This is a genomic window from Mesorhizobium calcicola (assembly GCF_042682105.1).
GTDB lineage: Bacteria > Pseudomonadota > Alphaproteobacteria > Rhizobiales > Rhizobiaceae > Mesorhizobium > Mesorhizobium calcicola.
The window spans coordinates 1-45,000 of sequence record NZ_JBHUGY010000023.1; the positions used below are offsets into that span (position 1 = coordinate 1).

The 45,000-nt window shown below is 63.1% G+C and carries 45 protein-coding genes, 1 tRNA gene and 2 rRNA genes (1 of these 48 only partly in view); 28 read left to right on the forward strand and 20 right to left on the reverse strand.

The window, feature by feature from the left end; translation table 11 throughout:
• The 8 genes from phnK to phnE (ACFSQT_RS15125) form a co-directional block, all read left to right on the forward strand.
• On the forward strand, positions 1–546 hold a 546-nt coding region (gene phnK / locus ACFSQT_RS15090), incomplete at its 5' end, for a phosphonate C-P lyase system protein PhnK (protein ID WP_379019879.1).
• A 3-nt stretch (positions 547–549) separates the two neighbouring features.
• Positions 550–1,257, forward strand: a complete 708-nt coding sequence (gene phnL, locus ACFSQT_RS15095; protein WP_379019881.1) for a phosphonate C-P lyase system protein PhnL — start codon at positions 550–552, stop codon at positions 1,255–1,257.
• Positions 1,254–1,871: a DapH/DapD/GlmU-related protein gene (locus ACFSQT_RS15100; protein ID WP_379019883.1), complete on the forward strand. Its 618-nt coding sequence runs from the start codon at positions 1,254–1,256 to the stop codon at positions 1,869–1,871. The genes phnL and ACFSQT_RS15100 overlap by 4 nt, the downstream gene beginning before the upstream one ends.
• Positions 1,872–2,065: 194 nt before the next feature.
• Positions 2,066–2,776, forward strand: coding sequence for a DUF1868 domain-containing protein (locus ACFSQT_RS15105; RefSeq protein ID WP_379019885.1), 711 nt, complete (start codon positions 2,066–2,068; stop codon positions 2,774–2,776).
• A 135-nt stretch (positions 2,777–2,911) separates the two neighbouring features.
• Positions 2,912–3,760: a phosphonate ABC transporter ATP-binding protein gene (gene phnC, locus ACFSQT_RS15110; protein ID WP_379019887.1), complete on the forward strand. Its 849-nt coding sequence runs from the start codon at positions 2,912–2,914 to the stop codon at positions 3,758–3,760.
• A 172-nt stretch (positions 3,761–3,932) separates the two neighbouring features.
• On the forward strand, positions 3,933–4,841 hold the full coding sequence (gene phnD, locus ACFSQT_RS15115) for a phosphonate ABC transporter substrate-binding protein (RefSeq protein WP_379019889.1): 909 nt from the start codon (positions 3,933–3,935) through the stop codon (positions 4,839–4,841).
• A gap of 58 nt (positions 4,842–4,899) precedes the next feature.
• Positions 4,900–5,856, forward strand: coding sequence for a phosphonate ABC transporter, permease protein PhnE (gene phnE, locus ACFSQT_RS15120; RefSeq protein ID WP_379019891.1), 957 nt, complete (start codon positions 4,900–4,902; stop codon positions 5,854–5,856).
• 103 nt (positions 5,857–5,959) lie between these two features.
• Positions 5,960–7,327 carry a phosphonate ABC transporter, permease protein PhnE gene (gene phnE / locus ACFSQT_RS15125; RefSeq protein ID WP_379019893.1) on the forward strand — a complete coding sequence of 456 codons (1,368 nt, stop codon included), beginning with the start codon at positions 5,960–5,962 and terminating at the stop codon, positions 7,325–7,327.
• A 273-nt stretch (positions 7,328–7,600) separates the two neighbouring features.
• On the opposite strand, the gene ACFSQT_RS15130 is transcribed toward phnE (ACFSQT_RS15125), so the two are convergent.
• The 3 genes from ACFSQT_RS15130 to ACFSQT_RS15140 all read right to left on the reverse strand — a co-directional run bounded on the left by ACFSQT_RS15130 (position 7,601) and on the right by ACFSQT_RS15140 (position 10,873).
• Entirely contained in the window at positions 7,601–8,449 is an 849-nt protein-coding gene (locus ACFSQT_RS15130; protein WP_379019895.1) for a sugar phosphate isomerase/epimerase family protein, read from the reverse strand.
• Positions 8,450–8,484: 35 nt separating this feature from the next.
• Positions 8,485–9,672, reverse strand: coding sequence for a Gfo/Idh/MocA family protein (locus tag ACFSQT_RS15135; protein ID WP_379019897.1), 1,188 nt, complete (start codon positions 9,670–9,672; stop codon positions 8,485–8,487).
• A 145-nt stretch (positions 9,673–9,817) separates the two neighbouring features.
• Positions 9,818–10,873 carry a sugar phosphate isomerase/epimerase family protein gene (locus ACFSQT_RS15140; protein ID WP_379019899.1) on the reverse strand — a complete coding sequence of 352 codons (1,056 nt, stop codon included), beginning with the start codon at positions 10,871–10,873 and terminating at the stop codon, positions 9,818–9,820.
• Between the two features lie 401 nt (positions 10,874–11,274).
• Between ACFSQT_RS15140 and ACFSQT_RS15145 the strand changes: the two genes are divergently transcribed.
• Genes ACFSQT_RS15145 through ACFSQT_RS15165 form a run of 5 tightly spaced genes read left to right on the forward strand, consistent with a single transcriptional unit; the run spans position 11,275 to position 15,529 of the window.
• Positions 11,275–12,162 carry a sugar phosphate isomerase/epimerase family protein gene (locus ACFSQT_RS15145; RefSeq protein WP_379019901.1) on the forward strand — a complete coding sequence of 296 codons (888 nt, stop codon included), beginning with the start codon at positions 11,275–11,277 and terminating at the stop codon, positions 12,160–12,162.
• A 60-nt stretch (positions 12,163–12,222) separates the two neighbouring features.
• Positions 12,223–13,392 (forward strand): mandelate racemase/muconate lactonizing enzyme family protein, encoded by a 1,170-nt coding sequence (locus ACFSQT_RS15150; RefSeq protein WP_379019903.1) that lies wholly within the window; start codon positions 12,223–12,225, stop codon positions 13,390–13,392.
• Between the two features lie 2 nt (positions 13,393–13,394).
• The gene (locus ACFSQT_RS15155; RefSeq protein ID WP_379019905.1) at positions 13,395–14,111 is read left to right on the forward strand and encodes a FadR/GntR family transcriptional regulator; all 717 of its coding nucleotides are present in this window, start codon (positions 13,395–13,397) and stop codon (positions 14,109–14,111) included.
• A gap of 5 nt (positions 14,112–14,116) precedes the next feature.
• Positions 14,117–15,097, forward strand: coding sequence for a hydroxyacid dehydrogenase (locus tag ACFSQT_RS15160; RefSeq protein ID WP_379019907.1), 981 nt, complete (start codon positions 14,117–14,119; stop codon positions 15,095–15,097).
• 42 nt (positions 15,098–15,139) lie between these two features.
• On the forward strand, positions 15,140–15,529 hold the full coding sequence (locus ACFSQT_RS15165; RefSeq protein WP_379019909.1) for a hypothetical protein: 390 nt from the start codon (positions 15,140–15,142) through the stop codon (positions 15,527–15,529).
• Positions 15,530–15,541: 12 nt separating this feature from the next.
• Here ACFSQT_RS15165 and ACFSQT_RS15170 read toward each other — a convergent pair whose 3' ends face one another.
• Positions 15,542–16,843 (reverse strand): amidase, encoded by a 1,302-nt coding sequence (locus tag ACFSQT_RS15170; protein WP_379019911.1) that lies wholly within the window; start codon positions 16,841–16,843, stop codon positions 15,542–15,544.
• Positions 16,844–16,964: 121 nt separating this feature from the next.
• Between ACFSQT_RS15170 and ACFSQT_RS15175 the strand changes: the two genes are divergently transcribed.
• A complete protein-coding gene (locus ACFSQT_RS15175; protein ID WP_379019913.1) occupies positions 16,965–17,312 on the forward strand; it encodes a GFA family protein in 348 nt (115 codons plus the stop codon).
• Positions 17,313–17,456: 144 nt separating this feature from the next.
• On the opposite strand, the gene ACFSQT_RS15180 is transcribed toward ACFSQT_RS15175, so the two are convergent.
• Entirely contained in the window at positions 17,457–18,671 is a 1,215-nt protein-coding gene (locus tag ACFSQT_RS15180; RefSeq protein ID WP_379019915.1) for an MFS transporter, read from the reverse strand.
• A 185-nt stretch (positions 18,672–18,856) separates the two neighbouring features.
• Here ACFSQT_RS15180 and ACFSQT_RS15185 point away from each other — a divergent pair, with 185 nt between their 5' ends.
• The 3 genes from ACFSQT_RS15185 (at position 18,857) to ACFSQT_RS15195 (ending at position 21,452) form a co-directional block, all read left to right on the forward strand.
• Positions 18,857–19,837, forward strand: a complete 981-nt coding sequence (locus ACFSQT_RS15185) for an AraC family transcriptional regulator (protein WP_379019917.1) — start codon at positions 18,857–18,859, stop codon at positions 19,835–19,837.
• Positions 19,838–19,901: 64 nt separating this feature from the next.
• The gene (locus ACFSQT_RS15190; RefSeq protein ID WP_379019919.1) at positions 19,902–20,870 is read left to right on the forward strand and encodes an AraC family transcriptional regulator; all 969 of its coding nucleotides are present in this window, start codon (positions 19,902–19,904) and stop codon (positions 20,868–20,870) included.
• A 150-nt stretch (positions 20,871–21,020) separates the two neighbouring features.
• A complete protein-coding gene (locus ACFSQT_RS15195) occupies positions 21,021–21,452 on the forward strand; it encodes a DUF4437 domain-containing protein (protein ID WP_379019921.1) in 432 nt (143 codons plus the stop codon).
• Positions 21,453–21,465: 13 nt separating this feature from the next.
• On the opposite strand, the gene ACFSQT_RS15200 is transcribed toward ACFSQT_RS15195, so the two are convergent.
• The 7 genes from ACFSQT_RS15200 to ACFSQT_RS15230 form a co-directional block, all read right to left on the reverse strand.
• Complete coding sequence (locus ACFSQT_RS15200) at positions 21,466–22,551, reverse strand: ABC transporter ATP-binding protein (RefSeq protein WP_379019923.1); 1,086 nt, start codon at positions 22,549–22,551, stop codon at positions 21,466–21,468.
• Positions 22,552–22,657: 106 nt separating this feature from the next.
• Positions 22,658–23,761, reverse strand: coding sequence for an ABC transporter ATP-binding protein (locus tag ACFSQT_RS15205; protein ID WP_379019925.1), 1,104 nt, complete (start codon positions 23,759–23,761; stop codon positions 22,658–22,660).
• A complete protein-coding gene (locus ACFSQT_RS15210; RefSeq protein WP_379019927.1) occupies positions 23,758–23,979 on the reverse strand; it encodes a hypothetical protein in 222 nt (73 codons plus the stop codon). The genes ACFSQT_RS15205 and ACFSQT_RS15210 overlap by 4 nt, the downstream gene beginning before the upstream one ends.
• Complete coding sequence (locus tag ACFSQT_RS15215) at positions 23,976–24,935, reverse strand: carbohydrate ABC transporter permease (RefSeq protein ID WP_379019929.1); 960 nt, start codon at positions 24,933–24,935, stop codon at positions 23,976–23,978. Before ACFSQT_RS15215 ends, ACFSQT_RS15210 begins: the two co-directional genes overlap by 4 nt.
• A gap of 1 nt (position 24,936) precedes the next feature.
• A complete protein-coding gene (locus ACFSQT_RS15220) occupies positions 24,937–25,842 on the reverse strand; it encodes a carbohydrate ABC transporter permease (RefSeq protein WP_379019931.1) in 906 nt (301 codons plus the stop codon).
• Positions 25,843–25,912: 70 nt separating this feature from the next.
• Positions 25,913–27,229 carry an ABC transporter substrate-binding protein gene (locus tag ACFSQT_RS15225; protein WP_379019933.1) on the reverse strand — a complete coding sequence of 439 codons (1,317 nt, stop codon included), beginning with the start codon at positions 27,227–27,229 and terminating at the stop codon, positions 25,913–25,915.
• 359 nt (positions 27,230–27,588) lie between these two features.
• A complete protein-coding gene (locus ACFSQT_RS15230) occupies positions 27,589–28,284 on the reverse strand; it encodes a TetR/AcrR family transcriptional regulator (protein ID WP_379019935.1) in 696 nt (231 codons plus the stop codon).
• A 106-nt stretch (positions 28,285–28,390) separates the two neighbouring features.
• Here ACFSQT_RS15230 and ACFSQT_RS15235 point away from each other — a divergent pair, with 106 nt between their 5' ends.
• From ACFSQT_RS15235 to ACFSQT_RS15245, 3 genes are read left to right on the forward strand one after another with little or no spacing between them, the layout of a single operon-like run.
• Positions 28,391–29,587 carry a Tm-1-like ATP-binding domain-containing protein gene (locus tag ACFSQT_RS15235; RefSeq protein ID WP_379019937.1) on the forward strand — a complete coding sequence of 399 codons (1,197 nt, stop codon included), beginning with the start codon at positions 28,391–28,393 and terminating at the stop codon, positions 29,585–29,587.
• A 12-nt stretch (positions 29,588–29,599) separates the two neighbouring features.
• Positions 29,600–30,460, forward strand: a complete 861-nt coding sequence (locus ACFSQT_RS15240; protein WP_379019939.1) for a phosphoenolpyruvate hydrolase family protein — start codon at positions 29,600–29,602, stop codon at positions 30,458–30,460.
• 4 nt (positions 30,461–30,464) lie between these two features.
• Complete coding sequence (locus ACFSQT_RS15245; RefSeq protein ID WP_379019941.1) at positions 30,465–30,884, forward strand: cupin domain-containing protein; 420 nt, start codon at positions 30,465–30,467, stop codon at positions 30,882–30,884.
• A gap of 27 nt (positions 30,885–30,911) precedes the next feature.
• On the opposite strand, the gene ACFSQT_RS15250 is transcribed toward ACFSQT_RS15245, so the two are convergent.
• A complete protein-coding gene (locus ACFSQT_RS15250; RefSeq protein ID WP_379019943.1) occupies positions 30,912–32,102 on the reverse strand; it encodes a M24 family metallopeptidase in 1,191 nt (396 codons plus the stop codon).
• 374 nt (positions 32,103–32,476) lie between these two features.
• Here ACFSQT_RS15250 and ACFSQT_RS15255 point away from each other — a divergent pair, with 374 nt between their 5' ends.
• From ACFSQT_RS15255 to ACFSQT_RS15280, 6 genes are all read left to right on the forward strand, one after another.
• Complete coding sequence (locus ACFSQT_RS15255) at positions 32,477–34,087, forward strand: ABC transporter substrate-binding protein (RefSeq protein WP_379019945.1); 1,611 nt, start codon at positions 32,477–32,479, stop codon at positions 34,085–34,087.
• A 259-nt stretch (positions 34,088–34,346) separates the two neighbouring features.
• Positions 34,347–35,333 carry an ABC transporter permease gene (locus tag ACFSQT_RS15260; RefSeq protein WP_379019947.1) on the forward strand — a complete coding sequence of 329 codons (987 nt, stop codon included), beginning with the start codon at positions 34,347–34,349 and terminating at the stop codon, positions 35,331–35,333.
• The gene (locus ACFSQT_RS15265) at positions 35,330–36,160 is read left to right on the forward strand and encodes an ABC transporter permease (protein ID WP_379019949.1); all 831 of its coding nucleotides are present in this window, start codon (positions 35,330–35,332) and stop codon (positions 36,158–36,160) included. The genes ACFSQT_RS15260 and ACFSQT_RS15265 overlap by 4 nt, the downstream gene beginning before the upstream one ends.
• Positions 36,157–37,176, forward strand: coding sequence for an ABC transporter ATP-binding protein (locus ACFSQT_RS15270; protein WP_379019951.1), 1,020 nt, complete (start codon positions 36,157–36,159; stop codon positions 37,174–37,176). Before ACFSQT_RS15265 ends, ACFSQT_RS15270 begins: the two co-directional genes overlap by 4 nt.
• Positions 37,173–37,958 (forward strand): ATP-binding cassette domain-containing protein, encoded by a 786-nt coding sequence (locus ACFSQT_RS15275; RefSeq protein WP_379019953.1) that lies wholly within the window; start codon positions 37,173–37,175, stop codon positions 37,956–37,958. The genes ACFSQT_RS15270 and ACFSQT_RS15275 overlap by 4 nt, the downstream gene beginning before the upstream one ends.
• A complete protein-coding gene (locus tag ACFSQT_RS15280; RefSeq protein WP_379019955.1) occupies positions 37,955–38,512 on the forward strand; it encodes an L-2-amino-thiazoline-4-carboxylic acid hydrolase in 558 nt (185 codons plus the stop codon). Before ACFSQT_RS15275 ends, ACFSQT_RS15280 begins: the two co-directional genes overlap by 4 nt.
• On the opposite strand, the gene ACFSQT_RS15285 is transcribed toward ACFSQT_RS15280, so the two are convergent.
• Positions 38,496–39,107, reverse strand: coding sequence for an NAD(P)-dependent oxidoreductase (locus tag ACFSQT_RS15285; protein WP_379019957.1), 612 nt, complete (start codon positions 39,105–39,107; stop codon positions 38,496–38,498). The two genes, ACFSQT_RS15280 and ACFSQT_RS15285, sit on opposite strands and share 17 nt — an antisense overlap.
• A gap of 42 nt (positions 39,108–39,149) precedes the next feature.
• Entirely contained in the window at positions 39,150–39,788 is a 639-nt protein-coding gene (locus tag ACFSQT_RS15290) for a DsbA family protein (RefSeq protein WP_379019977.1), read from the reverse strand.
• A gap of 140 nt (positions 39,789–39,928) precedes the next feature.
• Between ACFSQT_RS15290 and ACFSQT_RS15295 the strand changes: the two genes are divergently transcribed.
• Positions 39,929–40,846, forward strand: coding sequence for a LysR family transcriptional regulator (locus tag ACFSQT_RS15295; protein ID WP_379019959.1), 918 nt, complete (start codon positions 39,929–39,931; stop codon positions 40,844–40,846).
• A 189-nt stretch (positions 40,847–41,035) separates the two neighbouring features.
• On the opposite strand, the gene ACFSQT_RS15300 is transcribed toward ACFSQT_RS15295, so the two are convergent.
• Both ACFSQT_RS15300 and ACFSQT_RS15305 read right to left on the reverse strand, forming a co-directional pair.
• Positions 41,036–41,802 (reverse strand): IS5 family transposase gene (locus tag ACFSQT_RS15300; protein WP_379018080.1). Its coding sequence is split into 2 segments (ribosomal slippage): positions 41,036–41,478 and positions 41,478–41,802, totalling 768 coding nucleotides; the frame shifts between segments, so codons are not numbered across the junction.
• Positions 41,803–41,881: 79 nt separating this feature from the next.
• Entirely contained in the window at positions 41,882–42,352 is a 471-nt protein-coding gene (locus ACFSQT_RS15305; protein ID WP_379018079.1) for an RNA-binding protein, read from the reverse strand.
• Positions 42,353–42,470: 118 nt separating this feature from the next.
• Between ACFSQT_RS15305 and ACFSQT_RS15310 the strand changes: the two genes are divergently transcribed.
• Positions 42,471–43,414, forward strand: a protein-coding gene (locus ACFSQT_RS15310; RefSeq protein ID WP_379018015.1) for an IS630 family transposase whose coding sequence is annotated in 2 segments (ribosomal slippage) — positions 42,471–42,807 and positions 42,807–43,414 — 945 coding nt in all. Because the reading frame shifts where the segments join, the coding sequence is not laid out codon by codon here.
• Between the two features lie 136 nt (positions 43,415–43,550).
• Here the strand turns inward: ACFSQT_RS15310 and ACFSQT_RS15315 are convergent.
• The 3 genes from ACFSQT_RS15315 to ACFSQT_RS15325 form a co-directional block, all read right to left on the reverse strand.
• Positions 43,551–43,627: transfer RNA gene (locus ACFSQT_RS15315), tRNA-Met, on the reverse strand.
• Between the two features lie 130 nt (positions 43,628–43,757).
• Positions 43,758–43,872: ribosomal RNA gene (gene rrf, locus ACFSQT_RS15320) — 5S ribosomal RNA — on the reverse strand.
• Positions 43,873–44,150: 278 nt separating this feature from the next.
• A 23S ribosomal RNA gene (locus tag ACFSQT_RS15325) occupies positions 44,151–45,000 on the reverse strand; it runs 2,007 nt beyond the window's last position.

Genomic DNA, 45,000 nt, shown 5'->3' on the forward strand with positions numbered 1-45,000 from the left:
TTGAGCGAGGCAGAGCGCCGCTTCCTGATGCGCACAGACTGGGGCTTTGTCCATCAGAACCCAGCCGATGGGCTGCGCATGACGGTTTCGGCCGGCGCCAATGTCGGCGAGCGGCTGATGGCGGTCGGCGACCGTCACTACGGCAAGATCCGCGCCACGGCCGTCGACTGGCTGTCGCGCGTCGAGATCGACGAGGACCGCATCGACGACGAGCCGCGCGCCTTTTCCGGCGGCATGCGCCAACGCCTGCAGATCGCCCGTAACCTCGTCACCGGGCCGCGGCTGGTGTTCATGGACGAGCCGACTGGCGGCCTCGACGTCTCGGTCCAGGCCCGCCTGCTCGACCTGTTGCGCGGCCTGGTCACCGATCTCGGCCTCGCGGCAATCGTCGTCACGCACGACCTCGCCGTGGCGCGGCTTCTGTCGCAGCGCATGATGGTGATGAAGGACGGCCGCGTCGTCGAAAGCGGTCTCACCGACCGCGTGCTCGACGATCCCCGCGCGCCCTACACGCAATTGCTCGTTTCCTCGATTCTGCAGGTATAAACCATGGCGACGCCCCTCGTTGTCTCCGACGTCGCCAAGAGCTTCACCATGCATCTGCGCGACGGCATCAAACTGCCTGTCGTCGCCGGCGTTTCGTTCTCGATCAGGGCTGGCGAATGCACCGTGCTCGGCGGCCCGTCCGGTGCCGGCAAGAGCTCGATCCTGAAGATGCTCTACGGCAACTATGCCGTCGATGAGGGCCAGATCATCGTCGGGCACGACGACGGCCTGATCGACCTCGCCACGGCCAGCCCACGCACCGTGCTTGCCATACGCCGCCAGACCATCGGCTATGTCAGCCAGTTCCTGCGCACCGTGCCGCGTGTTTCGGCGCTGGATGTAGTCGCCGAACCGCTGGCCGAGCGCGGCGAGGAGCGCGAGAGCGCGCGCGATAAAGCTCGTTCCTTGCTGGCGCAGCTCAACCTGCCGGAAAAACTGTGGGCGCTGCCGCCGGCAACCTTCTCCGGCGGCGAGCAGCAGCGCGTCAACATCGCGCGCGGCTTCATCACCGAGCACCCGATCCTGCTGCTCGACGAACCGACCGCCTCGCTCGATGCCAGGAACCGCGACGTGGTGATCGACCTCATCGCCGCCAAGAAGGCCGCGGGCGTCGCCCTGCTCGGCATCTTCCACGACCACGACGTGCGCGAGGCAGTTGCCGACCGCATCATCGACGTCACCGCTTTCGCTCCAGGAAAAATCGCCGCATGACCAGGAAATTGTCGGAGACGCCGCTGGTCCACCCGACGGCGGACGTGCAGAACTCGACGCTCGGCCGCTGGACCGAGATCGCCGATCGCAGCCGGGTTTCCGAAAGCGAACTGGGCGACTATTCCTACATGATGCAGGACTGCGCCGTCTGGTGCGCGACGATCGGCAAGTTTTCCAACATTGCAGCCAGCGTGCGCATCAACGCCACCAACCACCCGACCTGGCGGCCGACGCTGCACCACTTCACCTACCGCGCCTCGGATTATTGGGACGACGCCGAGCACGAGAGCGAGTTCTTCGCCCAGCGCCGCGCCAAACGCGTCACCATCGGCCATGACACCTGGCTCGGCCATGGCTCGACCATCCTGCCCGGCGTTGCCGTCGGCGATGGTGCGGTGGTCGGCGCCGGTGCCGTGGTGTCGAAGGACGTCGCCCCCTACACCATCGTCGGTGGCGTGCCGGCAAAACCGATCCGCGAGCGTTTCGACCGCCGCACCGCCGAACGCTACCAGGCGCTCGCCTGGTGGGATTGGGACCATGCAAGGCTGCGCGCCGCGCTCGACGATTTCCGCTCGCTTGAAGCTGAGGCCTTTCTGGAAAAATACGGCGGTTAGAGCAACTCCAGAAAAAGTATGAAACGGCTTTCCCGGGAAAAGCGCGTAGCGCTCTCCCCTGGGAATTGCCTGAAAAAGAGATAGAGCGGCGAGACGACCGCTCTTATCAATCACATCATTGTCATGGGGTGAGCCTGTTTCATACCCCTGACACATCGCCGGGGCAGGACGCCGTCTTACCTTTGGAGATCGCAATGCCTGCTTCTGTCAGACCCTCGCTCGCCGGATTCTTTGCCGGCTCAAATCCGCAGCCACCGGTTCATCTCGGCACGCGCTACGACACCTCGGGCAATTTCCTGATCGAGCCCGGCAACACGGTCGTCAGCCATCTCGTCGGCGGTTCGCCCTCCGAGGCCGTGGTGCTTGCGGTGCGAGACCAGATGCTGGCGATGCCCGATGCCGACCGGCTGGCCTTCACCCCCGTCTCCAGCCTGCACATGACGCTGTTCCAGGGCATCATCGAATATCGCCGCCGCTTGCCTTACTGGCCGCATGACGTGCCGCTCGACACCAGCATCGACGCGATGACCCGCCTGTATCTGGAACGGCTGAAGGGTTTCAAAGGCTTCGGCCCGTTCAACATCAAGGTGGTCGAAATCGTACCGACCGGCCTCACCGTCGCCGGCGCGACGGACGACGACGTGCGCGTCATGCGCGCCTGGCGCGATGCCCTGGCGGTGCCGTTCGGCTACCGCCATCCCGATCATGACAGCTACGTCTTCCACATCACCTTCGCCTATCAGATCCAGCGTCTTGCGGACGATCGGGCGACCGCATGGCAGGAACTGTTCGATGATTGCCGCGCGCTTTTCGCACGGCAGGCTCCCGTGATCGAAATCAAGACCCCGGCCTTCTGCGCATTCCGCGACATGGAGCATTTCGAGGAATTGCTGGTGCTTGGCTGATCGACGGCCACAGGTGCCTGACGCCGCGCCTGTGGGCAGTAACAAAACTGACATCAATCCGACACCGCAGGTTCATGGCGCTGCGCTAGCCAAGGGTTAACAGACCCTTCAACCGCGACTGGACTGGAAACGACCATGTCTGCCACGCTCGAAATCCGCGGCGTCACCCGACGATTTGGCAAGAACACCGCCGTCAGCGACATCAACATCTCGATTCCGCAGGGTCAGATGGTTGGCGTCATCGGCCGTTCGGGTGCTGGCAAATCAACCCTTCTTCGCATGATCAACCGTCTCATCGATCCCAGCCAGGGGTCGATTTTTTTTGACGGCGCCGAGGTCTCCCAACTGCGTGGTTCGCCGCTGCGGCGCTGGCAGCGCGACTGCGCAATGATCTTCCAGCAGTTCAACCTGGTGCCGCGCCTCGACGTGCTGACCAATGTGCTGCTCGGCAAGCTAAACCACCGTTCGACCCTGTCGAACCTGCTCGGCATGTTTTCCCGCGCCGAGTGCGCCGAGGCGGTCGCGGCGCTCGAGCGGCTCGACATCGCCCGCACCGCGATGCAGCCTGCCGGCACTTTGTCGGGCGGCCAGCAGCAGCGCGTCGCCATTGCCCGCGCCATGATGCAGCAGCCCAAGGTGATTCTCGCCGACGAGCCGATCGCTTCGCTCGACCCACTCAACGCCAAGGTGGTGATGGATTCGCTGCAGGACATCAATCTGCGCGAAGGCATCACCGTCGTCACCAATCTGCACACGCTGGACACTGCCCGCGCCTACTGCAACCGCATCATCGGCATGGCCGCCGGCAAGGTCGTCTTCGACGGCCCGCCGGAAGAGCTCAACCGCGAGGCCGTCCGTCTCGTCTATGGCGCCGACAGCAATGGCGGCGAAATCTCCGAGGCCATCACCTCGACCAGCATCGCCTACAAGCAAAAGATCACCGCATCCGCCGGACCGCTCGAGCCTGCATTTCCGGGATATTGAGCTCATGATCCCGAAAAGTGGAGACCAGTTTTCTCGGACAAACGGAAACCCGTTTTGTCCGGAGATCATGGATCAAGAACGAGCGACCTGGATCGCCAGCCCGCGTCAAGGGCACCTGTCAAAATCACCAACGCTGCCGGCGCGGGGCCGGAACCCACAGGAGAGATATCCAATGTTCAGGAAGATGGTTTTTAGCGCCGTTTCGGTGCTCGCCATGGCGACCAGCATGGCCCACGCCGCCGATATGAAGGAATTCCGCGTCGGCATCCTTGGCGGCGAGAACGAAACCGACCGGCTGCGCAACTACCAGTGCCTGGCCGACCATCTGAAGGCCGAATTCGGCTTCGAGAAGGTCTCGCTGTTCCCCGCCGCCGACTATGACGGCGTCATCCAGGGCCTGCTTGGCGGCACCCTCGACTTCGCCGAACTCGGCGCTTCCGGCTATGCCAGCGTCGTCCTCAAGGACCCGAAGGCGGTAACCCCGATCCTCACCACCCAGCAGACCGACGGCGCCACCGGCTATTATTCGATCGGCCTGGCGCTGAAGTCCTCCGGCATCACCGACATCAAGTCGGCCAAGGGCAAGAAGCTCGGCTACGCCGATCCGGATTCGACCTCCGGCTATCTGATCCCGCTGACCCAGATTCCGAAGGACACCGGCGCTTCGAACGAAACCTTCTTCGCTTCGACCCGGTTCAATGGCGGCCACGAGAACAACGTCCTGGCCGTGCGTGACGGCAAGGTCGACGTCGCGGTGGACGATTCCTCGGGCATCGGCGATTTCAAGAACGGCTACACCTCCGGCACCTTCCACAAGGAAGTCGCCAAGGGCGCCGTCGACCCCAACGACTTTGTCGAAGTCTGGCGCTCGGGCCTGATCCCGAACGGCCCGCTGGTCGTTCGCACCGCGCTCGGCGACGAGATGACCTCCAAGCTCACCGACTTCTTCACGCAGCTGCCCAAGAAGGACAAGGCTTGCTTCGAAGGCGTCGAAGGTGGCGATTTCACCGGCTACGTCCCGGTGAAGCCGGACTTCTACAACGTCATCGTCGAAGCCCGTAAGGCAGCCATCGGCGGCTAACGGCAAAAACCAGGAAGGGCGGCGTCGAGAAAACGCCGCCCTTCTTGCATGTCCGATCATGACCCTTTCCGTGACAGCCCCTTCCGGCGCCACACACCAGATGGCCGATGCCTGGCGACGCCAGATATCGCTGCGCCGGCTCTATACGGTGCTCGGCGTCGGTTTGCTGCTTGCCGCGATGTTTGCGAGCATGTGGTTCGCCGACGAAGCCAATGCCGGGCACTTCTTCGACCGGCTGCCGCACATTCTGGATTTCCTGAGCTGGCTCATCCCCAAGGATTGGAACGACGTCTGGCGGGCGCTGTTCGACATCGCCTCGCCGCATGACACCGGCACCCAGGAATTCAACTTTCCGCTCGGCCGCGTCTATGTCTGGGGCGGCTTTTACATCCCTGAATATTTCGAGCTCATGCTGACCACGGTGAATGTGGCCCTGGTCTCGACCTTTGTCGGCTTCATCTTCGCCGTACCGTTTTCCTTCATCGCCGCGCGCAATCTGACGCCGCATCCGGTGCTGAGGCTCGTCGTCAAGCGCTTCATGGAGCTGCTGCGCGCCTTCCCCGAGATCGTCATTGCCGGCCTCTTCGCGGCCATCGTCTCGACCGGTCCGATCGCAGCCATCATCGCCATCGGCCTGCATTCGATCGGCGCGCTCGGCAAGCTGTTCTATGAGATCAACGAGAACATCGACATGCGCGCCGAGGAAGGCCTGAGGGCGGTCGGCGCCAACTGGTTCGAGCGGGTGCGCTTTGCCGACCTGCCGCAGGTGCTGCCCAACTTCATGTCCTACACGCTGCTCCGCGTCGAGATCAATGTGCGCGCCTCGACCATCATCGGCGCCGTCGGCGGCGGCGGCATCGGCGAGGAATTGAAACTCTCGATCTCACGCGGCTTTGGCGCCAAGACATTGGCGCTGGTACTGCTCTTGTTCACGACCATCTTCATTATCGACCAATTCTCCGCCTGGCTGCGCCGCAAGATGGTCGGCGAACAAGCCTTCCTGATAGGTGCTTAGCCATGATCCCGAAAAGTGGAATCCGGTTTTCGGAAAAAATCATGGCAAAACCCGGAGATAGAGCCCCATCCCGGTTCTATCGGGATGGATCAGGCTCTTGATCATGGCGACGATGACCGCCGACGAAATCCGTTCGATCGAGGAGCGCTACCCGCAAGTGTTCCGGCGGCCGCTGTACAAGCGCTTTGCCCCGCTGTTCCTGTTCGTCGGCATCCTGCTCTACCTCATCTATGCCTTGTGGTTCTTCAGCCTGCCGCAAGTGCTGCGGGAATCGCACTGGGAACGCCTGCCGCTCTTCCTGTCGCAATGGATCAGCTACGACCTGCAGCCCGAGTTCCGCCTCGACCAGCCCGAGATAACACCGAAATACCCGCGCTTTTCCGCGCTTGGCGAGAACCCGAATCCAGATTGGGTCATCAAGAACGCGGACGGCACCTTTAGCGTCCTAATCGACGGCCCCGGCAAGTCCGTCACCTTCGACAAGACCAAGGCGACGATCGTGGCCAATGGCGAGACGGTGCCGGTGTCGCTGACCGACGGCAAGCCGGTGATCTCGGGCCCGGTGCCGGACTGGATCACCGCGCATGACGACGAGGTGGTGGCCAAGATGGGCTTCGCCGGGGAGGTGCGTGTCACCATCGACCGCGTCAAGGTCCGCAAGCGCTTCCTCGGCTGGGCGAATTTCGTCTTCGACACGCGCTCGCCCTTCTTCGGCAAGTCGGCCAGTGAAGTGGTCTCGCTGATCGTGTCCGGCCCCGAACTCAAGCCCGGCACCTCGAACCTCGCGCTGGCGGGAGACAACATCTGGAACAACGCCCAGTGGCAGCACGGCGACGTCTGGACGAAGTTGCTGCAGACCATCGTCATGGCCTTTCTCGGCACGCTGCTCGGCGGCATCGTCGCCTTCCCGCTTGCCTTCTTCGCCGCTCGCAACATCACGCCGAACGGGCTGCTCAGCCAGGTGCTCAAGCGTTTCTTCGACTTCATGCGTTCGGTCGACATGCTGATCTGGGCGCTGTTCTTCACCCGCGCCTTCGGCCCCGGCCCGCTGGCCGGCAGTGCCGCGATCTTCTTCACCGAGATCGGCACGCTGGGCAAAACCTATTCGGAAAGCCTCGAGAACATCGACGATAAACCGCGCGAGGGCATCAAGTCGACGGGCGCCAACGGCTTGCTGGTGCAGCGCTATGGCGTGATGCCTGAAGTGATTCCGGTCTTCATCAGCCAGACGCTCTACCAGTGGGAATCCAACACCCGCGGCGCCACCATCATCGGCGCCGTCGGCGCCGGCGGCATCGGCCTGAAATTGTGGGAAGCGATGCGGACCAACTCCAACTGGGCCAATGTCTTCTACATGGTGCTGCTGACGCTGGCCGTCGTCTTCATCTTCGACAACATATCCAACTTCCTGCGCCGCCGGCTGAGCCGGACCATCCACGACTACAACAGGATCCAGGCCGAGCAAGGCTAGCGATCTTGGCACCATGATTGGCAGCGGCCGGCCCATCGTGCCTTCGTCATCCACGGGCGGAGCAAGGAGCGAAACGACGCGGCGCAGACCCGAGGATCCATGCCGCCACGTTGGCCGTGGAATACAGCGGTTCAAGGAGAAGCGTCCACGCGCGCGCCCTACCCTGCCGACGTCTTGCGCATTTCTGCACCGCAGCGACGCTCAAGAGGCACGGCATGGATCCTCGGGTCTCCGCGTCCGCTTCGCTCCCGCTCCGCCCGTGGATGACGAAGTTTACGCTTTCTTCCAGCCGTCCTTGATATGCTTGTAGCCTTCACGATAGACGGCTTCCGGGCTCTCGGAAAAATCGCGCCACACTTTGGTCGCCGCCGCCAGGTCCTTCAGCGAACGGCCGAACGCCTCGATCGTCAGCCAGTCATCATAGCCGCTCTTGCGGATGGCGGAGAACGTTTCCTTCCACGGAATGTGGCCGCGCCCCGGCACGCCGCGATCATTCTCCGAGATGTGGACATGAACGACATTCCTGCGGTGTTTCGTATAGGCACCGATCGGGTCGGCCTCCTCGATATTGGCGTGGAAAGTGTCGTACATCGCCTTGATGTGCGGCCGGTCGATGGCGTCGATATGCTCGGACAGATCCGCCATCGTGTTGAGGAGGTAGCATTCGAAGCGGTTCAGCGCCTCGAGCCCGATGGTGACGTTCCTCTTGCCGGCATGGTCGCCGATGGCGCGTTGCGAGGCGACCGAGCGCTTCTTCTCGGCAGCCGTCGGCCCCGAGCCGGAAAAGGCGCCGAGCGTCGAATGCAACGGGCCGCTCAGCGTCCTGGCGCCGAGCGCATCGGCGCAGTCGACAGCCCATTTCATGTAGTCGACACCGGCCTTGCGCGTCGCGGCGTCGGCCGAGATCAGGTTCATCGCCGGATCGCCCATGGCTGACACGGCGGTCCGCTCCAGCCCGATGCGGTCGAGCAGTTCACCCAATTTCTTGTAGTCGTCGGGCGCGCCGGCGAAGATCGGTATCTCGACGCCATCGAAACCGGTTGCCTTGATGTCGCGGAGCAACGGCTCGTGTTTCTTCGACACCGCCGTTGTCCATAAGAACATGCACATGCCGATCTTCATCGACGCCCCTCCCCCAGTGAATTCGCCGGTCGAAGCTACAGTTTCGTCCAGGCCCCATTCTTCTTCGACGACTTCACACAGGCTTCGATGAAGGCCATGCCCTCGACGCCGTCCTCAATGGTCGGGAAGACGACATCCTTTGCCGGCTTGCCGCCCTTCTTGCGCGCCGCGCGGATGGCGCGCGCCGCCTCCTGGTAGATATTGGCGAAACCTTCGAGATATCCCTCGGGATGGCCTGGCGGCACACGGCTGACACGCCCCGCCGCCGGCAACGCGCCGGCGCCGTTGCGAGTGATCAATTGCTTCGGCTGGCCGAACGGCGTGTACCAGAGATAGTTCGGGTCGGCCTGCACCCATTCCAGCCCGCCCTTGGAGCCATAAATGCGCAGCTTCAGCCCGTTTTCATGGCCGGGCGCCACCTGGCTTGCCCAGATCATGCCCTTGGCCGGATGCGTCTTGCCGGCCGGCTTGAAGCGCAGCATGACGTTGACATTGTCGTCGAGCAGCCTCCCCGGCACGAAGGCATCGAGATCGGCCGACAGGGTATCGAGCTCCAGTCCCGAGACGAAGCGCGCCAGATTATAGGCATGGGTGCCGATGTCGCCGAGCGCGCCGCCTGCGCCTGCCTGCTTGGGATCGCCACGCCACGACGCCTGCTTCTGGCCGGTGGCGGCAAGGTCCTCGGTTAGCCAGTCCTGCGGATATTCGGATTGCACGATGCGGATGTCGCCGAGCAGGCCCTTGGCCACCATTTCGCGCGCCTGCCGCACCATCGGATAGGCGGTGTAATTGTGGGTGAGCACGAACACCTTGCCGGTCTTCTCGACCACGGCGGCCAGCTTCCTGGCTTCGGCCAGCGTCGTTGCGAGCGGCTTGTCGCAGATGACGTGGATGCCGGCCTCGAGGAACGCCTTGGCCGCCGGCACATGCACATTGTTGGGGGTGACGATGGCCACCGCCTCGATGCCGTCGGGCCGCTTGGCCTCGGCCTTGGCCATTTCGGCATAGGACGCATAGCTGCGATCCGGGTCGAGCCCGAGTTCGGCGGCCGATGCCTTGGCACGTGCCGGATCGGAGGACAGCGCGCCGGCGACCAGCACGAAATCATTGTCGATGCGCGCCGCGATCCGGTGCACCGCGCCGATGAAGGCGCCCTGCCCACCGCCGACCATGCCGTAGCGGATCGGGCCGCCTCCCGTTTCCGACTTCGATGCGCCGACCATGTTTTTCTCCTCGTGTCTGAAATAGCCCTCCCCTCGGGAGGGTCGATCCGCGGCCGCGGATCGGGGTGGGATGGTGGAGGTAGAGCTCGGCATGAACCGACCCCACCCTTCGGGCTACCCTCCCCTCATGGGGGGAGGGACAGCCCTAAATTCCCATCATGCCGCGCAGCACTTTCTTGTCTGTGGTGCCGCCTGCAAAGTCATCGAATGCCTTTTCCGTCACCCGGATGATGTGGTGCTGGATAAACGGCGCACCCTCTGCCGCGCCGTCTTCCGGGTGCTTCAGGCAGCACTCCCATTCCAGCACCGCCCAGGAATCATAATTATATTGCGTCAGCTTGGAAAAGATGCCGCTGAAATCCACCTGTCCGTCGCCGAGCGAGCGGAAGCGGCCGGCGCGGTTGGTCCAGCTCTGGTAGCCGGAATAGACGCCTTGCCGCCCGGTCGGGTTGAACTCGGCGTCCTTGACGTGGAACGCCTTGATGCGCTCGTGGTAGATGTCGATGAATTCGAGATAGTCGAGCTGCTGCAGCAGGAAGTGCGACGGATCGTAATTGATGTTGCAGCGCTTGTGGCCGCCGACCGCCTCGAGGAACATCTCGAAGGTGGCGCCGTCGAACACGTCCTCGCCGGGATGGATCTCGTAGCCGACATCGACGCCATTGTCCTCGTAGACGTCGAGGATCGGCTTCCAGCGCTTGCCGAGCTCGGCAAACGCCTCCTCGATCAGCCCGGCCGGCCGTTGCGGCCAGGGGTAGAGGTAAGGGAAGGCCAGTGCTCCGGAGAAACTCACCGAGGCGTTCAGCCCGAGATTGCGCGACGCCTTGGCGCCGAACTCCATCTGTTCGACCGCCCATTTCTGCCGCGCCTTGGGATTGTTGTGCACCGAAGCCGGCGCAAAGCCGTCGAACTGCGCGTCATAGGCTGGATGCACCGCCACCAGTTGCCCCTGCAGATGCGTCGACAGTTCGGTGATCTCGATACCGGCATCCGCACAGATGCCTTTCACCTCGTCGCAATAGGCCTTGGAGGATGCTGCCTTCTTGAGATCGAACAGCCGCGCGTCCCAGGTCGGGATCTGCACGCCCTTGTAGCCGAGACCAGCCGCCCATTTGGTGATCGAGGCCAGTGAATTGAACGGCGCGGCATCGCCCGCGAACTGCGCCAGAAACAGTCCAGGGCCCTTCATTGTCGTCGGCATCGGCATCCTCCCTCATTTTTCTCGCGACCGAGCATAGCGCCGATTGGAAGCAGGGCCAGCCACTTTGGTCTTTTCACACCGGGCGCTTGCGCGCACCACCATTCTGGTATTACCAAATGCGAGAATTTGGTCAAGCCTCGCAATACATTGCCGGAACCCTTCATGTACGCGAATGAGGTGTATATATCTCAATATAATCAATGAAATAATTCAGAATGAGCGCAGCAGTTCACCGCTTCTTGCCGTCCATAAGAAATTGCTGTAGACCTCGCTTCAGGCCCAATTGGTCGAACCAGTTTGCGAAAAAAGGCTGGGGATGCCTTGGGGAGGAACCCTTGCGTCGCCTTTTGGCGATGCATGTCGCAGGCGAACCATAAGGACGAATTTGGGAAGGACAGGCCATGCATCTTTCGACGCACAACTGGATGCGGGCGGAACCGTTGGAGACGACGCTCAAGCGCATCAAGAAATTCGGCTATGAGTCGATCGAGATTTCCGGCGAGCCCGAGCAATACAAGACCAAGGAGACGCGGGCCCTGCTGAAGGAGCATGGCATCCGCTGCTGGGGCGCGGTGACGCTGATGCTGGGCGAGCGCAACCTCGCCGCCAAGAACCAGGGCCAGCGCGAGCGTTCCGTGCAGTATGTCAAGGACGTGCTGACCATGATCAGCGAACTCGATGGCGAAATCATCACGCTGGTTCCGGCAACCGTCGGCAAGGTGGTGCCTGATGGCACCGAGGAAGAGGAATGGAAGTGGGTTGTCGACGCGACCCGTGAATGCTTCACCCACGCCAAGAAAGTCGGCGTCAAGATCGCTGTCGAGCCGCTCAATCGCTTCGAGACCTATCTTTTCAATCGCGGCGCCCAGGCCCTGGCGCTGGCTGACGCGGTCAGCCCCGAATGCGGCGTCTGCCTCGACGCCTACCACATCCACATGGAGGAATTTAACGTCTATGACGCGATCCGGCAGGTCGGCAAGCGCCTGTTCGACTTCCATGTCGCCGACAACAACCGCTTTGCCGCCGGCCTCGGCCAGATCGACTGGCCAAGGATCGTCGCCACGCTGAAGGAGGTCGGCTACGACGGCGCGCTGACCAACGAGTTCGTCGCCCCGGTCGACCGCACGCCGGCCGCGCCCTATCCCGACATGGTCGAGCGCCACCCGGTCGACATCTCGCCCGAACAACTGAAATTCATCCAGGATCACGGCTCCAGCGTGTTGACGGAGAAATTCTACACCGACCAGATGCGCATCACCGCCGAAACGTTGCTGCCGCTGATCAAGTAGTCGACTGCCTGTTGGGAAATTGCCCTTTCGCCCTGACCGGCGGCAGGGCTGGGGAAGACCATGCGCATCAAGACCGTCCAAGCCTGGTGGATCCGCGTCCCGATCGAAGCCGCTCGGCAACACCGCAGCGACTTCGGTCAGGTGACCACCTTTGACGCCGCCATCCTGCGCATCGAGACGGATGACGGGCTGGTCGGCTGGGGCGAAGGTAAGAACGCCGCCGGCAGCGCCGGCAGCTACGGCGCCCTTGTCCACATGCTGAACCATGAGGTCGGGCCGCAACTGATCGGTCGCGATCCGGCCGACATCGGCGTCATCTGGGAGACACTCTACAACGGCGTTCGCCACGACAGCGCGGCCCGCGCCGGCCACGCCATGCCGCAACTGGCACGGCGCGGCATGAGCATAGCTGCCATCAGCGCCGTCGACATCGCGCTGTGGGATATCTTGGGCAAATCGCTTGGTGTTCCGGTCTGGCTGCTGCTCGGCGGCCGCAAGCTCGACCGCATGCCGGCCTACGCGTCCGGCGGCTGGGCGGCCGCCGACGGCATCGGCGAACAATTGAAATCCTACATCGCCAAGGGCGGCTTCAAGGCGCTGAAGATGCGGGTCGGCGCCATGGATGGCGCCGCGCATGTTTCCGCCGCCCGCGTCCGCGCCGCACGGCAGGCGCTCGGCCCCGATGTCGAGCTGATGGTCGACGCTCACGGCACCTACACGGTGGCCGAAGCCAAGCGCTTCATCCACCTCGTCAACGATCTGGACCTTGCCTGGTTCGAGGAGCCGATTATCGCCGACGACAAGCCGGGCATGGCCGAAGTGCGGGCAAGCGGTGCCGTTCCGATCGCCACCGGCGAGAGCGAGGCGACGCGTTATGCCTTCCGCGATCTCGCAATGCTCAAGGCCGCCGACATCTTCCAGCCCGATCCGGCCTTCTGCGGCGGCATCAGCGAGGCGATGAAGATCGGCACCATCGCCAGCGCCTTCAACCTGCGCTTTGCGCCGCATCTGTGGGCCGGTGCGCCCTGCTTCTTCTCCGGGCTGCACATCTGCGCTGCTTCGCCGGCTAGTTTCACCGTCGAATATTCGCTCGGCGCCAACCCGATGATCCATGATCTGATCGAAGAGACTGTCGAAGCCAAGGACGGTATGATAGCGATCCCGGAAAAACCGGGTCTGGGATTCAGCATTTCCGAGCGGTTCCTGGAGGCGCACGCGCAACGCGGTTGACGATGAAAGAAAAGAACCTCCTCGCGGAACTCGCTGCCTACCTGTTCTCCCATTCGGACAAGGAGAGCGGCCGAACGCCGTCGGAACGGGAGTTGGCGGAGCAGTTCGGCGTCAGCCGCGGCCAGATCCGCGAAGCGCTCGCCATCCTGGAAGCCATGCGCATCGTTGAGCGCCGGGCCAAGTCCGGCATCTACATCGACACCAAGCAGGCCAGCGTCGAGGCAATGGCGCTGTTCGCGCGCGCCGGCCTGCCGCTCGATCCGATCCAGATCTACGAGACGGTCGAACTGCGCAAGATTCACGAGATCAAGGCGGCCGAGCTCGCCTGTTCGCGCGCCACCGAGGAGAATTTCGAGCGGCTGCGCGAAATCCTGAAAGCGTCGGAAGAGCGCATCGCCGCGGGCGAAGGCCTTGCCAAGGAGGACCGCGAATTCCACCTCGAGATCGTGCGCGCGACCAAGAACAGCGTCTTCCACAATGTCTGCAGCGTCTACTACATGATGGGCGAGCAACGCCTGCCGATCTATTTCAACGACCCCGAGCGCAGCGTGCGCTCGCATGCCGAGCACATCCAGATCTATGAGGCGCTGCTGCGCCGCGACGGCAATCTCGCCCAGGCGCTGATGAGCGCGCATCTGCAGGGCGCCGAGAGCTACTGGAAGGGCCTGATCGAGGGTCATGAAGAGGAACCTCAAAGCCCGACGCTCGAAAAAGCCTGACCGACATGGCCCGCATCCTCACCACGCACCCCCTGCATCCGCGCGCCTCGGCCATGTTGGCCGGCGCCGGCGAGCTTATCGTCGCTTCCGCGCTCGATCCAGGCACGCTGGCCGCCGAGGCGAAGAACGCCGACATCGTCATCGTGCGCGCGCCTCTGCCGCCACAGCTTTTCGAGGGTGCCGCGAAGCTGAGAGCGGCGATCCGCCATGGCGCCGGGCTCGATATGATCCCGATGGAAGCAGCGTTCGCGGCCGGTGTGCTGGTGGCGAATGTGCCGGCGGTCAATGCCCGCTCGGTCGCCGAACACGTCATGTTCGCGGCCCTTGCCCTGCTTCGCCGCTTCCGCATCGTCGACCGCGACCTGCGCGCGAAAGGCTGGCTCACCGGCCGCGAGCACGCCAACTCCAACAGCGAACTTGCCGGCAAGACGATCGGCATCGTCGGCCTCGGTGCCGTTGGCCAGGCCGTCGGCCATATTGCGGCGCATGGCTTCGACCTGAAGGTGGTGGCAACGACGCGCAGCATGCAGCCGGCGCCGGAGAAAGTCGGCTTCCTGTCGATCGACGCGCTGGTCGAGCAGAGCGACATCATCGTTTTGTGCTGCCCGCTGACGCCGGAGACGCGTGGCCTGATCAATCGCGAGCGGATCGCCCGCATGAAGCCCAATGCGCTGCTGATCAACGTGTCGCGCGGACCGGTCATCGACGACGACGCGCTGATCGAGGCCTTGCGGAAACGCCGCATCGGCGGTGCCGCGCTCGATGTGTTTGCGACGCAGCCGCTGCCGCCAAATCATCCCTATTTCAGCTTCGACAATGTCATCATCACCCCGCATATGGCCGGCATCACCGAGGAATCGATGATGCGCATGGGCGTCGGCGCGGCCGGTGAAGCCTTGCTCGTGCTGGCCAACAAGCTGCCGGTCAACCTGCGCAATCCCGAAGTGGTCGATCACTACCGGCGGCGGTTTGCGGCGAGCCTGTAGCACATCGCCGTTTCGCCTCATTTTCTGGCGAGGTTTGCGCCCATGTCCAGGCTTCGCTCCGTGCTGCTGTCTCTTGCCACGGCTTCGACAAGCCTCGTGCCGTCGCTTGCCGCGGCCGAGAGCAGCTATGTCTATTGCGACAATGGGCTGCGCTGCTTGAAGGCGCCTTGCCCGTCGAACAGCGCGCTCGACCTTGCCACCGGCACGATCATCAAGGGCGTGTCGATCGACAGCAGCGGATTGCCGCAGGCCGACAAGGCGTTGACGGATCTTTCAGACGCGCTTTACGCCGGAAAGCTCGTCGTCAGGGGATCGATCGAGCATCGCACGCAGACCATCGCCGGAAAGGACTACAGCCTGCCCTGGCTGGTCGCGACCGGCATCGTGCGCGCAGCCAGGGACAGCGAACGCAAGCATTGTTCGTCGCACTGATATTCACAGGGGTCACGGACCAAGCAAACGCTCCACCTCGGCCGCGATCCGCAGCAGATGGTGGTCGCGGCCATTGCGCGCCATCAGCATCAATCCTGCCTGTCGCACCATGCCCGGCATCGGCAGCGAGATCGCACAGAGGTCGAACTGGTTGGCGACCTGCGTGTTGCGCAGCAGCAGGCCTTCGGTGCGGTCGCGCAGGCCTGCGTCCTTGGCGATGGAAACGATCGTCGGCGCGGTCACCGGTGTGGTTGGCAGGGCCAGCACATCGACCGATGCCAGACGCTCGTCCATGGCGGCGACGAGCGCGGCGCGGCGGCGTATCGCCCTGATGTAGACTGGCGTTGGTATAGAAGCGGCGCGCGACAAGGGCCCGCTGACGTGCGGGTCGACCGGCACCAATGCCCCTGTCGCCAACCAGTCGGCATGGATCTCGGCCCCTTCCATGGCGGCAATCGAACCACGCCTGGTGGCAGAACGCATATCTGCGAGCAGGTCGTCGATCGATATCTCCGCCAGGTGCGCGCCAGTCTGCTCGATCTTGCGAAGGCTGCGATCGAACGCCGCGGTGATCGCACTTTCGGTGTCTTCGAAAAGAACGCCGCGCGTAATACCGACGCGAAGCCCGGCAAGTGGGAGCGGCACATGCAGTGCCGGCGGTTCCTCGCCGGCCATCGCGGCGTCGGCGATCGCGCACGCAGCGACACTCAGCGCGAGCGGTCCGATCGAATCCAGAGTCGCGGATAATGGATAGGCGCCGGTCAATGGCACGCGCCGCGCCGTCGGCTTGAAGCCGACGACACCGTTGAGCGATGCCGGTATGCGCACCGAACCGCCGGTATCCGAGCCGATGGCGATGTCGCAGGTGCCTTCACCAACGGAAACGCCTGCACCCGAAGACGAGCCGCCCGGGATGCGGCTGGCATCCGTCGCATTGCCGGGCGTGCCATAGTGCGGGTTGTCCCCGATCGCGGTGAAGGCGAATTCGGTCATATTGGTCTTGCCAATGATCACCGCGCCGGCCTGCCGCAGCCGGCCGACTATGGCGGCATCGCGCAGGGCGGGCGCGGCGTTCCTGGGCATCAGCGAGCCGGCCGTGGTTGGTTCACCGGCGACATCGAACAGGTCCTTGATCGAGACAATGGTGCCGTCGAGCGGTCCGAGCGTCACGCCGGCCCGCTTGCGGGCATCGCTGGCGTCGGCCGCGGCCCGCGCGGCCTCGGTGTACAGCTTGGTGAACACGCGTTCTTCGTCGACACGGGCGGCGAGGCGCGCCATGATGTTTTCTTCCAGATGATCGCGGACTGAACGCATTTTCGGTGTCGGACTCCAGACGCCTTGAACGTCTTAAGGGGTGGCGGCCAGCGCATGGCTTGCCGAGACTTAACCCGGCGCAAGCGGTTTTGCACACTGCCGAACACGAGGAAAATATCCGATGCTCTACAAAGGCAGCTGTCACTGCGGCAAGGTCACCTTCGAATTCGAAGCCCAGCTGGCCGGCGCCGTGCGGTGCAATTGCTCGATCTGCTCGCGCAAAGGTGCCCTGTTGTGCGCCATCCCGCACGAGACCTTGCAGGTTCTGGCCTGGGGCGATGATCTCGGCACCTACACATTCGGCAACCACGCCATCGCGCACCGTTTTTGCCGAGCCTGCGGAATCCACCCCTTCGCGGAGGATGTCGGCGAAGGCGGTGAACGCAGCGCCTACGTCAACATGCACTGCGTTGCGGATTTCGACCCTTCCACCTTGCCGGTCTTCGACTTCGACGGGCGTGCGGCCTGAGCCTGTCGGTACCCCCGGTCACATCGGCCGCTTTGGCAAAGTCGTTTGCCGCTGCCACACAACGGCATCGGCCCGAAAACCGTGATGGGTCTCGGGCCGACGCGCAATGTCAGGGAAGCGATCCCCGGATGGTGAGTCCTGCGCCTACTCGGCGCGCTTCGGGCCACGCAGGAACACCACGACAGCCGCCAGCAATGTCGCCGTGCCGCAATAGGCGAAGGCGCTGGACACACCGGCATGATCGACCAGCAGGCCACCGAAGACAGCGCCCAGCGCAATCGCCACCTGGAACGTCGCAACCATGAGCCCGCCGGCGCTTTCGGCCTGATCGGGCGCGGCCCGCACCAGCCAGCTCTGCAGCCCGACCGGCACCGCGCCGAAGGCAAAGCCCCAGACTGCAACCGCGGTGGCGGCGATCGTGGGCAAGGCGCCGAAGACCAACATCGAGGCAGCGGCCACGGCAATCAGCAAGGGCGCCAGCGCAACGGCTGCCTTGAGGTTGCGTTCGGCCAGGATGCCGCCGGCAACATTGCCGAAGAAGCCGCCTATGCCATAGGCCAGCAGCACCAGCGAGATCGTCTCGATGTCGAGCACCGGGACCTTCTCGAGGAAGGGCCGGACATAGGTGAAGCCGGCAAAGTGCCCGGAAGCGACCAGCAGCACGACCAGCAGCGCCATCCTGATGGAGGGACGCTCGAGTACGTCGAGCAAGGTGCGGAAGCTTGCCACGCCCATGGGCGGCAATTTCGGGATGGTGGCAACCTGCACCAGCAGCGCCAGGGCGCCGACGACGGTCGCGATCATGAAGGCCGTGCGCCAGCCCCAGATGTCACCGACATAGGCGCCGACCGGCGCCGCGCAGACCGTTGCCAGCGAAACGCCCGTGAGGATGATCGACATGGCGCGCGGCATCAGCCGCATCGGCACCAGCCGCAGCGCCATCGCCGCCGACATCGCCCAGAAGCCGCCGAGCGCAACGCCGAGCACGACGCGGGCAAGCAGAAGCACGGTAAGCGATGAGGCAAAGGTGGCCAGCAGGTTGGAAAGGATCAGGAACATCGTCAGCATCCACATCACCAGCCTGCGGTCCATACGCCTGGTGATGATGGCCATAGTGGGCGCGGCAATGGCGCCGACGATGGCGGTCGCCGTCACCGCTTGTCCGGCCACGCCTTCGGTGACGCCGAGGTCGCGCGCCATCGGCGTCAGCAGGCTGGCCGGCAGGAACTCGGCGGTAACGAGGCCGAAAACACCAAGTGCAAGCGAGACCACGGCACCCCATGCCGGCTCGGTTCGTTCATCGGATTCCGCAGGGTTCAGAAGAGTGGCGTCGATGACGCCTGTCGCGGGTTCGGCCATGGTCAGTCTCCGATCTGTTTGCAGCGCCGCATAGGGAACGACCGACTGGGGCTCCACCCCTTTACATGCCTTGCCGTCGCGGCTTGGCTATGTGGCCGGTTTCCAATCTTGTTTGCAGCGCAGCATTTGGCTGCAACGCAACATAGGGAGTGACCGCCTGGAGTTTCCATGCTAGAAACCCCATTATGCTTGACCATTCGTCCAAAATCCCGATCACTGGCGATCCGCTCACCGACATCTTGCGCGGGCTGCGCCTTGATGGCGTCGAATATGGCCGCTGCGAAATGAAGGAGCCCTGGGGCATCCAGTTCCCGGCCCAACCCGGGGCGCGGTTTCATTTCATCGGCCGCAGAGGCTGCTGGCTGAAGCAGCCATCCGGCGAATGGGTGCAACTCAACGCAGGCGATGCAGTGCTGCTGCCGCGTGGTGCTGCCCATACCCTCGCCAGCGAACCCGGCGCTCAGGCCTGGCCGATCCACGGCTACGAGCTCGAAGAGGTCTGCAAGGACGTCTATTGCACGTCGAACGCAGAGATGTGCGACAAGAATTGCCAACCGGGAACGCTGCTGTTTTGCGCCAGCATGTATTTCAATCTCGATGGCCTGCATCCCTTGCTCAGCATGATGCCGGATGTGATGCGCACGCATGAGCTGGAAGCCTACGAACCGGGCATACCGCATCTGCTGGACTCGATGGCGCGCGAAGTGACCATGGAGCGCGTCGGCTCCGGCGGCATCCTGGCGCGGCTGGCTGACGTGCTTGCCGCCACCGTCATCCGCTCATGGGTCGAGCGCGGTTGCGGCGACTCGTCCGGCTGGATCGCGGCGGTCAGGGACCGCGAGATCGGCCGCGTGCTGGCCGCCATCCATCTCGAACCGAACCACGACTGGACGGTCGATGCGCTGGCCAGGATGATGGGCGCCTCGCGATCGGGATTTGCCGAGCGGTTCGCCACCATCGTTGGCGAAACGCCGGCAAAATATGTCACCCAGGTGAGAATGCACCAGGCGAGACAATGGCTGGTCCGCGACCGGATGAAGATCTCCGTCGTTGCCGCGCGCCTCGGCTATGAATCGGATGCCGCCTTCAGCCGTGCCTTCAAGCGCGTCATCGGCTCGCCGCCCAGCCACCTTCGCGCCGAGGAAAGCGGCTCGGCGTTTCCGTGAAACCATGAACCGCTCTGGCCTATGTTGACCGTGACTGGCTGATCATTCCGGGCTAGAAACCGGCATGGATTTCAGCTCAACCAGGAACATCTTGCCGGCCTCGGGCGGTCCGCTGACCGACATGTTGCGCGGTTTGCGGCTGGACGGCGTCGACTACGGCCGCTGCGAGCTTGGCGAGCCGTGGGCCGTGTTGTTTCCAGCCCAGAAGGCGGCGCGGTTTCACTTCATCGGCCGCCGCGGATGCTGGCTGTTTTCGCCATCCGGGGAATGGTTGAACCTGAAGGCCGGCGATGCACTGCTTTTGCCGCGTGGCGCCGAGCATATCCTTGCCAGCGCGCCAGGCGTCCAGGCCGTGCCGATCGAGAGCTACAGTGTCGAGCCATTGCAGGACAACGTCTTCAATGTCTCGAATGGAGGCCATGGCCCGAAAACCTTGCTGTTTTGCGGCAGCATGCACTTCAATCTGGGCGGATCGCACCCTTTGCTGGGCATGATGCCGGAAATGATGCGCGCGGGGGAATTGATGGTGGGTGAGCCTGGCATTCCGCATCTGCTGGAGGCCATGGCAAGCGAAGTGACTGTAAACCGACCCGGCTCTGGCGGCATGCTGGCGCGGCTCGCCGACGTGCTGGCCGCATCCATCATCCGTTCATGGGTAGAGAACAGCGGCGGCGACACCACCGGCTGGATCGCGGCGATCAGGGATCGCGACATTGGCCGCGTGCTGGTGGCCATTCATCTGCAGCCCGACGGGAACTGGACTGTCGAAGCGCTCGCCAGGGAGATGGGCGCTTCACGTTCGGCTTTCGCCGAACGCTTCACCGCCATCGTTGGCGAGACACCGGCAAGATATGTTTCCCGGGTGCGCATGCATCAGGCACGGCTGTGGCTGGTCGAGGATCGGATGAGAGTATCAGTGGTCGCCGCCAAACTGGGCTACGATTCCGAAGCGTCGTTCAGCCGGGCATTCAAGCGGATCGTCGGCATCGCGCCTGGCCATCTGCGCACCAACGGCACAGTCGAACAACATTAAGGTCATGCCGAAACGCTGCCGTAGGCAGCCGGATTGGATGAATTGCCAAGCCTTCCGGACGCAATGTCATTGCCGGGTTGACCGCATGCAATAGCTTGCCATCGCACGGCAAGTGAGGGTCCGACAGCAGTCGGCCCAGGAGGAGAACCAATGCCAAATCATCTGAAGGTCCTGGCGCTCGCCGCCATGTTCGTGGTCCCGGCGCGCGCCTTTGCCCTTGAAGACAGCTACGTGCCGACCGACAAGATCCCCTATGTCGCCGAAGCGCCGGACCAGCCGCAGCGCCTCGGCGCGCTTTGGGGTGACCGCGCCAAAGGCCCGGCTGGAACTTTGCTGAAAGTGCCAGGCAACTGGCGCGCGCCTGTTCACGCGCACACCGCCGACTATCGCGCGGTGGTGATCCAGGGACTGTGGGCGCACTGGCAGATGGACGGTGGCGAAGCAACCAAGGTCGAGCTGCCTCCCGGGTCCTACTGGACCCAGAAGGCCGATGAGATGCATGACGACGCCTGTCTGTCCGACACCGAATGCGTGATCCTGCTGATCAACGACACGCCTTATGAGACCTACCTGCCGAAATAAGCGAGGTTGCGGCCTATGACGCGTGGCGCAAATTGACGCCGCTGCCCTTGTCGAACAGCACCACCTTGTCCGGGTTCCAGGCAAAGCGCACCGGCTGCTCGATGGCGACATCGGTCCTCGCCGGCACGGTGGCGCGCAGCATGGCGTCGCCGACGCGCAGCGTCAGGATCTTTTCGACGCCATGGTTCTCGACATCGTGGACGTGCGCCTCGACCGGCGCGCCGCTCTCGAGATAGACGTCCTCGGGACGGATGCCGAAGACGAGTGGGCGACCATCGGTCGCCGCACTCGCCTTGGGTCCCCCTGAAAAAGGCAGTTCGAAGTTCAGCGGCGCCATCACCGCGCGGCCGTTCACAAGCTTGCCGTCGATCAGGTTCATCGGCGGCGAGCCGACGAAGCTTGCCACATAGGTGTCGCGCGGATTGTTGTAGATCTCATGCGGCGTGCCGGTCTGGACGATGCGGCCGTGGTTGAGCACGCCGACCTTGTCGCCCATCGACATCGCCTCGATCTGGTCGTGGGTGACGAACAGGAAGGTGGCGCCGAGCTGCATTTGCAGGTTCTTGAGTTCTGTGCGCAGCGCCTCGCGCAATTTGGCATCGAGCGCCGACAGCGGTTCGTCCATCAGGAACACGCGCGGCTTGCGCACGATGGCGCGGCCGATCGAGACGCGCTGCATCTCGCCACCGGACAGGCGATCGGTCTTTCGGTCGAGCAGATGTTCGATCCTGAGCGTGCGGGCGGCGCGATCGACGCGGTCCTTGATCTCGGCGTCAGGCAGCCGGCGGATCTTCGACTTCAGCGGGAACTCGAGATTTTCCCGTACCGTGTAGCGCGGATAGAGCGAGTATTGCTGCAGCACCAGCGCCACGTCGCGCTCTGCCGCACCCCAGTCTGCAACGTCGACGCCGTCGATGAAGACATGGCCTTCGCTGGGCTTCTCCAGACCGGCGATCAGCCGCAGCGTCGTCGTCTTGCCGGCGCCCGTCTCGCCGAGCAACACAAAGAACTCGCCATCGGCGATGTCGAGATCGAGCCCGGTCAAGGCCGTGTGATTGCCGAATGTCTTCGAGATGTTCTTGAGCTGGATATGGGCCATGGTCAGTTGTCTCGATGCTTTGCGAGGACGGTCTGCCCTCCGATATGGCTCCGGGCGTTCGACTGTTCGAAAAGCCAAATCGTCGGCTTTTCGCGGCCTGCGGCCGTCACAGTCTCACCCCCAGCGACTTGCCGCTTGCCGTGTCGAAGAAATGCGCCTGGGCCGGATCGACCCGGGCGAAGACCTTTTCGCCTGGACCGCTGACGAAGCCGCTCTTGGTGCGGGCGCGCAGCATCTTGGAGCCGACCTTGAGGTCGACGATGTCGAAGGAGCCAAGCGGCTCGACGATCTGCGTCTCGACCAGCAGGAACCCGTCAGCCGCGTCGCGACGGATGAGGACGCCTTCGGGGCGGATGCCGAGCGCGAGTTGGCCGCCGGCATGGCCGTTGAGCTTCGACAGTAGCGCCCGTGGGAATTCAAAGCCGGCGGCAGCCCCGCCGACCGTCACCGAGACCGAGGACGCCGTCTCGGCGACCGCCACGTCGGCGACGTTCATCACCGGACTGCCGACGAATTGCGCCACGAACAGATTGGCCGGGTGCGAATAGACCTCGTCCGGCGTTCCCACCTGCTGCAGCACGCCTTCATGCATGATGACGATGCGGTCGGCGAGGCTCATCGCCTCGATCTGATCGTGCGTGACATAGATGGTGGTCGAACCCTGCTTGATGTGGAGCCGCTTGATTTCGGCCCGCATCTCCTCGCGCAGCTTGGCGTCGAGCGCGCCGATCGGCTCGTCCATCAGCATCGCCTTCGGCCGCCGCACCAGCGCCCGGCCGATGGCCACGCGCTGCATGTCGCCGCCCGAAAGCGCCGACGGTTTCTTGTCGAGCAGGTCCGATATCTGCAGCGTCTTGGCGACCGAGCGCACCTCTGAGTCGATCTCGCTCTTGCTCTTGCGCGTGGCGCGCAAGGGAAAGGCGATGTTCTCGTAGACGCTCATATGCGGGTAGAGCGAGAACGACTGGAAGACCATGGCGATGTCGCGATCGGCGGCCTTCAGATGCTGGATGGGCTTGCCGTCGATGAGGATATCGCCCTCGTCGATCGTTTCCAGACCGGCGACGGCACGCAAGGTCGTCGTCTTGCCGCAGCCCGACTGGCCGAGCAGAACGATGAACTCGTTGTCGTTGATCTTCAGGTTCAGGTCCTTGATGACCTGAACGGCACCGAAGAATTTCTGGACGCCGCGAAGCTCGATCTGGGTCAATGCTGTGCTCCCGGATTTCGCATCTGTCCCGTGCCGGCCTTTTCTTCCGGCGCGATCTTCGATGTGATGTTGAAGCCGATCAGCCCGATCAGGATGATCGTCAGGCCGTATGTGTGCAGCGGCATGTTCCAGGGCTGGCAGAGTGCGACGATGCCAAGCACCATCAGCACCTGGCTGCCGGGCTCCAGATATTTCTGATTGATGGCGCGAAAGCTCATTTGCGGATTGCTCCGAAGGACATGCCGCGCAACAGATGATTGCGGAGCAGGAAGGTGAAGATCGCGACCGGAAGCAGGAACAGGAAGGTCCCCGCGGCGATCACCGACCAGTCCGGCAGGCCGGAGCCGACCTGGCTGGGGATGAAGGGCGGTGCTGTCTGGGCACGGCGGCTGGTCATGATCAGCGCGAAGGCATATTCGTTCCACGCTGTGATAAAGCAGAAGACGGCGGTAGCGGCGATGCCGGTTGCGGCCTCGGGCAGCACGATCTTGAAGAAGGCCTCCATGCGCGTGTAGCCGTCGACGAGGGCTGCCTCTTCATACTCTTTCGGGATCTCGTCCATGAAGCCCTTCATCAGCCACACCGAGAAGGACAGGTTGAAGGCGGTGTAGAGGATGATCAGCCCGACATGGGTATCGTTAAGGCCGACCGCCCGGTACATCAGGAACATCGGAATCGCCACCACCACCGGCGGCAGCATGCGTGTCGACAGGATGAAGAACAGCAGGTCCGCCTCGCCCTTCACCTTGAAACGTGAGAAGCCATAGGCGGTGAACGTTCCCATGCCGACCGCCAGCATCGTCGAGGTGATGGCGATGATCAGCGAGTTCAGGAAACGGCTCGGATAGCCGGACCACTGTACCTGGCCCTTGCCGTCACGCACGATCTTTTCGCCGCCGTCGAAGACGACGCGCTCCCACCAGGGAGCGGCCGCATACTCCTCCGGCGACGCCGGGTTGCGCATCTGCGAGCGCTTGGCGAACAGCTTGACGAAGGGCGATATTTCCGGCTGGAAGACGACCGTCGGCGGGATGGTGGTGGCGAGATTGCGCGGCTTGAACGCCGTCGAGGCAATCCAGTAGATCGGCGCAAGGAAGATGATCGTCACCAACAGGACGGCGACGATGGCGACACGGTTGAAGCCGATTTCGGAAGAAGTGCGTACGGCAGCCATCTCAGCGCTCCTTCACCTTGTTGAGGTATTTGACGTAGATGTTGGTGATCGCCAGCACCATGATCAGCACGATGTAGGCGAGTGCGCAGGAGCGCCCGGTCTGCCATTCCTGGAATGCCATCTTGTAAAGCCGGATCGAGATCAGTTCGGCCGTCGGCTGGCTGGTCAGGATGTAGGCGAGATCGAAGGTCTTGAATGCCTCCATGGTGCGGAAGATGACCGCGATCATCAGGATCGGCGCGACCAGCGGCAGCGTGATGCGAAAGAAGGTGTAGAACGGTCCGGCGCGATCGATCGCGGCGGCTTCGTAGAGATGCTTCGGCACCGCCGACAGGCCGGCGAGCGACAACAGCATGACGAAGGGCGACCACATCCAGATATCGGTCAGCGCGACGGCATAGAGCGCCATCTTCGGGTCAGACAGCCATTCGAAGGTGCCGAGGCCGAGTGCATAGTTGATGATGCCGAAGGAAGGGTCGTAGAGCAGCTTCCAGAACAGGCCGACGACGGCCATCGACAGCATCATCGGCAAAAGCAGCAGCGTCGTCAGCAACCCCTTCAGCGGGATGTCGCGATTGAGCAGCATCGCCACGCCGAAACCGACGATCAGCTGGCCGGCGACCGAGATGATGACGTACTTCGCGGTGATGGCGAAGTTGGACCAGACATAGGGATCGTTGAGCAGGTCGCGATAGTTCTGCAGCCCGACGAAATTCGCCGGCGCGTTGGTCGACGCGCGAAAGTCGGTGAAGGAATAGCCAAGCGAATAGATCAGCGGAAAGATGTTGAAGACGATCAGGAACAGGACCGTCGGGATGATGAAGAGGTTGCGGATCGAAATGTCGCTGAGGCCGCGCGCGGCCGCTCTTGAAGACCTGTCCAGCGTGGTGATCATAGTGGTCGCCAAGACCCTGCTCCCGTTTGCACAAAAGGAAACGGAGGAGGCACCAACGCCCCCCTCCGTGAGGCATGATTTGTTACTGACCGCGGCCGTACTTCTTGAAGGTCGCGTTCCAGTCGCCCGCCAGGGCGTCCAGCGTTTCCTTGGCGGTGCCTTCGCCGCCGATCATGTAGGGATAGACACGCTGGTTGAGCTGCTGCAGCAGTTCGGCATATTCCGGCACCGCCCAGAAATCCTTCACCTTGAACATGGTCTCGTAGAAGGCCTTGTTGTACGGCGTTGCGTTCTGGAATTCAGGCGACTTGAGCACGGCGGCACTGCAGGTGTAGCCGCCAAGCGCCGCCCACTTCTTCTGGGTCTCGTCCTTGATGAACCATTCAAGGAACTTGATCGCCTCGTCCTGCTTCTGCGAGTAGGACACGATCGAGATGCCTTGCCCACCGAGCGCGGCGAACTGGTCGCCGTTCGGGCCGGGTGGGTTGGCGAAGAAGCCGGTGTTCTTGGCGTTCGGGTTCGACGCTTCGTTGATCAGCGACGGGAAGAACGCAAAGTAGTTCATGCTCATCGCGGCCAGGCCTTCGGTGATCGCCTGGTTGTCTTCGACGAAGAACGACTTGGCCCAGCCTGGAGGCGTGAACTTGTAAAGCTCCTTGTAGGCGTCGAGCGCTGCGACCGCTTTGTCGGAGTTGATGAAGCCATCGACCTTGTAGGTCGAATAATCACCCAGTTCGCCGCCGTAGGAGAACAGCGCGTTCTCGAAGCCCATCGCCATCGCGTCATAGGAATTGTCTGTGTAGATGGCGATGCCGTATTTTTTCTGGTCCGGCCGGTAGAAGAACTCGGCGATGTCGCGCAGCGCCTTGAAATCCTTCGGCACGTCGAGATCGTAGCCGTACTTGGCCTTGAAGGCTTCCTTTTCCTTCGGATCCTCGAACCAGTCCTTGCGATAGGACCAGCCGACGGCGTCGCCTTCAAGCGGGATAGCCCAGTACTTGCTGCTGCCGCCCGGATATTCGGCGTAGTACTTCACCGTCGCCGGCGCCATCACGTCGCCGACCTTGTGCTTGTTGAAGAAGTCGGTCAGGTCGACATAGTGGCCGCCGGTCGAGCCGGCACCGAGCCATTGCGAGTCGCCGACGACCATATCATAGGCGTCGCCATGGGCGTTGAACTCGGTGAAGGCCTTGGTCTGGAAGTCGGGCCAAGGCGTGGTCTCCACAGTGATCTTGACGCCGGTTTCCTTCTCGTACTCGTTGCCGAGTTCCTGCAAATAATTGGCCGGATCCCATTCCGCCCAGAAGATGGTGAGTGACTTTTCCTGCGCGTAGACGGACGTCCCGCAGGCAAGCGTTAAGCCGATACCAGCAAGCACGCTGGTCACAAACTTGCGCATAATGATTTCCTCCCTTGTGCGCATTCTACCTTGTCATGCGAGCCGGCAACGGGACCGGCCCTGGTAGTTCCTCCCGTGATCGCACCTTTCCGGTTTCGGACCTCCACGCCCTGCCGGAAAATGGATCGCAGCCCTCACTTTCGATCCGCGTTTCTGACCCAATCTGGTATTACCAATCTTGCCTGCGCGTCAAGTCCTATCTTGGCAGCTCGACTTGGCCATTGCTATCGGATTCCGGCTTTATCTGCCTGTTTTACCAAGATTTTCCTACTCAGTGATACGCACAAGTGTTGTCCGCCCCCCCGCACAGCTGTTAATATCAGTAGTCGGCATGCAAATCTGGTCGAACCAGATAGGAGCTATTTCGCGACCGCCGTCGGATCGATACTGCCTCCTTCACTGATCGATTCCGCGACCGCCGCGCGCACCAGCGCCCCGGCGGCCCATTGCGCGACCGACATCATCCTGCGGCTGTCCAGCCCCCAGATATCCTTGAGTACGATCAGCACCTCGACGCCGAAGATCAGCGACAGCGCCTGTGCCAGCCGCTTGAAGTCGCGCGGCGGCAGGCGGCCCTTGAGCGGTGCGATCGCCTCCTTCAGCAAGTCGATGCGGTGGCCGCGGGTGAAGGCGGGCTCGCCGCCCATCGTGCCGGCCTGGCGCCGCGCCCATTGATCGAGCGACAGCTTCAATGCCGCCTTGAATGTGGCCTCGAAGGCCTCGATGCGCGGCATGGCGGTGTCGAACAATTCGATGACCCGGCGCTCGGCATCGGCGGAGGTCGATTGCCAGGTGAGGATTGGCCCCAGCCCCTCGTCGACGACGGCCTGCACCAGTGCGGCCTGGCTCGGAAAATAACGATAGGCGGTGGCGCGGGAAACCTCGGCCGCCTCCGCAACCTCGCTGACCGACGGCGTGACGCCCGCCTGCATCAGCCGTGTCGCTGTCTCCAGCATCAGCCGTTTCGTGCGCGCGCGCGGTCCACGCTCCAGCGCTGGGCCGCTTCCCCGCTCGGCGTCGTCGCTCGCCGTGGATTGTTGACGTGAGACATCCATATCAATACGATACGCGCGTCTCAAAAATTTGCAATGACCTTCGCATCGTCGAACGGCCGGGCAATGAGCGGCAGGTGCATCGCGCATGCCTGGATTGGGGAACGCAATGAAGCGCATCTATGTGGTGGGCACCGCTGACACCAAGGGCGAGGAGCTCGCCTTCCTGGCCGATGCGATCGCCGCAACGGGTGCCGCCGTTTCCCGCGTCGATGTCGGAACGCGCGACGCAACGATACCCGTCGACATCACCGCGAAGGACATTGCCGGCCACCACCCCGGCGGCCGTGACGCCGTGCTCGGCGGCAATGACCGTGGCGCCGCGGTCGCCGCCATGGGCGTCGCCTTCGCCCGCTTTGCGCAATCGCGAAACGACATCGCCGCCATGATCGGCATTGGCGGCGGCGGCGGCACTTCGATCATCACCTCGGGCATGCGTGCGCTGCCGCTCGGCCTGCCCAAGATCATGATCTCGACGCTCGCCTCCGGTGACACAGCACCTTATGTCGATGTCTCCGACATCATCATGATGCCATCGGTGACCGACATGGCCGGGCTGAACCGGCTTTCCCGTGTCGTCTTGCACAACGCCGCCCAGGCGATATCAGGCATGGCGGCCAGGCCGGCGCCCTCGGCCGGCGGCAAACCGTCGATCGGCCTCACCATGTTCGGCGTCACCACCCCTTGCGTGACCGCTATCGCTGACGCGCTTCGCTCGACCTATGACTGCATGGTCTTCCACGCCACCGGCACCGGCGGCCGCAGCATGGAGAAACTGGCCGACAGTGGGCTGCTGTCCGGCGTCATCGACATCACCACGACCGAAGTCTGCGACCTCTTGTTGGGCGGTGTGCTGCCGGCGACGGAGGATCGTTTCGGCGCGATCGCCCGCACCGGGCTGCCCTATGTCGGCTCGGTCGGCGCGCTCGACATGGTCAACTTCTGGGCGCCCTCGACCATTCCGGAACACTATCGCGGTCGGCTGTTCTACGAACACAATCCGAACGTCACGCTGATTCGCACCACGGCGCAGGAATGCCGTGCGATCGGCGAATGGATCGGCGCCAGGCTCGCGCTCTGCGAGGGGCCGGTGCATGTGCTCATCCCGGAAAAAGGTGTCTCGGCGCTCGACATCGAAGGTGGCGCCTTTTTTGACCCGGAGGCTGATGCCGTTTTGTTCGAAGCCATCGAGTGCACGATCCGGCCAAGCGGCACGCGTCGCGTGACGCGCCTGCCGCTGCACATCAACGACCCCGAATTCGCCAAGGCCGCGGTTGCGGCTTTTCTCGACATCGCCAGAAAGTGAGAGATTCCACACATGCCCGCCATACCGCGCAAGGACATACTGAAGAAATTCAGGGGAATGATCGAAAAGGACCTGCCGATCGTCGGCGGCGGCGCCGGCACCGGCCTGTCGGCCAAGGCAGAGGAAGCCGGCGGCATCGACCTCATCATCATCTACAATTCCGGCCGCTACCGCATGGCCGGGCGTGGCTCGGCCGCCGGACTGCTCGCCTATGGCAATGCCAACGAGATCGTCAAGGAGATGGCCTACGAAGTGCTGCCGGTGGTCAAGAAGACGCCGGTGCTGGCCGGCGTCAACGGCACCGATCCCTTCGTGATCATGCCGCTGCTTTTGGCCGAGCTGAAGACGATGGGCTTTTCGGGCGTGCAGAATTTTCCCACCATCGGCCTGTTCGACGGCAACATGCGGCGCAGTTTCGAGGAGACCGGCATGGGCTTCGGCCTGGAGGTCGACATGATCGCCGAGGCGCACAAGCTCGATCTTCTGACCACGCCCTATGTGTTCAATCCCGACGAGGCCCGCGCCATGACAAAAGCCGGCGCCGACATCGTCGTCGCCCATATGGGGGTGACCACCGGCGGCTCGATCGGCGCCACTTCGGCCAAGTCGCTCGACGACTGCGTTGTTGAGATCGATGCCATCGCTAGCGCTGCGCGTTCGGTGCGCAAGGATGTCATCCTGCTTTGCCATGGCGGGCCGATCTCGATGCCGGACGACGCCCGCTACATCCTCGACCGCTGCAAGGGCCTGCACGGCTTCTACGGCGCCAGTTCGATGGAACGGCTGCCGGCCGAGGCCGCGATTGCCCGGCAGACCGCCGATTTCAAGGCTGTGACACGTGGTGGAAATACCACGAAGAAAAAGAAGGGATGAGACGATGACCGACAAAAGCAAAATGTTTGTCTACCCGAAGGACGTCAGCGCCTTCGGCTTCGACTGGGGCAGGCTGGCGTTGACGGTGGCGCCCGAGGTGAATGGCGCGACGCGTTTTTCCGGCGGTGTCGTCGACCTGCCCTCCGGCAAAGGTCACACGCGCCACAACCACCCGGGCGCGGAAGAAATCATCTTCGTCATCTCAGGCAACGGCGAGCAGATGGTCGAGGACGAGAAGGGCAATCCGGTGGTCGCGAAGGTCGGTCCCGGCTGCACCGTCTACGTGCCGGAAAGCCGTTTTCACTCGACACTCAACACCGGCGATGGGCCGATGCAGCTTTTCGTCGTCTATTCACCGGCCGGGCCGGAACTGGTGCTGCGCGAACTGCCGGATTTCAGGTTGCTGCCGGCGGGTGGCAGATAGCTTTTCGGGATAGCAGCTGCCATCCGCTTATGAAGCCCCACCTCTGTTCCATCCCCGGCCCCGGTCGCCGAACATGACATAGCCGGTGTCGGTGACGGCAACCGTGTCCTCCAGCTTGATGAAGCCGCGCGTCGGGTGAAGCATGGTCGTCTCGACCGACAGCACCATGTTCTTCTCCAGCGGCTTGGCCGCGTAGGTGCCTTCATAAGTCACCGGATGGTTGGTCATCAGGAACGGCGCCTCGTGCGTGATCAGGCCCATGCCGTGGGCGAAGAAATCCGTATAGGGCGCGACCTTGGATTTCTTCAGCGCGCCCTCGGCGTGCGAGATCATGTCGCCGCCCAGCGTGCCCGCCCTGACCTTGGAGAACGCCGCCTGCTGCACCGTCTCGACCTCGGCAAGCAGGTCGTCGAGTTCGGCATCCGGTTCGCCGAGAATGCCCATGCGGCAGAGGTCGCCAATATAGCCATGATAGTTGCCGCCGGAATCGATCGACAGCACCTCGCCCTTTTTCCATGCTTGCGGTGAGGCGGCGCGGTTGTGGCTGGAGCCCAGCGTCAGCAGGCAATATTCGAAATGCGCGCCGCGATTGGTTTCCTCGCGCCGCAGCCGCTCGATGATCTCGGTCTTGGTCGTGCCTTCGCGCGCCCAGGCAATGGTCGCCAGCATGGAATCGGTGATCAGTTCGGAGGCCGTGCGCAGCTTCTCCAGCTCCGCATCGGTCTTGATGGCGCGCATGCTTTCCAGCATGGCTGTCGCGTCGATCAGCCTGGCGTCCGGCAGCGCCTTGCGGATCAGCGTGTAGGCGTCCGACGGCAGGAAGCCCGGCTCGATGCCGATGCGGGCGCCCGCCTTGCCGATCTTCTGCAAATGCTCGACCGCGAGGTTGGCGGCATCGAGCGTGCCCCAGCAGGCGGCGTGCAGCGTCGGTGTCCAGAACGGGTTGTTCTGGTGTTCGCCGCCTTCCATGCGGTTGCCGATATAGGCGGCATGGTCGGGCCCGCCCTTCTCATAGACGACCACTGGCAAATAGCGGCTGTGGCCGATCGCATCCATGGCGGCGAAGAAGATGAATTTGTAGCCGCCAAGCAGATATTGCGTGTTGTGCTTGGAGGTGGCCAGAAGCACATCGATGCCGGCCTCCTCCATCAGCCGGTCGACCCTCGCCTGGTCGAACGGGATATTGCTGACGGCACTCTTGCCCGGAGCAATGTTCATCTCTCTCTCCCTGAATTGCCTGAGATCGCTGGCTATCCGCTCCCGATCCCTTGGCCGTGGATCAAATCTGCACCATTTTTCCCACTCTGGTCCAGCCAGAAATGGGCGAAATGGCCTGTTTCAACCTCACCCTCATGTTGTGGCGACGCATTCAGCCAAACCTGGTCCTACCAGATTGATCGAATTGAACCGCTTCCACCAAACTGGTCCAGCGGACGAAAATTTCAAAGCCAGGCGAGGATGCGCCAATTCCGTCTCTGGCGAAACCCTAGGCAAGGCTCATAATCGCCATCGCGAGGAATGCTGGCGGGTCCGCCGGCGTCCGAGGGGTATTGGCGCACCCGGCCGGGTCGCGGAGAGGACGGAGTTCGATCATGTCAGGTTTCACGATTTCTAGACGCACGATGCTTGCCGGCTCGGCAATGCTCCTGGCCTCCACCGCCATGCCGACATCCGGTTGGGCGCAGACGCCGAAGAAGGGCGGCCGGCTGGTGCTTGCCGCCGATTCCGAACCGCGCAACCTCAACCCGGCGATCGTCGCCTCCAACGGCGTCTTCTTCATCTCCAGCAAGATCGTCGAAACACTGGCCGAAGCCTCCTTCGATGGCAAGGACGGGCTTGCGCCACGATTGGCCTTGAGCTGGGAAGGGGCCGTCGACGGGCTCTCCGCCACGTTTAAACTGCGCGACGGCGTCAAATGGCATGACGGCAAGCCGTTCACCTCGGCCGATGTCGCCTTCTCGGCGCTGCAGATCTGGAAGCCGCTGCAGAATCTCGGACGCACCGTGTTCAAGGATCTTGCCGCCGTCGACACGCCGGACGATCTCACCGCCGTGTTCAAATTCGCCAAGCCGACGCCGTTCCAGCTGATCCGCAACGCGCTGCCGGCGCTGAGCAGCGTCGTGCCGAAGCACATCTACGAGGTCGGCAAGATCGAGGACAATCCGGCCAACAACGCGCCCATCGGCACCGGGCCGTTCAAGTTCGGCGAGTACAAAGCCGGCCAATATTACCGGCTGACCAGGAACACGGATTACTGGGGCAAGGATGAGCCCTATCTCGACGAGATCATCTACCAGGTGCTGCCGGACCGCACTTCGGCGGCGAGCGCACTGGAAGCCGAGGAAATCCAGCTCGCCGCCTTTTCGGCGGTGCCGCTGGCCGATCTCGACCGCATCTCCAAGGTGCCGGGCTTGAAAGTGATCACGAAGGGCTATGAAGGGCTGACCTATCAGTTGGTCGTCGAAATCAACCATCGCCGCAAGGAGCTTGCGGACCTCAAGGTACGCCAGGCGATCGCGCATGCCATCGACAAGGATTTCGTCGTCAAGACGGTGTTCCTCGGCTATGCCGCCACCGCCACCGGCCCGGTGCCGAAGAACGATCCGCAATTCTACACCGCCGATGTGCCGACCTTTGCCTTCGATGTCGCCAAGGCCAACGCGCTGCTCGACGAGGCCGGCTACATCAGAGGCGCTGACGGCAACCGCTTCTCGCTGAAGCTGTTGCCGGCGCCCTACTTCAACGAGACCAAGCAGTTCGGTGACTATCTGCGCCAGGCGCTCGCCGCCATCGGCATCGACGCACAGCTGGTCAACAACGACTCGGCCGCGCACATCAAGGCGGTCTACACCGACCACGCCTTCGACCTCGCGGTCGGCCCGCCGGTGTTTCGTGGCGATCCGGCGATCTCGACCACCATCCTGGTGCAGAGCGGCATTCCCGACGGCGTGCCTTTCTCCAACCAGGGCGGCTACAAGAACGACGCGCTCGATGCGCTGATCGCCAAGGCCTCCGGGACGCTCGACACCGGCGCCCGCACCGACCTCTACAAGGAGTTTCAGAAGGAGGTGGCGGCCGACCTGCCGCTGATCAACGTCGCCGAATGGAGCTTCATCAGCGTCGCGCGCGACACAGTCGGCAACATCGCCAACAATCCGCGCTGGGCGGTATCGAACTGGGCGGACACGTATTTGGCGGGCTAGCAAGATCGTCACGGGATGCTTGCGCATCGTTTGGGCGAGTGCTCATCATCGGCGATGAGAGTCCCTTCGCGCTCCCCTCTATCTTGCCGGGTAACGCCGCCGGCCTCACCCTCCCCCTTGTGGGGAGGGTCGACGAGTGGATGCCGCAAAGCGGCAGCCGGTCGGCGGGGTGGGGGTTGTGGCGCAGGCCTAAAAGAGACCCCCACCCCGCTCCGCTTCGCGGATCGACCCTCCCCACAAGGGGGAGGGTAAGCCGGCCGTGACCCGCGCCCTCATGCTCCTGCGCCGTCGCCTGGTCGGCAGCGTCTTCGTGCTGCTGATCGTCGTCGTCGGCACCTTCCTGCTGCTTGAAGCAGCCCCGGGCGACGCGGTCGACGCCTATATCGTCTCGACCGGCGGCGACGCCGGCATGATCGAGCTGTTGCGCCATCGCTGGGGCCTCGACCAGTCGGAGCTGACACGGCTGGCCACCTATCTCTGGGCGCTGCTGCATCTCGATCTCGGTCAGTCGGTGACATTCTCCAGGCCGATCCGCGAGGTGATCCTCGAGCGGCTGCCCAACACGCTGCTGTTGATGGTCAGCGCCACCGCGCTCTCCTTCGGGCTGGGCTCGGCACTCGGCATCTATGCCGGTGCCAGACCCGGCAGCGTCCGCGATCGCTTCCTGTCGATCGGCTCGCTGGCGCTCTATGCGGTGCCGGGTTTCTGGCTTGGCCTGGTGCTGATCGTCGTCTTTGCCGTCGACCTGCGCTGGCTGCCGATCGGCGGCATCGAGACCCTGGCCTCCGACAAGACTGGCCTCGACCGTGCCGCCGACATCGCCGTCCATCTCGTGCTGCCGATTTCGGCGCTGGGCTTCATCTATCTGGCGCTCTATTTGCGCATGATGCGCGCCGGTATGGCCGAGGTCTGGCGGCAGGACTTTGTGCTGGCCGCCCGCGCCAACGGATTGTCGCGCCGCCGCATCGTGCTCGCCCACGTCGCCCGCAACGCACTGCTGCCGCTGGTCACCATGCTCGGGCTGCAATCGGCGCAGATGCTCGGCGGCAGCGTCGTCATCGAGAGCGTCTTTTCCGTGCCCGGCCTCGGCCGGCTGGCGCAGGAGGCGGTGGCCGCGCGCGATACCCCATTGCTGCTCGGCATCATCCTGGTCAGCGCCGTGCTGGTCATCATCATCAACCTTCTCGTCGACATCGCTTATGCCTTTCTCGATCCGCGCGTCGGCGCCAGTGAGACCGGTGCATGAGCCCCTTCCGCCGCTTTCTGCGCACGCCCGAGGCTGTTGCCGGCGCGATCCTCCTGGCAGCGCTGGTCACGGTGGCGCTGTCGGCGTCGCTGCTGTTTCCCGGCGACCCACAAGCCATCGCCGGGCCAGCGCTGCTGCCGCCGTTTCAGGACGGGTCGCTGCCGCTCGGCACCGATCGCCTCGGCCGCGACGTGCTGGCTGAGCTGTTCCATGGCGCCCGGACCTCTCTGGCCGTGGGGCTCGCGGCGGCGGCAGCGGCACTCGCCATCGGCGCTGTGGTCGGCACGCTGGCCGGCTTTGCCGGCGGCCTCGTCGACGAGGTGCTGATGCGCATCACCGACGCCTTCCAGACCGTGCCTGGCTTCCTGCTGGCACTGGCCTTCGTCAGCGTCGTCGGACCGTCGCTCGGCATCGTCGTCATTGCCATCGCGCTCGGCACCTGGACCGGACCGGCCCGTGTGGCGCGCGCCGAAGTCCTCTCCATTCGCGAACGCGATTATGTTGCCAGCGCCAGGGTCATCGGCATGCATCCGCTGGCGATCGCCTTTCGCGAGGTGCTGCCCAACGCCCTGCCGCCGGTGCTGGCCATGTCCTCGGTGATCGTCGCCGCCGCTATCCTCACCGAAGCGGCCCTGTCCTTCCTCGGCCTGGGCGACCCGAACCGGGTGACCTGGGGCGGCATGATTGCCGAAGGCCGCGCCGTGCTACGCACCGCCCCCTTCCTGTCGATCGTTCCGGGCCTGGCGCTGGTGCTGACGGTACTCGGCATCTATCTCGCCGGTGAAGGCATCGTCGAGACGACTGCGGTCAGAAGAAGCCTGTCGTGACCGCGCTCGCTTCGATCCGCGACCTGACAGTGACCTACCGCCGCGACGGCGGCGAGGTGGCGGCGCTGAAGCGTATCAGCCTCGATATTATAGCTGGCGAGCGGCTGGCCATCATCGGCGAAAGCGGCTCCGGCAAGAGCACGCTGGCGCTGGCGATTGCGGGGCTGCTGCCGGCGAGCGCCAGGATCGAGGGGCATATCGATTGGTTCCTTGGATCGACGGGAAAGGCAGGTGCCAAGGCACCCCCCTCTGTCCTGCCGGCCATCTCCCCCTCAAGGGGGGAGATTGCGCCGTCATCTCTGTCCTCACCAATCGCCAACGTTGCAGGGGATGAGGCGACCGCAAAGCTGCCAATCTCCCCCCTTGAGGGGGAGATGTCCGGCAGGACAGAGGGGGGCCTTATAGAACGCAACCCTCAAAAGTCTTTGGCCAAGCCGAGCCAACCTCCCCTCGGCGGTCGCGACATCGGCTTCGTCTTCCAGGATCCGTCCGCCAGCCTCGATCCGGTGATGGCGGTCGGTAAACAGATCGCCGAAGTCGCCCGCACCCATCTTGGCCTCACCTGGTCCCAGGCGTACGCGAAGGCGAAAAACCTGCTCGAACGCGTCCGCCTGCCCGACCCAGACTCGGCCCTGCGCGCCTTCCCGCACCAGCTTTCCGGCGGCCAGAAGCAGCGTGTGGCGATCGCCGCCGCGATTGCGGCCGGGCCGAAATTGCTGATCGCCGACGAAGCGACCAGCGCGCTCGACACCATCGTGCAGGCCGAGATCGTCGCCTTGATCCGGCGGCTGGTGGCCGAGGACGGCATGACGCTGCTATTCATCAGCCACGACATCGCGCTGGCGGCCGAACTTGCCGAACGCATCGCCGTGTTCCGTCATGGCCAGTTGGTCGAGCTTGGCACAAAGGCGCAGATTATCGGCGCCCCAGCCCAAGCCTATACACGCACGCTGCTCGACGCCCATATCGGCCTCGATGCCACACCGCTGCTGAACCGAGCCGGGCTCAACGCATGAGCGTGCTCGCTGTTTCCAACCTCGCCAAGCACTACCGTCGCGGTGGCAAGACCATCGCCGCCGTCGACGATGTCTCCTTCAACATCGACCCGGGCGAGACGCTGGCGCTGGCCGGGCCCTCCGGCAGCGGCAAATCAACGATCGCGCGGCTAGTGCTGCGATTGATCGAGCCGGATGCTGGCCGTATCGACTTCGAAGGCAACGATTTCCTGGCCTTGAATGGCGCTGCGCTCAGAGCGCGACGCGCACGCCTGCAGATGGTGTTCCAGGACCCGCTTGCCGCCTTCAACCCGCGTGCCACGGTGGCGCGTGTGCTCGACGATCCCTTGCGCATCCACGGCATCGCCTCCCGCTCCGAGCGCCCGCGCCGCATCGCCGCCTTGCTCGAGCGCGTCGGGCTGGCGGCTGATCTCGCCCCGCGCGCCATTCATGAAATCTCCGGCGGACAGCGGCAGCGCGTCGCCATCGCTCGTGCCATCGCGACGAAACCGTCGCTGATCGTGCTCGACGAGGCTGTGTCGGCGCTCGACGTTTCGGTGCGTGGGCAGGTCCTCGAATTGCTGCTCGACCTGCAACGCCAGGAACGGATCGCCTATCTCTTCATTTCACATGACCTCGGAGTGGTCCGCGCCATCGCCCACCGCGTTGTCCTTCTCGACGCTGGACGGATTGCCGAGACCGGCGATGCCCGTGTCGTCATCGACGCACCGCAATCGGCCATCGGCAAGGCCTTGGTTGCGGCCGCACCGAGGCTCGACAGAACCCTACAGGATCCAACATGACCGACCCCGAAGCCAGAGTCGAAAAACAGGCGCGCGAACTCGATTCCGCCTTTCGCAACCGCGCCGATCTCGACCGTCTGTTCCTCGACGAACTGACCGGCGAGTTGGGCGCAGAAAAAGCGGAGGCGATCATGATCCGCGCCATCGAACAGCGCGGCAAGGAAGTAGCGGCAGCCGCCTTCGCCAGCTTCGGCGCCAACGACGCGCGGGCGATCGGCGAAGCCTTCCTGGCCGTCAGCCCGGATGGCGGCCGCATGTACCCGACCGATGTCGAGCGCGGCGACGACCATATCGCCTTCAAGGTGAAGCGCTGCCCGCTGAAGGACGCCTGGGTCGAGGCCGGCGTTGGCGACGAAAAACTCGCCACGCTCTGCCGCATTGCCGGCGCCTTCGACCGCGGCCTTTTCGAGGCGACCGGCGTGCGTTTCGATAACGTCACCTGGACGCCGGGCCATGGCGACGGCTGCTGCCACATCGCGCTGACCAACAGAGCCGGCGATCAAACAGCAGACAGTGCTGGTTCGGTTGAGCCGTCGATCAGTAGCCGACGGTGAAGCGCTGCCTGACATGGGCAGGCTTCTCGATCTCGTCGACCAGGACGATGGCGTAGTCCTCGAAGGAAATGCTGCTGCCCTTGTCCGAGGCGAGAAGCGTGTCCTTGCCGAGGCGGAATGTGCCGGTGCGCTCGCCTGCGATGAACAGGGCGGACGGCGACAGGAACGTCCAGTCGAGATCGCCGACCGTCTTCAATCTGTCCAGGAAGTCGGCGCCCTTCTGCGCTTCGGCCTTATAGATCGCTGGGAATTCCGGTGTATCGACCAGCCGCTTGCCGGGTGCGACTTCGAGACTGCCGGCGCCGCCAACGACAAGATAACGCTTGACGCCCGAGGCGCGCACGGCGGCGATCAGCATGTCGGCGTCGCTGTCCAGGAAATGCACCGAGCTGATCACCACATCATGGCCGCGGATCAGGTTGGCGAGACCCTCGCTGTCGAAGACATCGCCCTTCCTGGCCGTCACGCCCGGCAGGGCTGCGATCTTCTCAGGGTTACGGGCAATGCCGGTGACGGTGTGGCCACGATCGGAGAGTTCCTTGAGAAGGCGCGAACCGACGGCGCCTGATGCGCCGATGAGAGCGACTTTTGCCATGTCTTTTTCCGTTTCCTTGCTGGAGGTTGTTGATGGATGGGATCAGGCCGCGGCGATTTGGGCGACGAGATTGTCGAAACTGCCGAACAACGCGTTCGAACCGATAAGCCGGGGCGCATCGTTGCGGATGACAGCGAGCGAGGGCACGCCATCGGCATGCAGGCGCTGGAACAGCGCGCGACCGCGGCCGACCAGCTCGCGATGGGCTGTCATCAGCCCTTCCGTCGGTGCCTTCAGCAGGTCGCCGGCGTCCCCCAGGCCGGCGGCGGCGAGCACCTGGGCAACGCCGTCGATCGTCACGATATCGCGGCCGTCGACATAGCGCGCCCGCTGGATCGCCTTCAGCGCGCTCAGCCGGCGGCTGCGGTCTTCCAGGCCAGCTGCACTGATGCCGAGCGTGGCGGCGTGGGAGTCCAGCAAGGTGCCGCGGACATTGAGGACGTTGCGTTGATAAGCCTGCGTGAACGTCTGTCCGGTGAGCCGTTCGATGCGCTGATCGTTCGCCCAGGCGTGGGCGGCAAAACCTTCATCCATCGGACGCGCGCCGGCACCCGAGAACAGGCCGGTCGGCAGCAGTTCGACGCGCAGACCGTTGGCCGACAACCTGTCGAGCATCGGGGTGGCGCCATAGCACCAGCCGCAGAGCGGATCGAAAAGATAAGTCACTTCTGAATTGCTCATGATCGCTGCCATCCTTGGTAGGGGAATACCGGCTGCCGGAACGTCGAATGTGTTGGCACATCCATGGCAGGCGCCGGCCTTGCGATAAATGGCGCCCAATAATACAAACTGTCTGATTCGATCAGACAAAGGCTGTCGCCTTGGCCGAACTTCTGAACCTCAATCGACTCGCTTACTTCACCACGGTGATGGAAACCGGCTCGTTCACCGCGGCGGCTGACCGGCTTGGTGTCGCCAAGGCGGTGGTCAGCCACCAGATCGGCAGGCTTGAGGAGGAACTGGGCGCAACGCTGCTGCAGCGCACGACGCGGCGTGTCACACCGACCGAAGAGGGCCGCCTCTTCTATGACCGCGCGATGATCATCCTGCGCGAGGCGGAGGCCGCCTATGGCGAAATCTCGCACGGAGCGGCCGAGCCGAGCGGAACGCTGAGGCTGACCGCGCCACTCGACTACGGCACCAAGATGGTGGCGCCGGTCATGGCGGCGTACCTGAAGACCTATCCGCATATGCGCGTCGAGGCGATCTTCGACGACGCGGTGAGCAACCTGGTGGACGAGCAGATCGATCTCGGCATTCGCGTCGGCTGGCTAACCGATTCCTCCAACCAGGCGCGGCGCCTGGGCACGATACGCCAGACCGTGGTGGCGAGCCCAGCCTTTGCGGCAAGCCTGCCGCCCGACGTGACCCCGCGGATGGCAAGATCGCTGGCCTGGGTCGGCAACGCCCAGCTGCGCGGCATCGGCCAATGGCTGTTTTCCAGAGACGGTGAAACCGTGCTGACCGAACTCAATCCGATCATCATGTGCGACAAGAGTCCGGCCGCCCACGCCTGCGTGCTCGCCGGCATCGGACTGGGTGTTTTTCCGGACTACAGCGTCAGCGACGACATTCTCGAGCGACGGCTCGTGCCGGTGTTTGCCGACTGGAGCTTGCCGACCGGCGGCATCCATGCGGTCTTTCCACCAGCCCGGTTCCGGCCCGCCAAGGTGCGCGCCTTCGTCGAATTGCTCGCCGCCGCAGAGAAAAGACGCTCGCGCGGCGGCGCCATGGCGTGAGTCTATCCACGGCGCAAGATCGTTCGCAAAAACTTACACTTGCGTGAAACCGACCCATGTCACTGCCGACCGCTCTGCTTCACCTTCAGCTTCCGATCTACGGCTCGCGTATTCTGCAAAACCAAAACGCGCGCCGGCTTGGTGCCTGACGGGCGTTTTGGTGATTTGGTTGCGGGGAGAGGCTTTGTCTTAGGCCGTAGACTCATAAGCGCGAAGCCACAGTCGCATTGAGGCGAGCTGGATCATGGCGAGGAAGTTAGCTGCCAGTTTGTCGTACCGTGTAGCGACACGGCGGAAATGCTTCAGCTTGGAGAAGAAGCGTTCGATCAGGTTGCGCTCGCGATAGAGGCGCTTGCTGAAGCACGGCTTCCAGCGCCGGTTGCTCTTCGGTGGGATGTTGGGCGTGGCACCGTGCTGCTGGATCAACTCCCGGATACGGTCGGCATCGTAGGCCTTGTCGGCCAGGACGATAATGCGCGGGCCGAGATGGTCGAGCAATCGATCGGCGATCTGCCCATCGTGCGTTTGTCCCGCCGTCAGGCCGAGCCGGATCGGGAGTCCTTGCGCGTCGACGACGACGTGGATTTTGGTCGTGAGGCCACCTCGGCTGCGACCGAGACAATTATCTGCGCCCCCCTTTTTGCCGTCGCAGCCTGCTGGTGCGCCCGAATGGAAGTGCTGTCGATCATCTGGATTTCACCATGATGGGCTCGGCTGATGGCGTCCATCAGCCGAGCCCACACGCCTGCTTTTCGCCAACGCGAGAAGCGGTTGTAGCAGGTGGTGCGTGGCCCATAGCGCTCGGGCAGGTCGCGCCATGGCGCACCGGAGCGCAGCACCCAGAAGATTCCGTTTAACACGCGTCGGTCATCGACGCGCGGCACGCCTCTAGGTTTGTTGGGTAACAGCGGTTCGATCACGCGCCACTCGAAGTCGGTCAGGTCATATCGGCTCATGTAGAGCCTGAATCACAATCCCGCGCGATATGGAAGCGAGTTGGCAAACCCATCAAAATCAGACGTTCCGCGCCACAGCCTAATCGTAGTAGCCCGGTCCGAATGTTATCGCGGACATCACAGGTTGATCGGCTTCGCCCGTCGAGGACCAGACGCCTATACCAAGCTGCGTTGAGGTTGCGCCATCCGGCCCCAAGCGTAACTTCGGGTCGAGAGATTGGAGAATCTGTGTCGCTTCGCCCATCGATACCGAGATAAGAGCCAATCCGTTCAACGTCGGGTTGCTTGGGCTTGCAAACTCCAAGGCCTCCAGGCGCTCGTCAGAATCATAGTAGGCAAAAACGCCTGCATCCGCCCAATAATCTGTCGGATTGCCTTCGGGTGTACGCTTAAACGGCTGGTGCTTATCACCGAAAAATGTCCGAACGCTTCCTTTGGTTGATCCAATCGGAAGACCTCTCAATCCGCCGCCGGGTTCTAATGCGAGTTCAGTCATTCCTCGACAATATGTGCGATCGGTCAAACGACGCAATGATCGCTTTTCACCCATCTCCCTCATTCCCATTTATGGGTTCACGACCTAGAGCACGTCCCGCGATCAATGAATCGATTGTGATGTGACGTCGGGCTTCGCGGGTGATTCAACATCCACTTTGATGAGGTGGATGATGGGAAGAGCACTGAGCGACGATCTTCGATCGCGGGTCTTGAAGGCTTCGGACGCGGGCATGTCTGCCCGGCAGGCGGCGGCGCGGTTCGGCGTCGGCATATCGAGTGCAATCCGGTGGATCGCACGGGCGAAGATCGGCGAGCGGACGCCGCGGCCGCAAGGCCGTCGACGCGCGTCCAGCCTCGATGCGCATAAAGCCTTCATCGTGGGGTTGATCGATGAGCGCAAGGACATCACGCTGAACGAGATGGTAGAGCGGCTGGCGGTCGAGCGATCGGCTCGGATCAGTCGCAGCGCCTTAAGCGCCTGGCTTGGCCGGCACGGCTGGACGTTCAAAAAAAGTCCGCACATGCACTGGAGCAGGATCGTCCCGACATCCTGAAGCGCCGTCGTGCGTGGTTCGACGGCCAACTCGATCTCGATCCGGCAAAGCTGGTGTTCATCGATGAAACTGGACTATCGACCAAGATGGCCCGGCTGCGGGGCCGTGCGCCATGCGGTGAGCGTTGCCGGGCGGGCGTGCCGCACGGCCATTGGAAAACCACCACCTTCACCGGCGCACTGCGGCTGACGGGCATGACCGCCCCGTTCGTCTATGACGGCGCCATGAACGGCAACGTATTCCTGGCCTATGTCGAGCAGGTGCTGGTCCCGACCCTGTCGGAGGGCGACATCGTCGTGATGGACAACCTTCCCGCCCACAAGGCCGCCGGCGTTCGCGATGCAATCGAGACGACCGGCGCGAGGCTCATGTTCCTGCCGCCCTACAGCCCCGACTTCAATCCGATCGAAAACGCCTTCTCAAAACTCAAGGCTCTTATGCGGGCCAAAGCCGAGAGGACAATCACAGCCCTGTGGACCGCCGTCGGATCGCTCGTCGACCTCTTCACCCCAGCCGAATGCCAGAACTACTTCAAGGCCGCAGGTTATGACCCAGATTAAACCGGACGTGCTCTAGTCTTATTTGTCCGGCTGTGTCGGCTATGGCTCCTTGCGGGTCCCTTGAGGGGTTCAAATCCAAGGCCACGGTGAGCCGGATACAAAAACAGCCCGGGCTGGGCCGGGCTGTTTTTATATTTGGTTGCGGGGACAGGATTTGAACCTGTGACCTTCAGGTTATGAGCCTGACGAGCTACCGGGCTGCTCCACCCCGCGTCAACGTTGGACGTAAGCCGTGGCCTACAGATAGGTATATGGCTTGCCAAATGAAAGGGCCGCTTGCGCGGCCCGAGATCCCGTTGGCGGGCCTGTTCATAAAGAGAAGATTTCAACGTGCGTTTAGCAGACCTGGCAGCGACCTACTCTCCCGCGTCTTGAGACGAAGTACCATCAGCGCTGGAGCGTTTCACGGCCGAGTTCGGAATGGGATCGGGTGCAGCCGCTCCGCCATAACCACCAGGTCGGCAAAACGCACGTTGTTCGAGAAGCTTTTTGAGCGAATAGCGAGCGCGAGTAGCCAATAGGGGTTTACCTATCCTGCTTTCTCGGAGCTGTTCGCTGGTCTTATGTGTGCCTTTACAGTTCTTTTTGGTCCTGGCGCCTTTCGAAGCGAAGCTTCGCAAGGTCGACCGACCGTCGGCGCTGATGCGCCGCACCCACGTAGCGCCGCCCGCAGGGCGGAACAAGCGTGAGTGAGAACAGACCATTTGACTTCGTCAAATGGGCATAAGGAATGAGAACGATCAAGCCGATCGAACTATTAGTACCGGTAAGCTTCAAGCGTTGCCGCTCTTCCACACCCGGCCTATCAACGTGGTCGTCTTCCACGGTTCTCAGGGAATACTCGTTTTAAGGTGGGTTTCCCGCTTAGATGCCTTCAGCGGTTATCCCGTCCGGATATAGCTACCCTGCTATGCGGCTGGCGCCACAACAGGTCCACCAGAGATCCGTCCATCCCGGTCCTCTCGTACTAGGGACAGATCCTTTCAATATTCCTACACCCACGGCAGATAGGGACCGAACTGTCTCACGACGTTCTGAACCCAACTCACGTACCGCTTTAAATGGCGAACAGCCATACCCTTGGGACCTGCTCCAGCCCCAGGATGCGATGAGTCGACATCGAGGTGCCAAACAACCCCGTCGATATGGACTCTTGGGGGTCATCAGCCTGTTATCCCCGGCGTACCTTTTATTCGTTGAGCGATGGCCCTTCCACGCGGGACCACCGGATCACTATGACCGACTTTCGTCTCTGCTCGACTTGTCAGTCTCGCAGTCAGGCAGGCTTATGCCATTGCACTCAGCGAACGATTTCCGACCGTTCTGAGCCCACCATCGCGCGCCTCCGTTACTCTTTAGGAGGCGACCGCCCCAGTCAAACTACCCACCATACATTGTCCCGGACCCGGATAACGGGCCGCGGTTAGACATCCATAGTAATAAGGGTGGTATTTCAAGGGTGGCTCCACCTGAGCTGGCGCCCAGGTTTCAAAGCCTACCACCTATCCTACACATGCCACTACGAATGCCAATGTAAAGCTATAGTAAAGGTGCACGGGGTCTTTCCGTCTAACCGCAGGAACCCC

What these genes read in the sequence shown, in the direction of transcription:
- ACFSQT_RS15210 (WP_379019927.1), bottom strand. Translation starts at nt 23,979, where the DNA reads ATGAGCTTTCGCGCCATCAATCAGAAATATCTGGAGCCCGGCAGCCAG.
- ACFSQT_RS15170 (WP_379019911.1), bottom strand. Translation starts at nt 16,843, where the DNA reads ATGCGTTCAGTCCGCGATCATCTGGAAGAAAACATCATGGCGCGCCTC.
- ACFSQT_RS15160 (WP_379019907.1), top strand. Translation starts at nt 14,117, where the DNA reads ATGGCCCGCATCCTCACCACGCACCCCCTGCATCCGCGCGCCTCGGCC.
- ACFSQT_RS15155 (WP_379019905.1), top strand. Translation starts at nt 13,395, where the DNA reads ATGAAAGAAAAGAACCTCCTCGCGGAACTCGCTGCCTACCTGTTCTCC.
- ACFSQT_RS15215 (WP_379019929.1), bottom strand. Translation starts at nt 24,935, where the DNA reads ATGGCTGCCGTACGCACTTCTTCCGAAATCGGCTTCAACCGTGTCGCC.
- ACFSQT_RS15135 (WP_379019897.1), bottom strand. Translation starts at nt 9,672, where the DNA reads ATGGTCGGCGCATCGAAGTCGGAAACGGGAGGCGGCCCGATCCGCTAC.
- ACFSQT_RS15275 (WP_379019953.1), top strand. Translation starts at nt 37,173, where the DNA reads ATGAGCGTGCTCGCTGTTTCCAACCTCGCCAAGCACTACCGTCGCGGT.
- ACFSQT_RS15145 (WP_379019901.1), top strand. Translation starts at nt 11,275, where the DNA reads ATGCATCTTTCGACGCACAACTGGATGCGGGCGGAACCGTTGGAGACG.
- ACFSQT_RS15225 (WP_379019933.1), bottom strand. Translation starts at nt 27,229, where the DNA reads ATGCGCAAGTTTGTGACCAGCGTGCTTGCTGGTATCGGCTTAACGCTT.
- ACFSQT_RS15285 (WP_379019957.1), bottom strand. Translation starts at nt 39,107, where the DNA reads ATGGCAAAAGTCGCTCTCATCGGCGCATCAGGCGCCGTCGGTTCGCGC.
- ACFSQT_RS15150 (WP_379019903.1), top strand. Translation starts at nt 12,223, where the DNA reads ATGCGCATCAAGACCGTCCAAGCCTGGTGGATCCGCGTCCCGATCGAA.
- ACFSQT_RS15180 (WP_379019915.1), bottom strand. Translation starts at nt 18,671, where the DNA reads ATGGCCGAACCCGCGACAGGCGTCATCGACGCCACTCTTCTGAACCCT.
- ACFSQT_RS15250 (WP_379019943.1), bottom strand. Translation starts at nt 32,102, where the DNA reads ATGAACATTGCTCCGGGCAAGAGTGCCGTCAGCAATATCCCGTTCGAC.
- ACFSQT_RS15140 (WP_379019899.1), bottom strand. Translation starts at nt 10,873, where the DNA reads ATGCCGACGACAATGAAGGGCCCTGGACTGTTTCTGGCGCAGTTCGCG.
- ACFSQT_RS15280 (WP_379019955.1), top strand. Translation starts at nt 37,955, where the DNA reads ATGACCGACCCCGAAGCCAGAGTCGAAAAACAGGCGCGCGAACTCGAT.
- ACFSQT_RS15255 (WP_379019945.1), top strand. Translation starts at nt 32,477, where the DNA reads ATGTCAGGTTTCACGATTTCTAGACGCACGATGCTTGCCGGCTCGGCA.
- ACFSQT_RS15105 (WP_379019885.1), top strand. Translation starts at nt 2,066, where the DNA reads ATGCCTGCTTCTGTCAGACCCTCGCTCGCCGGATTCTTTGCCGGCTCA.
- ACFSQT_RS15175 (WP_379019913.1), top strand. Translation starts at nt 16,965, where the DNA reads ATGCTCTACAAAGGCAGCTGTCACTGCGGCAAGGTCACCTTCGAATTC.
- ACFSQT_RS15265 (WP_379019949.1), top strand. Translation starts at nt 35,330, where the DNA reads ATGAGCCCCTTCCGCCGCTTTCTGCGCACGCCCGAGGCTGTTGCCGGC.
- ACFSQT_RS15235 (WP_379019937.1), top strand. Translation starts at nt 28,391, where the DNA reads ATGAAGCGCATCTATGTGGTGGGCACCGCTGACACCAAGGGCGAGGAG.
- ACFSQT_RS15185 (WP_379019917.1), top strand. Translation starts at nt 18,857, where the DNA reads ATGCTTGACCATTCGTCCAAAATCCCGATCACTGGCGATCCGCTCACC.
- phnD (WP_379019889.1), top strand. Translation starts at nt 3,933, where the DNA reads ATGTTCAGGAAGATGGTTTTTAGCGCCGTTTCGGTGCTCGCCATGGCG.
- ACFSQT_RS15200 (WP_379019923.1), bottom strand. Translation starts at nt 22,551, where the DNA reads ATGGCCCATATCCAGCTCAAGAACATCTCGAAGACATTCGGCAATCAC.
- ACFSQT_RS15305 (WP_379018079.1), bottom strand. Translation starts at nt 42,352, where the DNA reads ATGGGTGAAAAGCGATCATTGCGTCGTTTGACCGATCGCACATATTGT.
- phnC (WP_379019887.1), top strand. Translation starts at nt 2,912, where the DNA reads ATGTCTGCCACGCTCGAAATCCGCGGCGTCACCCGACGATTTGGCAAG.
- phnE (WP_379019893.1), top strand. Translation starts at nt 5,960, where the DNA reads ATGGCGACGATGACCGCCGACGAAATCCGTTCGATCGAGGAGCGCTAC.
- ACFSQT_RS15290 (WP_379019977.1), bottom strand. Translation starts at nt 39,788, where the DNA reads ATGAGCAATTCAGAAGTGACTTATCTTTTCGATCCGCTCTGCGGCTGG.
- ACFSQT_RS15190 (WP_379019919.1), top strand. Translation starts at nt 19,902, where the DNA reads ATGGATTTCAGCTCAACCAGGAACATCTTGCCGGCCTCGGGCGGTCCG.
- ACFSQT_RS15165 (WP_379019909.1), top strand. Translation starts at nt 15,140, where the DNA reads ATGTCCAGGCTTCGCTCCGTGCTGCTGTCTCTTGCCACGGCTTCGACA.
- ACFSQT_RS15100 (WP_379019883.1), top strand. Translation starts at nt 1,254, where the DNA reads ATGACCAGGAAATTGTCGGAGACGCCGCTGGTCCACCCGACGGCGGAC.
- phnE (WP_379019891.1), top strand. Translation starts at nt 4,900, where the DNA reads ATGACCCTTTCCGTGACAGCCCCTTCCGGCGCCACACACCAGATGGCC.
- ACFSQT_RS15240 (WP_379019939.1), top strand. Translation starts at nt 29,600, where the DNA reads ATGCCCGCCATACCGCGCAAGGACATACTGAAGAAATTCAGGGGAATG.
- ACFSQT_RS15230 (WP_379019935.1), bottom strand. Translation starts at nt 28,284, where the DNA reads ATGGATGTCTCACGTCAACAATCCACGGCGAGCGACGACGCCGAGCGG.
- ACFSQT_RS15195 (WP_379019921.1), top strand. Translation starts at nt 21,021, where the DNA reads ATGCCAAATCATCTGAAGGTCCTGGCGCTCGCCGCCATGTTCGTGGTC.
- ACFSQT_RS15245 (WP_379019941.1), top strand. Translation starts at nt 30,465, where the DNA reads ATGACCGACAAAAGCAAAATGTTTGTCTACCCGAAGGACGTCAGCGCC.
- phnL (WP_379019881.1), top strand. Translation starts at nt 550, where the DNA reads ATGGCGACGCCCCTCGTTGTCTCCGACGTCGCCAAGAGCTTCACCATG.
- ACFSQT_RS15130 (WP_379019895.1), bottom strand. Translation starts at nt 8,449, where the DNA reads ATGAAGATCGGCATGTGCATGTTCTTATGGACAACGGCGGTGTCGAAG.